Raw genomic sequence first — 57,671 nt, 5'->3', positions numbered from 1 at the left:
AGTGAGGTTGTACGGACTCATACACCGATAATGCTTGTTGAAATAAGGGATATTCAATGGTAGGAGGAAGTAAAATAATTAATAAGATTCCTTGGTCATGTAATCGATTAAATAATCCTGTTAAAAGTTTCTCTTTATCATTAATATGATGGATCATTTCTTTGATTAAAATTTTATCATAGTTTCCTGGCTCATGGGCAAATTCTATGGCATCTTTAACTACTGTTTGATAATAACTATTATTTGGTGTTTTTTCGAGCATTTTATCAGACGGATCGACACAAATTATTTTATTTTCTAGGTTTATTTGTGTTCTAATTGCCTTACTATAAATCCCGGTTCCACATCCCAAGTCTACTAAAACATCTGTTAGTTTTAACTGTAAATTTTCAATGATTGCTTGAGTCAAAAAATAAATAAACTCAGAAGAATTCGCCCAAAAATCGTCATACTGATTAGCTAATTTTTGATAATGCTCTTGAATTGAATATTTCATAAGATCACCTCTCTAAAATTATTAATGGGTTTAGCAATGCTAAACCCCTACAAGTTCTTAACCAAACTATCATTAATGAGATAACTATTAACGACCTAAAGCCTCTTTAATTATATCAACTAAGCTGGTTCCTCCCCAAATAGCCACCATAATAATAGAAGTAGAAAGAACAGCAGCCAGACAACAAATAACCAAGCCGCCTAAACTAATAAAGCCATCATCTTCTTGAAGACCAAAAGCCGTTACAAAAATACCGATCGCAGGTAAAGTATTGGTTCCAGGAATAGGAATCATCATCGAAATTGACATTAAAGCGATCGCAACTCCAATAATAATTCTGCCGGGAACACTAGCACAAATATAAGTCATTCTCGGACGGGTTAAGGACTCAATTCGTTGTAACCAAGGATTTCCTTTTTTAATAAAAGCTTGAACCGTTTTTAACTTCATTGAACCTTTCATCATCCTTTCAGGAAGCCAAGGAATTTTTGCTCCAGCAATGAGTTGGATGGCTAACAAAAACATTAAAATTCCAAAAGGAATGGAATAACCAGGTGCCGGAACTGGTAGAGCAGAAGGTAAGGCTAAAATTACAAATAAAAAGCCAAAAACTCGTTCTCCAGCTAACTCTAAAATATCAATTAATTTTACATCCGAGGAACGTTCCTCTTGAAAAAAATAACGATTTAATTCTACGGATAATTTTGCCATAAGGGTGTTGTTGAGAAATTTTTAAAAAGATTGAAGATCAATATACCACATAAAAAAAGGGGTAGGAATGACCTACCCGAAATTTATAAAAGACTTGAGATAGCTTGCCCTTTATCGATGGAATGACTAAGATTAGGTTCCCACAGTCCAAGAATTGATATATTCGTCTTGTTCAGGGGTTAAAGTATCAATTTCAATGCCCATTGCTTTGAGTTTTAAGCTGGCAATTTCTTGATCGAGTTCTTTAGGAATATTGTAAATACCGGGTTCTAATTTACCTTTATTTTGCACTAAATATTCACAAGCGAGCGCTTGGTTAGCGAAACTCATATCCATTACCGCGCTAGGATGTCCTTCAGCAGCGGCCAAGTTAATTAAACGGCCTTCACCTAAGACAACAATCGCCTTACCACTGGGTAGGGTATATTTTTGGGTAAAGTTACGAACTTCTTTGACTTCAGTGGCTTTTGCCCCTAAAGATTTTAAGTCAATTTCAATATCAAAGTGACCGGAGTTACAAACCATGGCACCGTCTTTCATCACTTCAAAATGTTCGGGACGGATAACGTGCTTATTACCAGTTACCGTAACAAAAACATCCCCTTGCTTAGCAGCTTCGGCCATGGGCATGACGCGGAAACCGTCCATAGCAGCTTCAATGGCTCTGACGGGGTCAATTTCAGTCACAATAACATTAGCACCGAGGCCACGGGCCCGCATGGCGACCCCTTTACCACACCAACCATAACCAGCCACTACAGCCACTTTACCCGCTAAGAGAACGTTGGTAGCGCGGATAATACCATCCAGGGTAGATTGACCGGTTCCGTAGCGGTTATCAAAGAAGTGCTTAGTATCAGCATCGTTAACATTCATGGCGGGGAAGGTAAGAACCCCATCCTTTAACATTGCTACTAAACGAACAATACCGGTAGTGGTTTCTTCGGTGGTACCGATAATGTCTTCCATCTGATGTTGACGCTCTTTGATCAAAGTCGCAACCACATCACTACCATCGTCAATGATAATATTGGGGCGATGATCTAAAGCCGTTTGTACATGACGGTGATAAGTCGCGTTATCTTCCCCTTTGATAGCATAGACAGGAATATCATAATCAGCCACTAAACAAGCAGCCACATCGTCTTGAGTCGATAAGGGGTTACTGGCGATGAGTAACGCATCTGCTCCCCCGGCTTTAAGGGCGATCGCTAAATTAGCGGTTTCGGTGGTAACGTGACAACAAGCGGTGATACGAATACCCTCGAAAGGCTTTTCTTTACTAAACCGTTCTTGAAGTTGGCGGACAACGGGCATTTCCCGGGCAGCCCATTCAATGCGTTGTCTTCCTTGAGCAGCCAGATTTATATCTTTAATGTCGTATTTCGCTTTAGTTGGAGTTGCAACCATAGGAGAAGTTGTCCTTAATCAAAATGATGTGCTAAGAGGCCAGTTTAACTTAATTTTACATTTTTACGAACCTTTGGCTATTTAGTGAACTGTTCACTGATTGTAGAAATTTATCAAGCTCTTGCAGTAACATAAGTTTACAAAGCCTATCAGAATTAGCTCGATGAAATCCCCAAAAACCTCTCATCAAGGACAGGGTTGGTCCCTGGATGAACGTGACCCCAAATTTATAGAACAGCTGATGCCTTACTGGAAATGGTTTTATGACCACTATTTTCGGGTCAAAACCGATGGCTGGCATCATATCCCCTCCCATGGTCCAGTGTTATTAGTGGGGTCTCATAACGGGGGGTTAGCTTCTCCTGATACGTCGATGATGATGTACGACTGGTTTCGTCGTTTTGGCACTGAAAGGTTATGTTATGGGTTAATGCACCAGTCTGCTTGGAAAATGAGTTCCCCTGTCACCCGGTTAGCCGCTAAAGCGGGGGCAGTTCAGGCCCACCCTAAAATGGGCATTGCCGCCCTGAGACAAGGGGCTGGGGTGTTAGTTTATCCAGGAGGCGCACAAGATGTATTTCGCCCCTACAAGGATCGTCATAAAATCGAATTAGCGGGGCGCAAAGGCTTCATTAAACTGGCGTTACGGGAAAAAGTGACTATCATTCCCCTGATTTCAGTGGGGTCCCACGAAACTTTATTTATCGTGGGTGACTGTTATGAACAAGTCAAAATGCTGCATCAATGGGGACTACCTTGGATCGAAGATACTGATCCCGAAGTTTTTCCTATTTATCTCGGTTTACCTTGGGGGATTGGTATTGGACCGGCCCCTAATTTTCCCCTGCCTATACCGATTCATACCCGTGTTTGTCGGCCCATTGTTTTTGAACGCTATGGAAGAGAGGCCGCCCGCGATCGCACTTATGTGGATGCTTGTTATGATTTAGTGGCCACCAAAATGCAGGAAGCTTTAGATCAATTGGTGATTGATAGTGGAAAGGAATAAGGAAACTCAGTCGATCAAAAAGTTGCTTGTTTGGGTTGCATGGGAGCGTCGGAGCAGGGAGAAGGGGAGATTATTTCAAAGTTTTTTAGGGTAAATGTAGACTCGTCGCCTTATTAATCTCTCAATTTCTCGTTTATAATCATTAAGTTTTTTAAGATGAAATAGAAATAAAAAATGATACAAATTATCTCTCTCCCTGCTCCCCCACTCCCTGCTCCCATGCAGTCTTGACTAGCAATATAGATGAAATGATAAAAAGCTGAGTTAAGCCAAAGCACTTTCGCTACCTGAGTCACTCATAAACAAACAAGATGAACCGGTCATATGAATTGTTTTGTGAACAAAATTAAAATCAGGAACAGACTGTAAGCCAATAAAGTCCATATCTCCTTGAGGGGTTTTGCCGATACAATTGGGAAATTCGCCGACAATAATTAAGCTGTTAGCGGTGGTGGGAATACGGCACAAATCTCTTAAACTATTAATATAATTTTCAGCTTCTTTTCTATCTTCTTCTTGGGGAATGACTGAAATAATATTTAATTGCGCTTTCCAGGCTTTTGATAATCGCAACGCCATTAAAATTGCTAAGTCTGTATTGCCTTTTTCTAATCGTTCAATCATGGGTAAATCTTCTAACTGAGGTCGAATCCACAAATTAATGACTTCCATTCTTCCTAACCCTGCATTGGGATGTAATCCTAATAGCATGACCCCGACTTCTAGCTGTTTGGCTTCGTTGAAAACGGGTAATAATTGCTCCCAATCACTGGCTTGATCAGGAAATCTTAAAAAGAGAATATTGGGACGAAAAAAGGCACTTTGTAAGGCTTGTAATGCCGTGATAATCCCTTCACTTTCTAGCTTCACTTTCATCACGGAAATGGTGGTTAATAGTTTATGATGACGAAAGGACCTGGCTAATTCTCTAAGCTGTAAAGATAAGGTTTCTCCTTGATTATTGGTGACAATTCCTAAGAGTTGTAAAAAGCCTTCGGGTTGGGATAAATCTAATAAAAGGCGAAATTCTCCTAGTAACTGTGAACCGTCTTCAATGGGGACTAAAAAGGTGGGTTTCCAGGCTCGAACATTGGTTAAATCTAGTTGGATAACTTTCATAGCTGACCATTGAGCGATCGCGGTAAAAATTCCACTTCTAACGTCAGCCGGACGCTTGGCTTTGGGTAAACTTACTAACCTTAAATAAATAGCCAAAACAATAGCAATGGCCACTAAACTTAGGAAGGGACGAATGACTAACATGGCTAAGATACAGCCTAAAATTCCATACAAAGGCACAATGATAGGAACTTTAAAGGTCGGTCGAAAGTTCATCAACCCTAAACTAGATTCGACTAACACCACCAGGTTGATAGTGGCATACGTTAGGAGGAAAAATAGGGTAATTAAAGGAGCGATCGCATTTAAGTCTCTTAATAATAATGCGAGTAAAACAATCCCGGCACTCACTAATAAAGCGCGACGAGGTTCTCCATTTTTTGACAGTTTGGCTAACCCCTGGCCCCAAGGGATTACCCCATCTTTGGCTAAGGCGGTTAAAATACGAGGCGCGCCCACTAAAGAGGACAAAGAAGCACTAAACGTTGCTGCTAACAACCCCATTAAGACTAAGGGTTGCCATCGGGCTTTTTCTACTAAAATGGTATAGTTATTAATCAGTTCTTGAGGGGGAGCAGCACGGGCAACCCACCAACATAAAATGACATAAATAATGGTACTTAAGGCAATGGCTGAGAGGGTTCCAATGGGAATATTTTTACGGCTATTTTCTAGTTCTCCCGACATATTAACCCCTGACATAATTCCTGTGGTTGCCGGGAAAAAGACCGCAAAAACACCCCAGAAATTAATATTAGGAAAATCTCCCCAATCTTGCCAGGTTTGATTACTATGCCAAGTCAGAGAACTGGAAAAAATAGAGATTAAAGATAAAATGATTAAAATTAAAACTAAATATTGAACCCGAAAGGCAAAACCAGCACTAATATAAGCAATTATAAAAATGATTGAAAAAATAGTAAAATCAATGACTAAAGGGGAATGTTCAGGAAATAAAAATAACCATCCTTCTCGAAACCCAAAGATATACATGGCAGCAGCTAAGGCTTGAGAAACAAATAAAGGAACCCCCACACTTCCCCCAATTTCTAACCCTAACGACTTAGAAATCATCGCATAAGGTCCCCCTTCTCCCATGCGTGTATTGGTGGCAATCGAAGCAATAGAAAGCCCTGTCGCTACGGTAATACTCACCGATAAGAGGACAATGGTTAACCCTCCCCATAAACCAGCATTACCCACCACCCAACCGATTCTTAGGTACATAATTGCCCCTAAAATAGTTAGTAATGTGGGCTTAAATACTCCTTCAAAGGTGTTATACTTTTTACGGGGAGAAGGGGCAGTATTAAAAGGGAATGGGTTAATAAATTTTAAAGTTTTCTTGATTTTCCAAGGCATAATTAAAAAGAATATTCTTCTTCTTTTATTGTAATGCCTATAGTTTGAAATGACGGGAATTGTAACTTAGTTTTATACACTTAATTTAAGGGCATTAACAGGAACTTCATCCCAAGAGTCTACGGTTCTTAAACTCGCTACCCATCCTTCTTTTTTTTGGTCTTCTGTGAGGTTATTGACCCAGGTTTGATGGCAATCTTCTGCTGCAGTTTGATCGCAGCAAGCAATACAAGAATAGACGATTCCAGAGGGATCAATTTGTTCGTTTACCCAAATAGTCATAATATTGGATGATTGTCTTAGCTATGGTTTTTATATTCTTTATTATAGCTGAAAATTGACCCTTTATAAGTTAAAAAATATAAATTAGTTTTAAAATGATAAAATAATCAGTAGTCATTAACAACTATTTCTTTAGGCATATTAGTTAACGTTAAAAACAGGGGAACCATCACAATGAGAAAACTCTATTTTTTATTACCAGGAACCGGAAAAAAGTTTGCTTGTGGGGGACTATTTGCAGAGTTAAAAGCTTTTGAGTTAGCTAAACAAGTTTGTCCCTCTGAAATCGTTATCTATCGTCAAAAAGAAACAGACAATCTTTTTTTAGATGATGTTTTAAAACAAAACAATTTAGAGGATGTTATTTTTGTGATTAGTTGGGGCTTTGATGTTCCTAAACTGGCTAAAAAATTAAAGTCTTATAACGTTATTTATCATGCTCATAGTGCAGGATATGGCTTTAATTTACCGTCTAGTATTCCTATTATAACTGTTAGTCGTAATACCCTAGGTTATTGGGGTCAAAAATCTCCTAATAGTTTAATCTATTATTTACCTAATGAAATCTCTGATGAGTTTAATAACTTAAATATAGAAAGAGATATTGATGTTTTAATTCAAGAAAGAAAATCCTCCGATTATTTGGTAAAGCAACTGGTTCCTGCTTTAAAAAATCAATGTAATCTTGTGCTTATTGATCATTTTGTCGATGATTTATCTAAGTTATTTAATCGGTCTAAAGTTTATCTTTATGACTCAGCAGAATATTGGGCGCAACAGCGTGTTAGTGAAGGGTTTGGACTACAACCAATGGAAGCTTTAGCTTGTGGTTGTCAAGTTTTTTCTAGTATTAATGGGGGACTATCTGATTATTTAGATCCAGGATTTAATTGTTATAAAATTGCTGGTTATTCAACTGAGTATGATGTTAAACGGATTTTAAAAGCTATTAATTCACCGCAAAGATTAACGTTATCTCCTCAGATTTTAGCAGAATATAGAAGTGAAAATATTATCCAACGATTAGAAACTATTTTAGAAGAAATTAACTTCTTTTTTGATCATAAACCACAACTCAAAGGAGATATTCAGGATTTAACTAAACTCAAAATGGTTCAGTTATTCCTCAGAAAAGTTCAGAAAAAAATCTTTTCTAAATCAAACTTATAAAATAGGAGATAACAATTGCCATCCTTTGATAAAATTACCTTGCATCAGTTTAGAAATACCTTCTAATGCTTTGAATTCTTGAATATTAGGCTGCATTTCAAGGGCAGGTTTTAACGCTTTTTCTGCTGCATTGGGTTGCCAATTATATAAATACACAAAAGCAAGATAAGCATGGTGATAGGGGTTGTTGGGGGCAATATTAATCAGTTGTTTTAAAGCTGCGATCGCTTCTTGGGGATCTTCTTGTAATACTTGAGATAATACTAACCCATAAGTCCAGTTTAACTGATGGTTTTGAGGATAGTGATCTAAGCGATATTTTAGGGCTATTTCTATTTGTTTAAGATAGTCTTGAATGGGATCATATTGATTAAAACGGCCAACTTTACTAAAGATAGTATCTAACCCTGATATTCCTTCCCCTAAATTAATAGAAACATTGCGCAATTGAGTTCCTAAATCTAATTGAGGAGAGGGTAAAGAATTCAGGCTATTATTAATAGTTAAAGTGACATCAGGTACAGGTATTAAATAACTTTCATTCGTCTGACGATTAAGATACATTACCCTAAGACTATAGTTACCGTTTTTGATAGTTTGTGTAGGCAACATTGCCATCGTTTCCGTCACTTTAAACCCTTGATTATCAGGGAAGTTTCCCCATAACATTCCTTCCCCAATTCCATGATCATGTATCCAAGCAACTTGATAATTATTATTATTGATTCCTTCAGGATACCAAGATAATAACACTAAACCATTTTGTAATTCTTGCCAATTTCCTGACCATTCATAAGTAATAGGAATAGGATAATTAGAAGAAGCTTGTTGAGGAATAATCACTCTATCTAAGCGAATTTTATCAACAGATTTAGTAATTGGTTGAATTTTAACCGATGCTTGTTTGCGATGATATAATTTAACTAAACTTTGATCCGGCATTTTCCAGGTTTCAATCAGATTAAAGTCTGGATTATTGTTTAAAGTGTCAGCAAATTTTAATTGATTTTCCCTAGCAAAACCATTGTCTCCAGTTTTGCTTAAAAACCAATCAAAAGAAACACTATCTTGTTCAATATATTCTTCTTTATTTCCTAATTCTCTTCCATAAACCTGAAAATTAGCTAACTGACCATAATAATTAATCGTGTTATGATTAATGTTATCAGTGTTAGCAATAACTCCTAAATTTACGATTTGATAAGGTGTAGTTTCTTGTGCCGTTTCAATTATATCTTTAACAGGAATTTCTTGACCTAAAGAGGGACGAAAAGCGACACCAGGACTTAAGAATAAAGAAAATTTTTCTGTTCTAGGAATGGGAAATAAATTAGTAATCATTACGACAATAGCTAACAATACAGTTATCCATCGAACCGGTTGCCATTTTCCTCGCCATCGGGTTAAACCATAGCCTAAAAACACAGCTAAAATAGGCAGATAAGACATAATATAGCGAGTATCTTTATTAAAAATGGCTGAACAAATTAAATAAGATCCAACAAAATAAACCCCTAACCATTTCATGCTTTCGATGACTTTTTTATTCTCAATATTATCTTTATCTTTTGGAAATTTACCTAATAAATGTAACAATAATCCCACCCCAGGAACTAATAACAATACCCAACCGACAGCTAAAGGTAAATCTTGCCAATAATAAGTCCAAGCAGCTATAGTATTAAGAGGGGGATCACCTTCATAAGTTGCAGGAATAGCATTGGAGTTTTGGACTGTACTAAATAAATAAATCCAGTTCGTTCGATACCAAGGAAACCACAGTAAACTAGAAACAAGAAAACTTACCCATAATTGTAGAATTCTCTCCCATTTTTTTTGCCATAAATAACTAATTGCTAACCAAACTAAAGGAGTAAACAGGAAAAACATAACACTTTGTTTGGTTAATAAAGCAAGTCCCCAACCAACCCCAAAAATTATTGTCCATAACCATTGTTTTTGTCTATTATTTTCATATTTCCATACCGTTAAACAGCAAAAACAAGCAACAGTTAATACCATTAAAGGGGTGTCAAGTAAAAACTGTAAACGGGTTTGATATAAACGGGGAAATAATAGAGTTAACCCTGCACTCCATAACCCAACTTTAGGATTCAATAAGGTTTTGCCAATGATATAAACTGAAACAATTAAAATTCCGTTGTATAATAAATTTGATAAGAGAGCTTGATCATTTCCTAAGCCAAAAATCTTTTGAAAAAATGCCCCAATAATGTAAGTTATAGGAGGGTATTTTGTTGATAACATCCAAAAACTACGCCACCATTCTCCATTAAAGATTTCAGGAGAATTTAAACTATAATAATATTGTAGAGACTTGGTTAAATGATTACTCTGATCCCAAGCAGGGAGAGAGTGATCTAAACTTAACCATAAGCGATCGCATAGATTACTTCCTAACCATATTAATCCTAAAATTATCCAAATACGAACTTGAGAGGCAGAGAATTTTTTACGTAACATAGGGAATGGTTATAATTAAAATTTTAGATTATAATCTACTCAATTATAGACGAAAGCTTAGATATAATTGTTCTGTTCAGGATCAACTCTCTTACATTAATCATTATTTATGAATAAAATTAAGTTATTTTTTCTTGTTTCTCTTATTTTCTTCCCTTTTTTCAAGGTTATAGCACAAACTAAAATTATTGATCATAAAAATGAAGATAATTTACCTATTTTAGTTAGTAATTTCTCCTCAACAGAGATTGAAACCATAGCGCAAAAAATTGCTAATGCTTACTTAAACAAGCGAATTATTACAGAATTTAACGATAACTTGACATCGGAACAAGCACAAATTATCCAAGAAAAAGTTATTAATATTTTAAGTTCTTCTCAAGGTGAATTAATTGGTTATAAAGCAGCATTAACGAATCCAAAAGCACAAGAAACCTTTAACGTTAATCAACCCTTATTAGGAATATTATTAGAAAATATGTTATTACCCTCAGGAACAAAAGTTCCTGGTAAGTTTGGGGCAAAACCCATGATAGAAGGTGATTTAATGGTAAGAGTCGCCAGTGAAAAAATTAATGACGCAACCACACCCGAAGAAACCTTACAATATTTAGATGCAGTAATACCTTTTCTAGAATTACCTGATTTAGTTTATGATCAAAACATCAAAGTTAATGGTGAAATGTTGACCGCAATTAATGCAGGTGCAAGATTAGGGGTTGTCGGTGATGTTATAGCGTTAAATCAAGAAACAAACACAAATAATAGTCTTAAAAATATTTCTGTCACCTTAATAGATGAGTCAGGAGAAATCATTGTTCAAGGGAATAGTAATGCTTTATTAGGTGATCCTTTAAATGTCGTATTTTGGATCAAAGAAAGATTAAAATCTCAAAATAAAACCTTGAAAAAAGGTGATTTATTATCATTAGGAAGTATCACACCCTTGATACCAGTAGAAGCAGGAAAAATGATTTTAGCTGAATATGAAGGATTACCCAAAAGTGAAACACAAACAATTATTGTTACTTTTGAATAAAATTATCTGAATTATGATAAAAAATAACCGAAATTCAGTTTGTAGGGTGGGCAAAAGGAGATAATTTTTCGCTCAATTAAGAATTGATTAATCCTTGCCCACCTTAGAAATGATAATGGTGGGCAAAATTAACCATTAAGTGTCCTTATTCTTTACATTAAGCATTTGCCCACCCTACAGACTGGGAAAACAGGATCGCTAATAACGAAACCCTTGATGTCATAGCTGTTCCCGTTTCTTGGACAACACCTATTAACTAACATCTGATAAAATAGATTAAGTTGTAAAGATTAACTATGAATAAAAATAATTGTAATCCAGTTCTATTAGTCCACGGAATTTATAATACATCAGCTAAATTTAATACCATGACAACCTATTTGACTAATTTAGGTTGGTCGGTTCATCGTTTATCCCTTAAACCTAATAATGGTGATGGTCATTTAGAACATTTAGCCCAACAAGTTCATGATTATATTCACAACAATTTTGACCCTAAACAACCCATTGATTTAATTGGGTTTAGTATGGGAGGATTAGTCACTCGCTATTATTTACAACGTTTAGGAGGAGTGGAAAAAGTTCAACGTTATATTAATATTTCTGCCCCCAATAATGGAACGATTACTGCTTACGCATTACCCAACCCAGGAATTAAGCAAATGCGTCCTAATAGTCAATTTTTACAAGACTTAAATAAGGATTTAGAAACGACTTTAACTAAGATTGATGTTACCGTAATTTGGACTCCTTTTGATTTGATGATTTTTCCTGCATCCAGTTCTAAAATAGACATAGGAGAAGAGATAAAGTTACCTGTTTTAATCCATGAACAAATGGTAACTAATCAGAAACTTCTAAAAACCATTTCTCATACCCTTTCTAAACCCCTGAAAATCAACAAAATATCCGCTAAACTGTAAAAAAAGAAACTTATTGTAACGATGGATTCTAAGTTAGAACAAGTTAAACTAAAATATCAACAAGGACAAGCATTATTAGACCGGGGACAATATCGGACTAGCGTCAAAACTCTCGAAGAAGCAAAATCGTTAGTTAACCCGTCTTCAAAGTTAGGAGGAGAGGTTCAACTGTCTCTAGTCACCGCATATCAAGGAATAGATAAGATGGATGATGCGATCGCCCTTTGTGAAGAATTAACCCGTCATCCTAACTTAGGGATTCGTCAACAAAGTCAACGGATATTATACATTCTTAAAGCACCTCAGTTAAAGCGTCCTGAAGCATGGATGACGAAAATTCCTGTAACGACCTCAGAAGATAACCCAACCCCTCGCTATGTGCAAGCAAAACCAGCGACTAAACCCATTAAAAAAACATCCCTCGACTTAGAAGATATTAGTCAAATGGATACCAAAGATAATGGGTTTATTGGGTTAGCGTTAGGGTTATTTATTATCATTATTGGTGGGTTAATTTGGTTAAGTTAAGGGTTATTACTTCTTAGCTTTTTTGGGGTTCTAATGATTCAATTATCCCCAATAATTCCCGTTCAAAAGTAACTTGAGATCGGTTAGTTTTTCCGCCAATATAACAATGTTCATCTTCTTGTAAGACCCAAATTTGAGAATGAGATACATAACTCATGATCACACCCATCATTAATAAACCAAAACCAGTATACACAAAAGGAATACCCGGATCGGCTTTAATTTGTAATCCTGTGCTACCAATTAATTGATAAATTTTTAGTTTGACTCCGTTAATTTCTAAGATCATTCCAGGTCTTACCGCACTGTAAAGATCCCCTTTTTGATCATAAACCATCATCGTGCCTTGTAGGTCTTTGGCTAATAAAGAAACCCCTTCACTTAAATCGGGTTTTGTGGGTATCCAGGTTCCCCAAATTCGACCGTTTCCATTGGTATCTAACGGGGCCATGGGAAGCTGGAAAATGGGACTATTATTAACTTGTGCTTGAACTCCTGCAATTCCCCAATCAGTTTGATAAAAAGTAACACCATTATAACGTAAAGGTTCATTAACATAGATTGTTTTCTGCTTTAATTCTTCCCCATCATTATTAATCACAGAAAGGTCAGAATAAAACTGATCAATGGTTCCATCGGGAGTGTAATCAATCCAAAATCGATTGACTCGAATTCCCCAATCTGTCGGGATTTGTGGTTGAGATAAGGGACCTGCTTCGATAATATTATTAACCTTAAAATTAGTGCCACTGGGTACCATTGCTTGGGCTAAAAATCCTGTTAATGCGCCCCAAATCGCACCCCCTAATATGATTAACATGGCAGCATGAACCACAATCGGCCCTATTTTTCCGATGATTCCTTTTCTAGCATAAATTGCCTTATTTTCTTGAAAGGTTTTATAACCTTTCTGCTCTAAAATATCGTTTACAGAATTTATGTCTTCAATGTCTAATTCTGTGCTTAAGGCTAACTTTTGAAACTGCCGAGGTTTCTGGTAAAAATTCCATTTTCTCGCTGCTTTTAACGCCGGAAATTGACGGGTAAAGGTACAAGCGGTTAAGCTAGTGCCAAACAGCACTAATAGGGATAAAAACCACCAGGTTGTATAAACATGGTTGAGTCCTAAAATTAAGATAACTTTCCAGCTTAAAAAGCCAAATAAGGCCGGATCTTCGGGATAGTTTTGTTGATAAAAAGGTATACTTTCACCTTGTTCGATGATAGTTCCACTAATACTAAATAAAGCGATCGCTAATAAGAGAACAATGGCTAAACGAAGATCAGCAACGATTTTAATCAGTTGTCTAAATCCTTGTTTCGGTAAGGATAGATTGTCAGGGGTTTGAGGAGTATCAGATATTGTCATAATAAACACCTTATCTTACTTTCATTATAAAGCGATCGCTGGTTAGTTGCGATCTTTATTTTATCTTGTTTTTCACCACCATCTTTCCTTGAAAATAGTGTCATTCTTAATATTTTTTTAAGCTGAAATTGTCACAAAATTGCTGGTTAATTTTGACTTGACATGATATTATATACATAATGGAAAAGGTTTGCGCCTGTTATCTCTCTTAATAAGTAGAAAAAGCAAGGTGAAACGACTATCATCATCTTCATAAGTTAAGACAAGTTATTTAAGGGTAAGCGAGATAATAAAGAAAACATCCCGAATACAATTAAGAAAACCCCACTAACGGGATTAATCCAAGTAGACCAACGACGTAATTCTAACAACTTTTTCAGAGTAGCGGTAAAGGTTCCTGCTAAGATTAAAGGAAGAACATAACCCACCGTATAAGCTAATAATAAGACTCCTCCTAAAATTAAGTCTTGTTTAGTAGCAACCCACCCTAATAATGTCGCTAAAACTGGGGTACTGCAAGGAGAAGCAACTAAACCGAAAGTTAACCCTAAAGAATAGGAACGAATTCCGGGGGGAAGCTCATCAGAAATCCAATTTGTTTCTCCTAAAGAGGGAAATTGAAAAGAAATAACCTCTAGGAGATTTAACCCCATTAAAATAGCAACCACACTAACAAAAATTGGTAATCCTACGCCAATTTGTCCATAAACTTTTCCTAAAGATGCTGCTAGAATACCCAACCCGGCTAAAGTCGTAGCTAACCCCAAAGAAAACCAAGTCGATTGACGCATTCCTTGCAATTTTCCTTGAGATTCATAACCCCCAATGTAAGCAATGGTAATGGGTAACATCGACAGCATACAAGGAGTTAAACTGGTTAATAATCCTGCTAAAAAAATGATAGCAACACTAATCAAACTAAGATGATCAAGTTCTAGAGAAACTAAGCGATTAGCAAATTGTTGAAGATGATAAAGTTGAGTTTGTAAAGCATCAAGCATAATCAAAAACGATGACAATAGAGTGACTTATATTTGATTATAACTTAATTCTCTTGACCTTGACTGGTATGGGATTGGATATTAGCCAAAAAATGACCAATCAAATATAAAGAACCTGCTATAACAATGATTTGGTCAGATGGTTGATGATTGATTGCTTTTTCTAGAGCAGAAAAAACGTCTTTTTCCTTATTAATTGCTGTTAATTGCGGACATATTTCCTCTGCTAATCTTGCTAAATTATCAGGGTTTTCTGTACTGTGATCAGGGACAGGAACTAAATATAAAATATCATTTTTTTTCAATAATTCTTGAAAGACTTTATCATGTTCTTTGGTCGATAACATTCCCATAATCCAAATAACAGACTTATCCAAAGTGTCAACATAATGACGTAACATTTTAGCGGCAGCCGGATTATGGGCTCCATCGATTAAAATAGAACAATTTTGCCATTTTATCCATTGTATTCTCCCCAACCATTGAGTCTTTTTAATACCCTGTTTAATCTGCTCATCGGTAATATTCCAACCTATTTCCTGTAATAATTTTATGGTTTCGATGGCTAACGCAGAATTATTTAACTGCATTTTCCCGAGTAAAGGTAAGGGATACTCAATATTTTTATAGATAGCAGAATTATTATTAATTGGGTGGGCAGCTTCGACCCAAATAGAAGGACAATTTAAAGCGTTAATTTGAGACTCAAAAACCGATTTAACTTCATCAGGAACTTGACCCATAATAACCGGACAGTGTGACTTAAAGATCCCTGCTTTTTCGCCAGCAATATCTTTGACTGTTGGTCCTAAACGTTGCCAGTGTTCTCGACTCAGAGACGTTATGACTGTCACTAAAGGATTAGAACAAACATTAGTGGCATCTAAACGACCCCCTAACCCCACTTCGATAATAGCAATATCCACTTTTTTCTGAGCAAAATAAAGAAAAGCGGCTGCTGTAATAATTTCAAATTGTGTCGGACTATCGTGAGTAATATCAAGAGAATTTTGTATTTTCAGTAAAATAGATTCAAGTTCAACTTCTGAAATGGGTTGATTATTCAGACAAATTCTTTCCGTCCAATCAATTAAATGGGGAGATGTATAACGCCCCACTTGATAACCAGCTTCAGTCAAAATGGAAGATAAATAGGCACAAACCGAACCCTTGCCATTGGTTCCCCCCACATGAATGATCGGGATGTTTTGCTGAGGATTATTCAGTTGATTTAATAAACTTTTAATCCGTTCTAACCCCAGATGAACACCAAACCGTTGAAAGCTTTGTAAAATAGCACTAATACTCATCAATACTTAATACCAAGTCAAAGAACTGTTATGAATTAATGTAAATTATGAGCCATGACCTATTCCTTATGTAATAATTTTCTAACATAGAGTGGTCAACTGACAAAAATTAACGCTAGACTAATACGTAACTCATACTCACAGTGCCAGCATAGCGGACAAATACTTATAGATAGTAACGTCAATAACCTAACAATTTTAGGTTTGATCGTTAGAAAAACTAATAACAGACCTTTTTAGACAAAAGTTAAAGTTATCTATCTACCAATCCAAAAAAGCTGTGTATAATGGGATGATGAGTGAGGCTATAAACTCTGTAGTCAATCTAATGGTGTGAGGAAAGCTGAAAATGCTGAAATTATTATGGAAAACCTTGCTGGTTAGTCCAGCATTCGTGGGAGTTGTACTAGCATCTAGCCATGCTGCTGCTGAAAGTACAGCCCAGTCTGAGTTTGAATTTAATCAAAGTGCAACCCAAGGGGTAGAACTTGCCCAAGCACAAGACGAATTATTAGAAAAGCTTGAAAATTACAGCCAAGAAGGTAACTCTAACAGTAACGATCAGGTTACCAGTGTGAGTGAATTGCGGGATGTTTCCCCCACTGACTGGGCTTACGAAGCATTAAGAAGCTTAGTTGAGCGTTACGGTTGTATCGTTGGTTATCCTGACCGTACGTTCCGAGGCAACCGCGCCACCTCCCGTTGGGAATTCGCTGCAGGTTTAAACGCTTGTTTAAACACCATGGAACGTTTAATCCAAGAAAACGTTGCGGTACTGCGGGAAGACATCGAAAAGCTCAAGCGTTTAATGCAAGAATTTGAAGCGGAACTCGCTGCATTAGGGGCGCGGGTCGATAACTTAGAAGGTCGGGTTGCCTTCTTAGAAGATCACCAATTCTCCACTACCACCAAGTTAGTCGGTGAAGTGATCATGGCGGCAACGGCCGCTGGTGGAAGTCGTTCTTCTGAAGACAACCAGGCCGTGCTACAAGACCGGGTTCGCTTAAGCTTCAACACCAGTTTCAGTGGGGAAGACCTCTTAGTTACCCGTTTATCTGCCAGTACAGGTACAGGAACTGACCGTTTTACATTAAACGAGCCTAACCTACGAGTTATCAACCCTGCCACCGGTCAACCCATTGGTATTGCCTTTGAAGAAAATACCTTAATTAACCCCACCGCAACTCAAACCTTTAACATTGGGCCTCGTCGGAACGAACAAGACAACGACGTAACCATTGACTGGGTTGGTTACTACGCGCCCATTGAACCTTTAAACAACTTCAAAATTGATACCTACATCACCGCTTGGGGTGGACGTTGGCACCACTTCGTCCCTACCTTAAACCCCTTCTTCGAGGACTTTGACGGCGGTAAAGGTTCTTTGAGTACCTTCGCTCAACGTAACCCCATCTACCGTATCGGTGGTGGTGCTGGTGCTGGTATGAGCTTCCAGGTTGGGTTCTTAGAAAGTTTACTCGGTCCGACCTCTGTTAGCTTTGGTTACTTAGCAGGAACCGCTAACGATCCTTGTCTCAACGGTGGTGGACAAAACCCCGATGGTAGCATCCGTGGTTGTCAAAACAGTAATGCCGACAACCCTGCTACTCCCGGATTTGAATATGCAGAAAGTGATGGCGGTAACGGCTTATTCAACGGTAACTATGGTGCTTTAGCACAAGTTAATACTAACCTCTTCGACGTGGTTAATATCGCTTTCACCTACGTTCACGCTTACCATAAACCTGATGCGCCTATCTTCGGTTCTGGTATTCCTTTCGGACCTGGAGAAGTCGGTACTTCCTTTGCTAACTTCTCTCGTTCTGAGTTAAATAACGCCTTTGCTGCTGGTTCTATCGGTGCTCCCGGAACCAGTACCCCAGCATATAACAGCGAAGCTAACGACCAAGGATTACTTCCTGTTAACCCCTTCGATATCGGTGGTAAAGTCACCAACAGTTATGGTGGTGAATTCACCTGGCGTGTCGCTGAATGGATGAACTTCAGTGCCTTTGGTTCTTTCACTAACGTTCGTTTCATCGGTCGTGGTTTAAGTGCTGAAGTTTGGACCGGTGGTGGTGGTTTCGCCTTCCCCGATCTCTTCAAAGAAGGAAACCTCTTAGGTATCTTTGCAGGGGTTCAACCCTATCATGGTGGTCGTAACCGTCCTACCACAGCCGACTTCTTTGAACTTCCCAGTCGTAACCCTGTGACGGCTGAAGTCTTCTATCGTTATCAAGTGACTGATAACATTTCTATTACTCCTGGTGTTATCTGGATCGCTAACCCCGACCAATTTGTTAACATCCAGGGTGCTGACGACGAAGTCATTGGAACCGTTCGCGGAACCTTCTCCTTCTAAAGTTTGATAACCCTAGTTTGATCTAAGCTCAAGTATTAGTTAACCCTGTTATATACAGGGTTTTTTCTTTTATATAACATTACGTGCTAGGGAAGGCCAGAATACAGGGATTAGGGAACAAGCAACAGTATGCTGTAACTAGGTTTGAGGAATTAGAAATGTCTTAACTGTAATGCTATTCTATTCATTAATCCAATTTATAGTTATTTTCTTACCTTTAACCTGGTTAACATCAATTCTTGCACTATCCATATAAGTGTGAGCACCAAAAGTTTTAGCCTTCCAAAATTCTATTTTTCCACCGGCTAAACGAGAATTTTGAATATCTGACGTACAACTTAGACGAGAATCATCTTGTGTGACAATTAAATTAATGAGTTTTCCTTGACCATCTAAGATTTTTAGGCCTTTCCACCAAGAAACATTGTGAGATGCCTGTAAACAAAATTGTGTAACATTTGAATTCTGTAAAGGTTGTACCGTAGAGGAAAGTTGGTTGCCATCAACCCGAAAATAACTATTTAAGAGTAAATACTCTGCTTCTATAGCATTAACTATCATCGTTGTCCCTAACAGAGACGCTAAACTAAAACCAAGACTAAATACGGCATGACTTACTTTAGAATTTCCTTTCATGATGCGTTAACCACCTAATAGATTGATTACACTGTTAACTATATTGAATGATTCAGTCCATGTCAGTCCCATAAATAAGGGAATCTCAACAATTGAATCGTATAAAATTAGGGAAATAAAGCTAAACTGTTGTTAATTATGTTATTAAGTCCTCATCAAAGAGAAAAATTTGACCCCAGTAACGATCAAGATTTTTATGCCTCTCCTCGTTTTGTCACCCATGTTGATGAAGGATTTATCGATCAATTAACGAATCTTTATCGAGAACGTTTAAAACCCGGCACACGCATTTTAGACTTAATGAGTAGTTGGGTGTCTCATCTTCCCGATGAGATGGAATTTGACCATGTAGAAGGTCATGGAATGAACCAAGAAGAGTTGGCCAAAAATCCTCGCCTTGATCATTATTTTCTGCAAAATCTGAATGATAATCCGAAATTACCTTTAGATGATAATGATTTTGATGCGGTTTTGATTGCCGTTTCGGTTCAATATTTACAATATCCTGAAGCGATTTTTTCAGAAATTCAGCGCATTCTTAAACCTGGTGGCATCGTGATGGTTAGTTTTTCTAATCGAATGTTTTATCAAAAAGCCATTTCTGCTTGGCGTGATGGCACTGATGCCATGAGACTTCAGTTAGTTAAAAATTATTTTAGGTCGGTGTCAGGGTTTAGTAAACCAGAAGTGGTCATGAATGTATCGCCGCTGCCTAGCTTTTTACAAATGTTAGGAATGATGGGAGCCGATCCATTTTATGCTGTTATTTCCCATAAACTGACATCATAAATTAAGTAGATCACAAAGATCCTAGTTAGGATTGCGGGGGAGCTCCGGAGACCGGAGCGGAGGAGAAAGAAAATAGAATAAAAATAAAAAATTAGGGAATATGATTGAGATTCTTAGAGATTTATAACCTTTTGAACTTTTATTTACTCTAAAATACTTTAAAACAATCTCCCCTTCTCCCCACTCCTCGCGCGTTCACGCTTGTCGGGGAACCCGACCGGGGTCGCTCGTCTCCCTTGCAGCCCAAACAAGTAAGTTTTCGATCTACTGAAATTGGTTTTTGGTGCAATTAAGCCATTGCACCCTATTGTCTCATCAACCAATCATATTAATGATTGTGGCTACCCATTGATGTTGAGCAAACCGTAGTGAAAAAGTAATTAATAACAACGTAAAAAAGGCCAAGGTACAATAACCCCAACGAGGCGATCGCGACAGGGTAACCCCTAAGGCAATGGATAAAGAAACAATACCATAAGCTAAACGATTTAAGGATATGGTTCCCCCGGAGGCTAATAATAGCCCCAACGCACATAACCCATAAACATAGACCACCAAACTTAAGCGTTGACGAGAACACCATAATAGTACCAGTCCCCCCAATACAGACAAGGTGTTTAAGAGAGGATCACCGCTTAACAGCCATAAGAAGAAGCCTAAACTGTATAAACTATAGTCAAAATACGGTTGAGGAATAGCAGCACGATAATGCCATAATCCGTAAGCAATGGCCATAATTAAGAGAAATAAAAAGGGATGCCAAGGATCGGCAATGGTTCCCGCAGCCCAATTTTTGCCCCCAATGGTAATTTCTGCCAACATTCGACCCCATCCTTCCCAGTCAATTCCTTGTTTCCGTTGCCACTCCGTATGCTGTACAGTAATAAAGGCAATGGGATCATTAAAATGAAACCAACAGTATAAACTGTATAAAAAGGTGCCTCCTCCACTGAGCAAACCTGCAACATAAGCCATTAAGGGCAGCTTTTTTTGCCAAGCAACCCACAAAAAAGTTGGAATTAACGCCAGTCCAGTAATACGAGTCGCTGTCGCTAATATTCCCCACACCATGGTTTGAGTATATTTTTTACTTTCAAAGCTAAATAACGCTAAACTACTGAATAGTAAAAAAACTCCTTCTGTATAGATAACTGTGCCAAAAATAGATAAGGGACACCAAGCTAAAGTAGCCACAACCCAACGAGCAACAAAAGGCGAATTCGTTTGTTTAATCCATCTATAAACAACAAATAAGGTCAGAAAAAAGGCAGTATTATTAACGAGAATACCCACCAAATTAGCCGATAAGCCTAGGGTCATTCCTAATCGAATTAATAAGGGAAACAAGGGAAAAAAAGCCACATTCGCTCCGGGTTCTGACCCTGAATTATCATAACTATTGGCTGCAATTTGTTGATATAAAGGACTATCCCAAGCTGAAAAGACTTCCCATCCAAAATTAACCCCACTTTGCTCTGATGGCACCGATACCAAAGGAGCGATCGCCATCATGGTCACAATGATAATTGTTCGACTCAATACACCCATTAAGAGAACAAAATACCATTCATTTTGTAATATTTTACTCAAAAAATATCCCATTATTCTATAATTGTATAAATCCATAACTATAATATGTCATACTTTTACCCAGTTTTTAGGTGGAAACCCATCAAACCCCAGAAAGTTCCTCAATATGGTAAAGCGGTTAAAAGCAAGGTTGAGTTTGACTGATTTTTCTATTATATTTAGTGAACTGGATTAATTAAATATTATTATGTCTCTTGTGTTTTCTAATCCCCTTAGTCCTGTTAGTTGGATCAAAAAGAATCTTTTTAGCAGTTGGTTTAATAGTTTTCTAACTCTTCTTAGTCTTCTTATTATTTCTTGGGTTGGCTCTGGATTAATTTCTTGGATATTTTTTCAGGCGCAATGGCAAGTGATCAGTGCAAATTTACGCTTATTTTTTGTTGGACAATATCCAGCTAATTTACTATGGAGAGCTTGGACAAGTTTAGCTATTATTATTAGTTTATTGGGTTTTTCTTGGGGGATTTTATCGAAGAAAAATCAGTTATTTACCTTTGTTAATTTAGCCATTTTGGGTCTAATCGCCTTAATATTAGCCTGGTTAGCTATTCCCATTAGTTTAGTTTCCAGTGCAAAATTATTAGGAATTTTATTGTTATTCGTTATTTTTGCTTTTTCAGGTAAACAACTTATTCAAAGATTCCCTAATTTTAAAAGTTGGTTATCGTTACTCTGGGCTATCACTTTCTTTCTCTTATTAGGATTATTACAAGGGGCTTTCTTTTTACGGAATGTACGATTAGATGATTTTAGCGGTTTAATTTTAACGATTTTTGTCGCTACCGTCAGCATTATTTTATCTTTTCCTTTTGGAGTCTTATTAGCATTAGGAAGACAAAGTGATTTATTAATGATTCGCTGGTTATCCATTGCCTATATCGAGTTAATTCGGGGTTTACCGTTAATCGGTATTTTATTTATGGCACAGGTCATGTTACCCTTGATTTTACCCCAAGAAATGCGAATTCAACGGGTTATTCGAGCCATTGCCGGCTTTACTTTATTTAGTGCGGCTTACCTAGCAGAAAATGTCAGAGGGGGTTTACAATCTATTCCTAAAGGGCAAAGTGAAGCAGCCAAAGCATTAGGATTAAATCCTTTTTTTGTCTTAATTTTAGTGGTTTTACCTCAAGCCTTAAGAGTGGTTATCCCTACTATTGTCGGTCAATTTATTAGTTTATTTAAAGATACTTCTTTATTAGCAATTGTCGGATTAGTGGATTTATTAGGAATCTCTCAATCTATTTTAGCTAATCCCAAATTTATTGGAACTTATGGAGAAGTTTATATCTTTGTTGCTGCTATTTATTGGGTCTTTTGTTATTCGATGTCTTTAATGAGTCGTCAAATCGAAAAAACTTGAACTCACATCTTCCACCTCCCTCCATCCCCCACACCCCCCACACCCCCCACACCCCCCACACCCCCCTTTATAAGGGGGGCAGGGGGGGTAGGGGCAGGGGGGGTAGGGGCAGGGGGGGTTAGGGGCAGGGGGGGTAGGGGCAGGGGGGGTAGGAACGGCGAACAGGGTTGAAAATAACCACAAAAGGTGGGCATTGCCCACCCTACGAGTTTAATAATAATTACCCACTTTTCGGTGATGAATGGCGGTTAACCCATCGGGGTTAGAAACCCGTCCATTGGTGACTTTACTGTAAACAATCCAATGATCACTACATTCCATGCGACTGACAACTTCGCATTCTAAATAAGCTAAGGCATCCACTAAAATGGGTGATCCATTCTTACCCGTTTGCACATTAATGCCTTCAAAGCGATCGGCCCCAGGGGGAAATCGTTTGAGAAAATGCTTCATTAAGGGTTGATATTTTCCTTCTTCAAGGATGTTTAACACAAAACTATCACCCACCTGCATTAAAGATTCGATCGCCCGATCTTTAGCCACGGCAACGGTAAACCCTGGAGGTTCAAAACTCGCTTGTGTCACCCAGGAAGCTAACATCGCCCCGTTCAGTTCTCCTTTATTTGCAGTTAGGATATATAAACCCCCACTAATACGACCGATCGCTTTATCTAAGTCGCTATCTAAGGACTTCCGTTGCTTCACTTTGCGATCTTGGCTTAAGGTTTGTCCTAAGTCAACCCCTGCTTCTTCACAGAGTTGATAAATGGCTTCACTAGGAGTATCTTTAACCCGAATGGAGTTAAACCCTTTACTTAAACCGGCTTCTCGAAACTTGGTTAATAGGGGATCGATGGGTTCGTCATTTCCTCCATAAGATTCAAACATCCCGATATACTGCTTATCTTTGGCTGCAGCAATAATGGTTCCAAGGTTACTGGTAGTTTCTTTGTTGTGGGAACCTTCTAAGGGAGGCATCCCAATAACTAAACCGGCCGAACGACTGACGATCTCGTTAACATCTTGGGTATCAGCCGATTTTAGATCCACCATTTCTACTGCCACACCAGTTTTGGTGATACCCTTAGCAATGGCTTGGGAAAGGCGATCGCTGTATCCGTAGTCTGACACATAGAACACGGCAACACTTTTATCGGCTTTGCTTTGTTCCTCGCTCCAGGTACGATAACGTTCCACTAACTCATGGAGATTATAACGTAATAATGGGCCATGACCATTGGCCACGGTAGAAATGGTTCCTAACTTATCCATGCGTTTCATAGCAGAAAGCACCGATCGCGCATTAGGGCCCATTAAACATTCATAATAAAAGTGATAATCTGGGGCAATCTCATCTAAATGTTCGTCATAAAGCAGATCAGAACAATAGTGCATCCCAAACACATCACAGGTAAAAAGGGTTTCAGTACCTTTATCGTAGGTTAAGATAGTGTCAGGCCAATGTAAGTTAGGCGCGCTGACAAATTCTAAAACATGACCTTTCCCTAAGTCTAAAGACTCCCCACTTTTAACCAAAATGCGCTCAAAGGGTTGATGAATAAAGTCTTCTAGAAAATTAATCGCTACTTTTGAACCCACTACTGTTGCTTGGGGAGCCAGTTCTAAGATATCTTTAACCAAACCACTATGATCCGGTTCAGTGTGACTAATGACTAGATAATCGATGGTTTTGGGGTCAATGAGTCCGGTTAAGGTATCTAGGTATAGTTGACGAAACTTAGCATGGGAAGTGTCTATAAGGGCAACTTTATCACCGCGAATGATATAAGAGTTGTAAGTGGTGCCATTTTGTAGGCCAAACTCGATGTCAAAGCGATCGCGATCCCAGTCCAAAGAACGTATCGTCGTGGTATCTTCAGCAATATCAGCCGTCTGTATGGTTAAACGGTTTTCTGTTTTGATGGGAGTTGCAACCATATCCCTCTCCGTATAATATTTCCATTTTTGTTTATATTGTGACACGCTTCTTGTCATAATGTGACTTGAAGTCCCTTGTAGAATGAGTAAGATTCGTTTAATTAGTTATTAGTTTTAGACATCATCTAATTCGTGGTACTGAGAATAACACTAACTCAGATAGATACAGCAACATTAACTAATACACCTAAAGAAACCTTTAATTGTTGTTTATTAGCCTCTTAATAAGCTTTCGTTTCAAATCTAATTGCATTAATCTGGTCATCAGAAACTTTAGCTCTTTGATTAAACACAATTTGATGAGTTATACTCCGTCAAATTTTGCTGAAATCTTTGTCAAATAAAAAAAAATAAGTTAAAATCTGTTTAAAATTATAATCGTATAGGGTTATGAGTGATCTTGTTCTTGATGTATCTAATCTCCGTATTGAATTCCCATTACAAGGAAAACCCAATAAGGTAGCCGTAGATAATGTTAATTTTCAACTGAAAAGAGGGGAAATTTTAGGAATTGTGGGAGAGTCAGGATCGGGAAAATCTGTGACCTCTTTAGCGATTATGGGACTGATTCAAAATCCTGGAAAAATTGTTGAAAGAAGTAGCATTAAATATTATCAGCCTTCACAAGATCAGATTGAATTAACCCAGTTAAAAGAGGAAAAATGGACAAAGTATCGTGGTAAAGAAATTGCCATGATTTTCCAAGAACCCATGAGTGCTTTTAACCCGGTTTATACTATAGGCTATCAATTAACTGAAGCCATAAAACTGCATCAAAATGTAAGTCAAGAACAAGCCAATCAAGAAGCCATTAAGTTATTAAAAAATGTCAGGGTTTTAAAGCAAACCTGCCCCGATAAACAAGCAAAAGCCTATTTAAAAAGATATCCCCATGAACTATCTGGGGGACAATTACAACGGGTTATGATTGCGATGGCTATTTCTTGTCAGCCTACTATTTTAATCGCTGATGAACCCACCACTGCTTTAGATGTAACAGTTCAAAAAGGAATTTTAGAGTTATTAAGAGGGCTTTGTAAAGATAATAATATTGCCATGATTTTCATTTCCCATGACTTGGGAGTGATTAATGAAGTTGCTGACAATATATTAGTCATGCGACATGGTAAAGTCGTAGAAGAAGGCAAAAAAGAACAAATTCTTCGCTATCCCCAAAATGGTTATACCAAAGGGTTACTCGCTTGTCGTCCTCCTCTCCATATTAAAGTAGATAAATTACCCACCGTTGCCGACTTTTTGAATGAGGAAGAAGATAAAGATTTATCTAAAAATAGTGATGTGATTTATAGAATTATTCCCCAGGATGAAATTGAAGCGAGAACCAAAGAAGCAGAAGAAAAGAAAGTTTTATTATCAGTAGAAAAGTTAAGTGTTGAGTTTGGAAAATCAGGATTTTTGGGACTAAAACCGAATAAATTTAAAGCAGTTAATAATATTAGTTTTCAGGTTTATGCTGGAGAAACGTTAGGATTAGTAGGAGAATCAGGCTGTGGAAAATCAACCTTAGCCAGAACAATTTTAAGACTCATTCCAGCAGCCAACGGCAATGTTTCCTTTGAAACCTATGAAATTTCTAAGCAATCTATGAGTAACAAATGGTTACGAAATCTTAGAAAAAATATGCAAATTGTTTTCCAAAATCCCTATAATTCTCTCAACCCAAGATTAACCGTGGGACAAGCGATCGCCGAACCGATGATTATTCATCAAACCCAACCCAATAGCAATAAAAGAAGAGAAATTGTAGAAGCCTTATTAACCTTAGTGGGACTAGATACCGATAGTTATAATCGTTATCCCCACGAATTTTCGGGAGGGCAAAGACAACGGGTTTGTATTGCCCGCGCCTTAGCTTTAAATCCTCGTTTTTTAATTTGTGATGAGTCAGTTTCAGCCTTAGATGTATCCGTACAAGCACAAGTTTTGAACCTGTTAAAAGACTTACAACAAAAGTTAAAATTAACCTGTATTTTTATTTCCCATGATTTAAGTGTCGTGCGATTTATGAGCGATCGCATTATGGTCATGAATCAAGGGGAAATTGTTGAAATAGGAGAAGCAGAACATATTATTAATCATCCTGACCAAGAATATACTAAAAATCTCCTCAATTCTATTCCTGAATTCCCTGAAGAATTGAGATGGACATCTGAAGATAAAGTTATTAGTGAACAGTAAATTTGATAACTGGTAACTGATAACTGGTAACTGATAACTAACTTAGGGCTTTTAACAGTTAGCTGTAATCTGTAAAAATCTATGCTAATCTATAATTATGGAAAAAAGATTAATCACGATAGGAGAAGCGGCAAAACTGTTAGGGACTACATTAACTGAAGAGGGAGATAAACTTTTTCAGGAAAAACAGAAAAAATGTTGAGTTTTAAGACAGAGCTAAAACTAAATAATAAGCAACGGTCTTTGATGGCTCAGCACGCTGGATGTGCTAGATTTGCCTACAATTGGGGATTAGCTCTAACTAAGGAAATCCTTAACCATAATCAAGCTAATCCCGATAATAAGCTAAAATTCCCTACTGGCATTGACCTCCATAAGCGATTTGTAGCTGAAGTTAAATCAGCCAATTCTTGGCTGTATCAGTCCTCTAAATGCGCTCCTCAACAAGCCTTAAGAGATTTAAGGGTAGCTTGGGATAGAGCCTTTAAGAAAATAGCTAAACCCCCTAAATTTAAAAAAAAAGGTGTTAAAGATGGCTTTTATCTAGAAGGTTCTATTAAGGTAGAACCATTACACATTAAACTGCCTAGAATCGGTTGGGTAAAAACTTATGAGATATTACCTTCTACCCAGGTAAAAAATGTCAGGATAACTCGAAAAGCTGATAGATGGTTTATCGCTTTTAAAGTAGATGCAACTCCATCGATATTGCCTAAAATGGGTAAGATCATTGGGGTTGATCTTGGCATTAAATCCCTAGCAGTATGTAGCAATGGGACTGTTTTTGAAAACCCTAGAGCTTACAAAAAACTAAAGAGAAAATTAGCTCATTTACAACGGGCTGTAAGCCGAAAGGTTAAAGGGTCTAATAATCGTAAAAAAGCTATTAAGGCATTAGCTAGACTTCACTATCGTATTAGTTGTATCCGTAAAAATGTCATCCATAAACTGACATCATGGCTCACCAAAAACCACAGTGTAGTTGTGATTGAGGATTTAAACGTATCGGGGATGTTGCGAAACCATAGATTAGCTAATGCTATAGCTGATAGCAGTCTGTATGAATGCCGTCGTCAACTTGAGTATAAAGCTAAGCTGTATGACACACAAATAATCATTGCTGATAGGTTTTATCCCTCTAGTCAGCTATGTTTTAACTGCGGTCATCGTCAAAAGATGCCACTACATAAACGAGTATTTGACTGTGAAAAGTGTAAGACGATAATTGACAGAGACTTAAACGCCTCTATCAATTTAGCGTCTTTGGCGGTAAGCTCTACCGTCTAATGCTTGTGGAGAGTTACACAAACCAGTTGCTTAGGCAATTGGGACTCAGTGAAGCAAGAATGAGACAGATAGTTACAGATTAGTGTGATTATTATAGGTTCTCAAGAGCGGCTTCACTCCGTTACCCTTTGTAGGATAGGATAAGAAAAATCTAGAATTATGTAACTGTATTTACAACTTATGTTTTTCAAATCTGCCTTATCTCGTATTCTCGCCCTAGTTTTGGTGGCGGTTGTCGCCTTAACCGGGTGTGGTAATAGTTCTGCCGGACTTTCTGGCAATTATAGCCAAGATACCCTAAAAGTGATCGAAACCCTCACCACAGCCATCGATTTACCCAATGACGCTGAAAATAAACAACAAATTCAGTCTTTAGCCAGAGAACAAATTAATGATTATATTTCTCGCTATCGACGGGAAGATAAATCTGGGGGACTTCGTTCCTTTACCACCATGCAAACGGCGTTAAATTCCCTCGCTGGTTATTATACTTCCTATGGGAGTCGTCCTATTCCCGAAAAGTTGAAAACCCGTTTAAAACAAGAATTCAAGCAAGCTGAAATCGCGATTAAACGAGGGATTTAGTTAAACCCCGTCGTAAATGACGGGGTGTTTTTGCTTATAATGTGTCAAGGTTTGATCGTTCAAGCCTTTTTTTATTACTCTTTTATGAAAGTCATGGCTTCTAAACTTACTCTCTCTTTAATCACAACCCTTATATTAAGTAGTAGTATGACTCCGGTTATTGCTTCTCCTACTGTTCCGATGCTGTTGTCACAAAATTATAGTAAGGAACAATTAGATGAATTATTACGTCGCGGTAGAGATTATGTTGATAAAGGAGACTATCAACGGGCGATCGCCACTTACCAACAAGCAGCCAATTTAGATAAAGATAACGCGAGAATCTTCTCAGGGATTGCTTATTTACATAGTCGTCAAGGAAACTATCAAGCTGCCGTCAAATATTATCAACAAGCCCTTTCTCTTGATTCAAGTAACGCTAATTTTTATTATGCCCTGGGGGATAGTTTAGCCAATATTGGTGACAATAATAATGCTGCTTCTGCTTATTATTATGCTATTCAACTGAACCCCCAATCCATTAAAAGTTATATTGGGTTAGGAGTGGTTTTACTCCGTCAAGAAAATTATGAAGGGGCAGCCGAAGCCTATAAACGAGTGATTGCCCTTGATCCTAATAATCCTGAAGCCTTTGCTATTATGGGATCATCTTTATTACAACAAAAACAATTAGATCAAGCTTTACAATACTTAGGTAATGCGGTTCAACGGTTTCCAGGAGATGTAGATTTAAGGTTATTATTAGCCACTGCTTATTTACAACAAGGACAACTAGAATTAGGGCAAGAACAATTAAAAAGAGCAGAAAGACTTGACCCAAGTAATACAAAAATTCAGTTGAAAATTGCCCGTATTTTTGAGGTTCAAGACAATCTAGATGAGGCACTAAAAATTTACCGTCGTATTTCTTATCTGAATCGCAAATCTCCAGAAGCTTATGCCGGAGTCGGTAGAATTCAACTAGCTCAACAAGATTATTTAGGAGCCATTATTACTTATAAAGATTTAATTGAAATTATTCCTCAAAACCCTGAACCCTATTACTATTTAGGAGTTGCTTTTAAAGAAAGACAGAGAAATAGTGAAGCGAAAAAAGCCCTACAATACGCCAAACAACTGTATCAAGAATACGATAATACAGAAGGAATCAAGAAAGTTGATGAATTGTTAAAACAACTCTAACGAGAACAGGTATAATTAAAAATATTGGTAGGGACAATGGATAATTGTCTTAAAGTGTAGATAATGTACTAGGAGTTATTCTCATGGTTAAAACCCTTTCTACTATGTTACCTTTGGGAACCAAAGCCCCAGATTTTTCGTTAGAAGATGTGGTATCAGGTCAGAAAATTTCCCTCCATACCTTTGCTGATAAAAAAGCTTTATTAGTGATGTTTATTTGCGTTCACTGTCCTTTTGTCAAACATCTTCAAGACGCTTTGGCAGCATTAGGAAAAGAATACATAGATAAAGGTTTAGGCATCGTAGCTATTAGTGCGAATGATATCGCTAAACATCCGGATGATGCTCCTGAAAATATGAAAAAAATGGCAGAAACCTTAGGGTTTAATTTTCCTTTTTGTTACGATGAAAGTCAAGAAGTCGCTAAAGCTTATACCGCCGCTTGTACCCCTGATTTTTTCCTATTTGATAGGGATAATAGTTTAGTTTATCGGGGCCAATTTGATGATAGTCGCCCCGGTAATGAGGTTCCTATCACGGGAAAAGACTTAAAAGCAGCGATAGAAGACGTTTTACGGGATAGAACTGTTGATACTCAGCAAAAACCCAGTATTGGCTGTAATATCAAATGGAAAGCAGGGAATGAACCCCCTTACTTTGGCGCATAATCTTAACAACTTGGGAGAATTATCCATTGGGTGGTGTCATTGAACTGGATTTGTTAGATTTAGGATGGTCTTTGGGCATCATGGCCATTGCTGTGATCCTGTCAAAGTGGCAAGGGTTAGGCTTAGAAGGACAACTTATCTTGGCCACCGGGCGATCGCTACTCCAACTTTTAGCTGTGGGTTACGTCATCGCCGCTATCTTTGAATTAAACCATCCTCTCCCGGTTTTACTCATTTTAGGGGTGATGTTAACCATTGCCACCCAAGTCACCCGTAACCGCATCCCTCGCAAGGGAAAGGGGTTTTTTCCTTTGATTTGGGGATCGTTATTGGTGAGTAGTGGGTTAACCCTGAGTTATACCCTCGCTTTGATTATTCAACCGGATACTTGGTATTCTCCCCAGTATTTAATACCGTTAGCGGGCATGATCTTGGGAAATGCCATGAATAGTGCGTCTTTGTCTGGGGAACGCCTGATTACGGCTATTTCCCATAACCAGCTTGAGGTAGAAACCTATTTATGTTTAGGGGCTACCCCCAAAGAGGCGATCGCCCATTATCGTAAAGAAGCCATTCGGGTGAGCTTAATTCCTACTTTAAATCAAATGATGGTCGTGGGTTTAGTGAGTTTACCCGGAATGTTTACGGGACAAGTTTTAGGAGGAACCGAACCGTTAAACGCAGCTTCTTATCAAATTTTAATTTTATTTATGATTATGTTAACCAATATTTTAACGGCTATTTTGGTGACAGAAGGGGTGTATCGTCGCTGTTTTAATGAACAAGCACAGTTAACATAGCAGTTTTCATCCTCGTGAGGTACACAGGTGATCCCTTTAAGCCAATAGGCAAGGGTTCTCCCCCTAATAAAAGGGGGAGTTAGAGGGGGTGGCAAGGGTAGGAAGTCAAAAGTTGTTTGGCTGATGCTCACGGCGAAGGCTCATCAGAGTGAGCAACGCTATAGTTAATAGTTAATTATTAATTCAGGGACATTACTTTTTCAGCACAAAACTTAAATTATTCTAAGTAATTAGTATTTTCTATCCACATAAGTTATATTATCGAGAATAGTGAGAGAGTGAAATTATGGTATATTTTTTAATAATAATTGTCAGTTTATCTTTAATTATTTGGGTTTATTTATTACTCTTTCGAGGCTGGTTTTGGTTAAGCAATCAACGAATTAATAATAGTCACTTTAACCCATTAAATCAATATCCTTCTGTCTGTGCGGTTATTCCTGCTCGCAACGAAGCTGATGTTTTACCGATTAGTTTACCATCTCTCTTAAATCAAGACTATCCAGGAAATTTATCTATTATTTTAGTAGACGATCAAAGTGATGATAATACAGGAAAAGTAGCCCAAGAAATTGCAGGAAATTGTCACAAATCTGACCAGTTTCAAGTGATTTCAGGACAGCCATTAGCCTCAGGTTGGTCAGGGAAATTATGGGCAATGAAACAGGGAATCGAACAAACTAAAAACTTGGAATATAAACCTGATTATTTATTATTAACTGATGCTGATATTGAACATCATCGTACCAATATAAAAGAATTAGTCAATAAAGCAGAAACAGAAAAATTGGCTCTAACTTCTTTAATGGTTAAGTTGAGATGTGACAGTTTTTGGGAACAGTTTTTAATCCCTGCGTTTGTCTTTTTCTTTGAAAAACTTTATCCTTTTTCTTGGGTCAATAATCCTCAAAATAAAATGGCAGCAGCAGCCGGAGGCTGTATCTTAATTCGTCGTGATATATTAGAAGACATTGGGGGAATACACGTGGTTAAACAAGCTTTAATTGATGATTGTTCCCTAGCTGCAGCCGTCAAAGGAAAATTACAAGAAAATAGCAAAAATCCCGATCAAGGTATTTGGTTAGGATTAAGTGAAAAAACCCTTAGTTTACGACCTTATGATAACTTAGATTCGATTTGGAATATGGTGGCAAGAACGGCCTATACTCAGTTAAATTATTCTCCTTTATTATTAATAGGAACCTTACTAGGATTAACGTTAGTTTATTTAGTTGGCCCCATAAGTTTGATGATAGGCTTAATTATTCAGAATCAAATAATTGCTATTTTAGGAGGTATTACCTGGTTATTAATGACCATTTCTTATCTTCCTACTTTAAAGTTATATCAATGTTCTCCTTTGTGGGGATTCAGTCTGCCCCTAATTGGCCTTCTCTATGGTTTAATGACAATAGACTCTGCGTGGCGACACTGGCGAGGAAAAGGAGGCGGATGGAAAGGACGAGTTTATGTAAATTCTTGAGCCAAATCATTTATTAATTTTCTTGAATTTTACTGGCTTTATAGACTTATTTATTGTACGTTTTCCTTCCCTAAAATTTTCAATTTATCCACCTAATCAAACTGTAGATGCTGCTATGGTTGAATCAATTATTAATGCTATTAATAGCGAGAATTACGAGGAAGCGTCTCAACTGCTTCAACAGTTACAGCAAGACGACCCCCATAATATTTGGATTCCATTTTATCAAGCTCGTTTAGCTGAAGCTCAAGGCAATGTCACCTTTGCCAATGAACGTTATCGAGAACTGTTACCTAATGCAGTCAACCCCAAGCTAATGAGGCAAATTCGTCAAGGGATTGAACGCATTAACCAACAAGAAATCAAGGAACGTCAAACCGCTTTAGATGAAGCGATGGCAGAAACGGGGTCTCAAGAAATGGGGATGTTAGTCCTAGAAGCTATCCCCAATGAGTCGAAGAAGACAGCGGCCCAGAAATTTGGGGAAATTATGGAAATTGATCCCTATACTGCCAGATTACAACTCCCTAGCCGTTCCTGGCGACTATATCGCACGGGAGCGATTGGTAAGCTCAACTTTCAAGCCGAACAACTCAAACAAGCAGACATTCCTTGTTTTACTGCATTGCTTGGCAAGGTTAATAGTTTAAAAGTGTACAACGTTTTATATATTGAGTCGGTTGCTCCCAAAGTGACCATTGTCTATGAACCGAAAAAAGGACAACGGGATATCTTTACCTTTGAATGGTCAGAAGTCGAACAACGAGTAGAAGGATTACTTCCCATTTTTGAAGAATGTGTCGATATTGGGTTGAGGGGACAATTGAAGCGCACCACAGAAACCCTAGATTATGCCAAAATGTGCGATCTTCATCTTCTGAGAACCAACATTATTATTCGTCTGTGTGATCAACAGTATCGTTTCCTCGAGGGAATGTCGTTTTCTGATAAACAAAAAGCTAGGGATGGTCAAGCAACCATGAAGGAAAGCTGGCAACATATTATGGCTTTTATTAGCGAAAAAAATCCTCATATTCCCACTTGGTCGGAGTTTACCCCTTTCGGAGAATCAGCCATTGATTTTAAAGAGTTACTCAAACTCATTAATCCTCATATTAACCTATTACGTCGAGAGGAAACCCCTTGGGATGGAGCTTTTCATCTCTATAGTAGTCTAGCTTTTTTGAAAACGTTTTCTTAAAAAAAAATAAACCCAAAAAAAGGGTCAACCGAGGACTGGTTAACCCCAAGCTTGGGAACGCGCGCTAAATCTTAGCTGTGAAGAACTAAATTGATATTAGCTTTGCCTAAGTTACGCTGCTTAACTTCTGCTAAGGTCTTGTTAACAGCATACTTTTGATTGATGGAGTTGATTAACTCGGTTTGGTTGTGCTTCTTAGCAACACCCCAAAGGTCAGCAATTAGATCAAAGCTACCATCGCTATTGCGAGACCAGCCGAGATCGTATTCACCATCAAGAACAGCAACGATATCAGAACGAACGCGCTGACCGTTATAACCTCTTACATCAGCATCGGTCTTAACAAAAATACCGAGATCCCGTAAAGAAGCTTTTAAAATTTCAGCATCTGTGATTTTGGTGCGCAGAGTGCTAAAGTGAGACATTTTCGATTTCCTCCAGTAGAACAGAAATTAACAACAACAATTTAGGGTTTGAATGTGCCGTCTCATAGGGACGACATTTGATAGGCTGCTAGCTTGTGACTAGCCTTTACACCTGTTGGGAGCAGGTGAAAGCTTGTTAGAACTCCAATCGCTGGTATTCAGCGACGGAGGCTGACGCAGGTCGCGCTCTTTGTCGCGCCCAGTCCCGTAGGGCAGTGACCTGTTCAGTCATGGTGCGAGATAAGGGGAGAGTCGCTTTAATGGCAGCGATAATATCAAGCTGCGTAAACTCCCTATCTTGAGCAAAGGCTTCGTACATAGCTGCGATGATAGCCTGCTCGATCTCTGCACCGGAAAATCCATCGGATACCTTAGCCAGTTGCTCAATATCGAAGCGAGAAATATCTGAGCGACGTTTACTAAGGTGAATATTGAAAATAGCTTGACGTTCTTCTAAACTGGGCAAGTCCACAAAGAATATTTCATCAAATCTTCCTTTGCGTAGAAACTCTCCCGGCAACCGTTCCACGCGGTTAGCTGTAGCCATGACAAATACCGGTGAGGTTTTTTCTTGCATCCAGGTGAGAAAGGAACCAAAAATTCGGCTTGATGTTCCTCCATCGGAATCGGCTGATCCGGCACTGCCAGCAAAGGCCTTATCCAGTTCATCAATAAACAGGATGGCAGGAGAAATCGATTCTGCCGTTTTCAAAGCATTTCTTAAGTTAGCTTCGGAACGACCCACCGCCGAGTCATAGACTCTACCTAAGTCTAATCGGAGTAAGGGTAATCCCCATAACCTGGAGGTTGTCTTCGCGATTAGCGATTTTCCGCAGCCAGGAACCCCTAAAATTAACATTCCTTTGGGTTGGGGTAAGCCATATTCTCTGGCTCTTTCTGTAAAGGCTCCAGACCTTTGTTTAAGCCATTTCTTCAGTTCTTCTAAACCACCAACAGCATTAATGGTTTCATCTTCTTCGATATAATCGAGAACTCCATTGCGGCGAATCTGTTGCTTTTTCTCTGACAAAACAATGTCAACTTCTTCCTCTGTCAGACGACCCGCTTTAACATAAGCTTTTCGATAAACCTTTTCTGCTTCATCCTTGGTTAGTCCCAGGGTCGCTTTGAGTAGCTTTTCACGAGCATCGGTAGTAATGCGATTACTTTTAGCTTGCTCCAGTTGTCGTGATAAAACTTGATTGAGTTCGCTTAAATCAGGGAACGGAAAATCAAGAACAACAACGTCTTTTTCTAGTTCGATCGGAATCTGTTGTAGGGGAGAGATGAGAATGATCGTTTTCTCTGTTCCCCGTAAGCTGATGATGGCATCCCGCAAAGAACGAGTAACGTTGGCATCAGCAATAAAGGGGTGCAAATCTTTGAATATGAAAATCCCTGGTTCTTTTTCACGGATGACCCAACTAATGGCTGGTTCAGCATGAACCGTATTGTGTTGAGTCGCATTTCCTGGCTGTCCGTATTCAACCATTCCGTGGGTCACAGTCCAAGAAAAGACACGCCGATGCTTACTATATTGTTGAGCAATCTTCGCGATCGCTTGCTCTGCTCTTTGTTCTTCTGACGTAACAAGATATATTAAAGGATACTGAGCTTGTATTAGTATGTTTAGCTCTTCTTTCATGGAATCGACCTAAAATGATGGTTGGACAGTTAAGCGACTTAGCAGGGAACTAAGGCTTCTTCCCCAGAAGTTTCGGTATGGGTTGTCACGGTTTCTCGGATCTCTAGGGGAAAATCATCTGTGATAACACTAGGCTGATTTTTAAGAGATACCATTTGTCCATCGCGCATCACCATAGCGGCCTCGCATTCTGGACACATATGTACCTGGTGCGTTTTCCCATAGGCAGCAGCTTCTACTTCTTGTACCTTGTCTGGGTATTTTAGATAGAAGTCAACTGCTTTCTCCACTAGGGCCGACATAGAGTCTTCGTCGATGGCGGCTCTAATTTTGAGTTGCCGATGAATTCCAGGGGGGAGATATAGTGTGACTTTTTGCTTGTCTTGCATATCACTCTAGCTGAGGTTACCCGGGTATGTGTTCTAACTCTAGCGAGTTTTTTTAGGGCTGTCAAGCTGTCATGCCAGTATGACAGCATTATTGTAACATTACTTAATAAATAACCTTGCCAAAAATGGAATTTAACCCCTTCCATTAGAGGACTGAACTATCTGACGAATCCGATAAATAGGGCGTTTTTGGGATTCGTGGTAAGTTCTCATGATCAGTTCTGCCAATAATCCAGAAATTAACAGTTGTATGCCAGTCAGGATCAAAAGGACCGCTAAAATCAGTAAAGGGCGGTTACCGATACTCAATCCAAAAACCAGTTTAATAAAGGTTAGATAACTGCCCATTAACAGCCCTGTTATCAGTAAAATCAAGCCACCGAGTCCAAAAATGTGCATAGGGCGGGTTAAAAACTTTTTCAGGAAGAATATAGTCAGTAAGTCCATCAAGACTCGAAAGGTTCGCCCTAACCCATACTTACTATTTCCATAACGACGGGCATGATGACGAACGGGAATTTCCGTAATTTTTGCCCCTTCAATATAGGCCAGAGCAGGTAAAAAGCGATGAAGTTCCCCGTAGAGATTCATATCTGAGATCACTTCCCGACGATAGGCTTTTAATGAACAGCCATAGTCATGTAATTTAACCCCTGTGACTCGACCAATAATCCAATTAGCAATTTTAGAAGGCAGAAGTCTGGTTAAGGGGGCATCTTGACGATTTTTGCGCCAACCGCTTACTAAATCATAACCCTCTTCGAGTTTGGCAATGAGCCTAGGAATATCCGTCGGATCATTTTGTAAATCTCCATCTAAGGTAATGATAATATTTCCTTTAGCATATTGAAATCCAGCTGCCATGGCTGGGGTTTGACCGTAGTTACGACGAAGAATAATGGCGACTAAATCATCACGATTTTTAGCCAGTGTTTGCAATAATTCAGCAGAGCCATCCTGAGACCCATCGTCAACACAAATAATCTCGTAAGATAATGGGTTCTCTTTTAAAACATCAGCAATGGCTTGAACTAGCAGGGGTAAACTCTCGATCTCATTATAGATAGGAACAATTACCGAAAGATAAGCTTCACTGTAATTGTGATTATGTTCCTGAGTCAATAGGCTTAATGTTTCACTCATCACTTTTATGGAGTTTGATTAAAAATTTTGCTGATAATTTAACATGAAATGGTAAGAGAATTGAGCTAAGGGAGGAAGTTGATAACTCGTCATTTTAATTATAGGTATCTAATGGATTAATTTTTTGCATTGATTAACGATACAGTAGAAATCAATTTTGTCTACCTTACAGTATAGACAATTAATTTTTTTTATACTATAGGAAAAACAATGCTTAAAGCTGAGATTCCTAAAGCACCGATTATTGATAAATAAAGCTAAATATTTTTTATTTTTTTATCGATTCGTCCTGTATTTAAAACCCAGAAATTATGGTAAGCTACTGAATTTATTTTATCGAGAAAAGAAACGAATACGTAACCATCTTTCTATTTCATTTAAAAAAAAAGATTATTATTTTTAGATTCTTGACTATTCTTTTTGTCAAAATCCGTTAGCTTTTTCATCCATTTTCGAGTGCCAAAAGATTGGCAAGCAACGGCAGCAACCTCTGAAGCTTTAGCCAAAGAATCCACAAAACTATGGGTTAAAATAAAGTGACAAAATGCCCCATGAAAAATATCCCCCGCCCCCAAAGTGTCAACGGCTTGGATTTGAGGAACATCGATACTATTCAATTCGCCTTCTGACCAATATTTGATCGGATTTTCTCCATTAGTAATGGCAATGTGAGGAACCCCAAGCTGTTTTAAATACTTGAAAACATCCTCGGCATCATAACAGTTCGGAGGATAAAAATTAGCGGAACAAATAGCATACTTGACGTAGGGTAAAATCTTCTCAAACCCAGGTTTCCAACTGCCCCCATCAATGATAATCGGAATGTCTCTAAAATGGGCTTCTTGGGCAACCACTTGACTGACAGCCATTTGATGGCCATCGATTAAAATAATATCAATATCCTGTAAAATTTCTAAGGATAATTTATCGGCTTTGGCCTGAGATTTGATAGCATTAATAGAAATAACAGCCCGTTCCCCTGTGGTTTTATTAACAATAATTGAAGAGGTGGGTGGGGGTTCAGGATGATAAGGAGACAGATCAAAAACACTTAAAGAACAATCTTCTAATTCTGCACAAATGAGTTGACTAATAGGATGATTACCAATCATACTTAAAAGGGTTCCTTGATCACCAAACTTTTGAAAAGTAATGGCTGCATTAGTCGCGGGACCACCGGCTGCAATGGTTTGATCCAGTGCGACAATTTTCTCATTAGAATGGGGAAAATGATCCGTAAGATAAATAATATCGAGAGTCGTTAAACCGACAAATAATCCATTCATGACTAATACAATGAATAACGAAAGTTTACAGCAGGGAACACTTTATATTGTGGGAACGCCTATCGGAAATTTAGAAGATATTACCTTTCGGGCGATCCGAATTTTAAAATCAGTTAATCTGATCGCTGCAGAAGATACCCGTCATACTGCTAAACTTTTGCATCATTTTGAGATTACGACCCCTCAGATTAGTTATCATCATCATAATCGCACGGCTCGCCAAAACGAATTATTAAACTATCTTAAAGAAGGGAAAACCATTGCGTTAGTAACTGATGCGGGAATGCCAGGTATTTCTGATCCGGGATACGATCTTATTAATGCTTCTATTATAGCAAATATTCCTATTATTCCTATTCCTGGTCCAACGGCTGCCATTACTGCCCTTTCTGTGTCGGGTTTACCCACCGATCGCTTTGTTTTTGAGGGGTTTCTTCCTTTAAAAGGAAAAGAAAGACGCGATCGCTTACAAGCATTAAAAACAGAAACTCGCACCATTATTTTCTATGAGGCCCCCCATCGTTTACTGAAAACTTTAACAGATTTACAAGGGGTTTATGGGAAAGATCATCAGCTTACCGTAGGCAGAGAAATCACCAAACGTTATGAGGAATTTTGGCGAGGAAGTTTAGAAGATGCTATCTTATATTATCAGAATTCTCAGCAGATCAAAGGGGAATTTACCTTAATTCTTGCTGGCTGTTCTCAAAGTCGTTTTTTAGAGTTAACCGTTGATCAATTAAGGGATGAATTACAACAATTATTAGACCAAGGAATGACGCGATCGCAAGCCAGTCGTCAACTTGCAGAAGTCACTACTTTTTCCCGTCGTCAAATTTATAATTTATCTTTAGATAATTAACTTTTTTTTAATAAGAGTTACCATGATAAAAAAATTTTTTTCCACCAGTTTAACTTTAGTTATTCCTATCTATTTAAGTAGTTGTAGTCCCCCAAAAACAACCGTATCTATTTCCAGTGGTTCTCCTGGTAGTGGTTATCAAAGAATTAGTTCTCAAATTAAATCATCAGCAGATACAGTCGAACAAATACAGGTAACGGATACTTATCAGTCTCAAGGATCACAAGAAAATTTACAACGATTATTAGACAAAGAAGTTGATTTTTCTATTGTACAATTAGATGTGGCTAGTGCAGCCATGAAACAGGGAAAAGTTAATACTTTATTGGTTTTAACTCAGGAATATTTACACTTAGTGACTCAAGCCAACTCTGACATTAAAACCTTAGCAGACTTACAAGGAAAACGGGTAATGGTGGGGGCAGAAGGTAGCGGGATTTATTTTACAGCTAAGCGAATTTTTGCAGCGAGTAATATCACTGTTATAGAAGTTAAATCGAATGAAGATAGACTGAAAAAACTTATCAATAATGAAGTTGATGCCTTTGTTTATGTAGGACCTTTAGCCACCAGTGATAAATTTAAACAAGAATTAAAACAGTCGTCTCAACTGCGTTTTATCCCCGTAGATTCTAGTTTAATTAATTATTTAACCATTCAATTTCCTGAGTCTTATCAAGAAGCAATTATTCCCCAAGGAACTTATAAACCCTTACCAGAATTACCGAAAGAAAATTTACCCACTATCTCAACCCCTGGGGCTTTAATTACTCGTCCTGATGTCAATAAAAAGAAAGTTTCTTTGTTAACTTGGGCAATTATTTCTAACTTTCGTCAATACGCTCCTTTTTATCCCGAATTAGCCTCCCAAGAAGATGCTAAACTATTAAGTGAAGGGTTAATTTATATTCATCCTGGGGCGCAACAAGTCTTTAATTCTGGTGATCCTAGAGTGGCCTGGCAACGTTATTTAAGAGAAAATAAGCCTCTACAAGCTGGTTTAATTATGTTAATTACCACCAGTAGTATTGGCTTTTTACTTCGTTGGTGGCGCAAACGAAAACAAAATAATCTGCTTAAAGCTAACCGTCAAACTATTAATGAATTAAGAAAATTATTGGATACTAACCCTAAAAAAGCGACAGAAGAAATTGAAGATTTACGGCAAAAATATCGTTTGATGTTAATTGATGGTCAAGTATCTCCAGAGGTTTATGAACAAATTGAAAAAATGACACAAATATTCTCAGATCAATGTCAAAGATGGCAAGATCAACAAAAAGAATTATCCTATAATCAAATCTTACAATTGATTGATGAATGGAGTCAACAACTACCAGAAAGTTTAATAGTAAAACATGGACAACTACAATATTCTCACCATCAGTATAAAGAGATGTTAAAGACAGGACAATTGGACTTACAAAGTTATTTACAGATGATCCAACTTACTCTAGTTTGGACAAATTTACTGTCGGTTCAAGAGTCAAAAAAAGATAAAAATAACCTATCAAATTAATCAAAGTCAAACAATGTTATCTATCTCCTCCCATCTACAAGAAAAATTATCTCAACCCTTAAAAATTGGTTCAGTGGAAGTTAAAAGTCGGGTGTTACAGTCTCCTTTATCGGGAGTGACTGACTTAGTTTTTCGTCGTTTAGTTAGACGTTATTCTCCCAATTCTATGATGTACACTGAGATGGTAAGTGCCACAGAAATTCATCATTTAAAACAACTTCCTAGACTGATGGAAATTGATCCTAATGAACAACCAATTAGTATTCAATTATTTGATTGTCGTCCCGATTTTATGGCAGAAGCAGCCCAAAAAGCCGTAGGAGAAGGGGCAAAAACTATTGATATTAATATGGGGTGTCCAGTTAATAAAATCACAAAAAAAGGGGGAGGATCTTCTTTATTAAGACAGCCAAAAGTTGCCGAAAAATTGGTCAAAGAAGTGGTTAAAGCGGTCAATGTTCCTGTTACTGTTAAAACAAGAATAGGATGGGATGATAATGAAATTAATATCTTAGAATTTGCTAAAAAAATGGAAGATTCAGGGGCATCTATGTTAACCCTTCATGGTAGAACTCGCGCCCAAGGATATACAGGAAATGCAAGGTGGGAATGGATTAAAAAAGTAAAAGAAATATTAACTATTCCCGTTATAGCTAATGGTGATATCTTTTCCGTTGAAGCTGCGATTAACTGTTTAGAAATTACTGGTGCAGACGGGGTGATGTGTTCCCGTGGAACCCTAGGTTATCCATTTTTAGTGGGAGAAATTGACTATTTTTTTAAAACAGGAAAGCAACAAAATCAACCGACATCTATTGAAAGATTAGAATGTGCGAAAGAACATTTAAAAGGGTTGTGGGAATATAAAGGGAAACGAGGTATTTATCAAGCGAGAAAACATTTAAGTTGGTATTGTAAAGGGTTTCCTGGTGCATCAGAATTAAGGGATAAAGTGTCTCGCATTGAAACAGTAGAAGAAGGGTATCAATTATTAGATCAAGCTATAGAGTCAATTAATAATTAATCACTGTTGACTTTGATTTTATCAATATTGCTGATTGCTCTTAAATTTGTTACATTATATATTCTTAAATCGTAGATTAAAGGTGAAAACAGAATGTTACAAACTGAAACTATATCAATGATTTTTAAAGAACAATGTCAATATTTTGTTTCAGGAAAAACTAAACCTATCCAGTTTCGTCAGGAAAAACTTAAACAATTAAAACAGCTAATTATTGACCAAGAAAATGAGATAGTCAAAGCGTTAAATGAAGACTTAGGTAAATGTCACTTTGAAAGTTACTTATCAGAAATTAGAATCATAAAAAAAGAGATTGATCATACCATCAATAATCTGAAAAAATGGGTCAAACCTCGTTATGTTTCAACCCCTATCGAACAATTTCCTGGGACTGCATTTATTCAACCGCAACCGAAAGGAGTTATCCTTATTATTAGTCCTTGGAATTATCCCTTTTCCTTAGCCATTATGCCATTAATTGGAGCGATCGCTGCGGGAAACTGTGCTATTATTAAACCGTCAGAATTAACCCCCAATACCTCAAACCTTCTTGCAAAACTGATTAATAATCACTTCGATCATAACTATATGAAAGTGATTGAAGGCAGTAAAGAAACCAGTCAAGAATTATTAAAAGAAAAGTTTGCTCATATCTTTTTTACCGGTAGTCCTTCTATTGGTAAAATTGTCATGGAAGCTGCTGCTAAACAGTTAATACCAGTCACCCTAGAATTAGGAGGAAAAAGTCCCTGTATTGTTGATAACAATATTAATATTAAAGAAACAGCCAAACGAATTGTCTGGGGAAAGTTTTTAAACGCTGGACAAAGTTGTATTGCCCCAGATTATTTATTGGTTAATCAATCAATTAAATCAAAAGTATTAGAAGCGATTAAGGAAGCGATTAAAGAATTTTATGGAGAAAATCCCTTTCAAAGTCCAGACTATGGAAGAATTATTAATGAGTATCATTTTAAACGATTATCTGCATTATTACCCCAAGATAATATTATTGTAGGGGGTCAAGTGATTCCCCAAGAAAATTATATTTCTCCTACCGTGATTGATAATATTTCTCCTAATTCTCCTATTATGGAAGACGAGATATTTGGGCCTATTTTGCCGGTTTTAGACTATGATGAAATAGAAGAAGCGATCGCCTTTATCAACCAACGACCGAAACCCTTAGCCATTTATTTATTTTCTAACGATAAAACCCAACAAAAAAAGGTAGTAAAAAATACCCTATCAGGGGGTGTCGGCATTAACGATACAGTGATGCAATATGGAGTGTTAACCTTACCCTTTGGTGGTATTGGAAACAGTGGCATCGGTTGCTATCATGGTAAAGCCAGTTTTGACACCTTCTCCCACTATAAAAGTGTCTTAAAACGTTCCTTTTGGTTTGAAACAAATTTGCGTTTTCCACCTTATCAAGGTAAATTAAAGTGGATAAAACGGCTCCTAGGCTAAGAAATTTAGGGTTAATTTATAACCGTTATCAGTTTATATTGATTCTTGACTAGGGATTCGCTACACTAGAATGGGTGTCTAAATTTTTCTCTTATCCTAATATTAATGGCCACAATGTCTAATACCCTAGAAACAGAATTACAAACCCTACAACAAGAAGCAGAAAAAGAAATTACTGCTGTTGATAGTTTAGAAGCATTAGAACAACTGAGAATTAATTATTTAGGGAAAAAAGGCAAACTCTCTCAAATTTTGCGAGGGATGGGTAAATTAAGCGCAGAAGAACGTCCCCGTGTGGGTTCTTTGGCCAACGAAGTGAAAGAAGCTTTACAAACCAATTTAGAGAAGCAACGCGACACCCTAGAAACCGCTAAATTAAAGGCGCAATTAGCAGCCGAAACCCTTGACGTGACTATGCCGGGGGTAGCCCGTCCTTTAGGTCGTTTACACCCTCTTAACAGTACCATAGATAGGGTGTTAGACATCTTTGTGGGGTTAGGGTATCAAGTGGCCACCGGTCCCCACGTCGAAACAGATTATTATAACTTTGAAGCGTTGAATATTCCCCCGGATCACCCGGCGAGGGATATGCAGGATACTTTCTTTTTAACCGATAATATCTTAATGAGAACCCATACGTCTCCTGTACAAATACGCTACATGGAAACCCATGAACCTCCTATTCGTATTGTCGCCCCCGGTCGGGTTTATCGGCGAGATACGGTAGATGCAACCCATTCGGCGGTTTTCCATCAAGTGGAAATTTTAGCGGTAGATAAGGGTTTAACCTTCACTGATCTTAAAGGAACCATCAAAGAATTTTTAACCCAAATGTTCGGAGAAGAATTACCCGTTAAATTCCGTGCCAGCTATTTTCCCTTTACCGAACCTTCGGCCGAGGTTGATGTCCAGTGGAAAGGCAAATGGTTAGAGGTGATGGGTTGTGGTATGGTAGACCCCAATGTCTTAAAAGCAGTGGGTTATGATCCTGAAGTTTATACCGGGTTCGCTGCCGGGTTAGGGATCGAACGCTTTGCTATGGTATTACATCAAATTGATGATATTCGCCGTCTTTATAATAGCGATCTACGGTTTTTGAGTCAGTTTTAATGAACTCATGAGTGACACTCCTAAGTTAAGGGTAAAAAGATCGTAAAAATCTCCCCTTGTTGCGATCGCTGACGGACAATTAATTTCCCTCCCAAACGATTAAAGAGGTTTTTGGTAACATCTAAATTTAAACTAACACTACCGGTTTCTGGCTGTAATAATAACAGTTGTCCTAACGCTTTAAACGGGTTATGTTGTCGATAGGATTCTGTCTGAAATTGCAGCTTTAATTGATGTCCTGCGGTACTCACTTGTACCTTAATTTGTCCGCCACCAGAGAGACTCCGAGTACATTTTTCAATTAACCCACTTAATACTTGATCTAACATTCCTGGATCACTAACCACTTGAGGTAATTTCTTCGGTAGTCCTATCTCTAAATCAACATTCCGCCTTTGCGCTTGTCGCTTCCAACGGGGAATGGATTGATGAAATAGGGTATCTAAAGAGGTTCTAACTAATTCTACCGAAGGATCTGGAGACCCTTGACTTTTTAATTCCGTCGCCCGGAAAATGAGTTCCATGCGGTTAATTTGTTCGCTACATTCTTGATCAATATTTTCTAATAAGCGGATCATTTTAGGATCTAACTCTTTGTTCCTTAATAGCAACCGAGTCAGGGTGCGAATACTGGTTAAAGGAGTCCGAATTTCATGACTTAAGGCTTGGAGTAAGGCAACATCGGTGGCCTCTTCAACAGTAGAAGCGGTCACAGCATTTTTCTGAGATGAAAAGCCTTGATCCTCTGTATTTTCTACCTCTTGACTATAACGATTTTTTCGCGCAAGAATAGGGGAAATTTGAGGAAAATAATGAAGTAATAAACGGCTAAATTCTGTAACAACTTGATAACTGGGAGCCGAAGGGGTAAATTGTTTAACTAAGTTATCTAAATCGCAGAGTTGGGGATGATTCACTAAAGTTAACCGCGATCGCAACCCTAACCATCCCTGATACACCACATCAGGATCAAAGGAAAATTGAAAGGCAGGAAGTCCTAAGCTATCTTCCCCTAACACCATTAATAAGGAAAACTGAGGGGTTAAAACTAAACAAAATTGTTCAGTGGCTAAGGGATCTTGGGGAAATAGAGGAAATTCTTTAATATTGGGTCGATGGCTTCGGTTTTCACCGTCAGCAAACCCAGGGAGTTGAAATTGTTTCCAACTGTGTTGACTCGGCTGCAGGGTAAAAATGCCTGTCCGAATGACGTTAGTCAGCTTGGGATGGCATAAAATAGGGGTCGGCGCTGATAAAATTAATCCTTGAGGGTTCGGGTTGTCAGATACAGTGCTATCTAAGTAAGAGAGTAATAAGATTTCTAAGGAGGCGATGGCACTCACCCATTGTCCTTGGGCTTTCAGTCGTTGTTCTTCTATTTCTATGGCCGTCGGTTCCCACGCAGAGGGGACAATAGTCACCCCTGGCTCTCGGTTGATAATATCACTTAATTTTTCTAATAAAGCCTCAGAAATCATCATAAACTTCTCTTACTTAACACATTCACCTCTAACTTCCTTGATGATAAACGCATTAAGAAATTTACAACAGGAGTAGAACCGAACCGTATCAGGGGAAATTTCCTCTATTAAAGGGTAACTTGACTCAGAATATATTGAAGGCGATCGTAATCATCTCTGAGTAAAATGCTGAGGGTTCTTCCTACTTTCACTAACCAGTTTTTATCGGCTTTTCTTAATAGATAAATATCTCGAATAGCAGCAGCAATTAAAGCATCCACCGGGGCATCTCGAACTTGTAGTAATATCCGTAAAAATTCTACTTCCTCGCTAAAATTGATAATTTCTACGGCCTCACAACGATAAACCCCTTGATGAATTTGAGGAGGACGAGGGGGTAAATATTGATACACTTTACCTAAGTTATGGCCATTACCGTTTTCTCCATTTTGGGAACTCTCAAAACCTACAATGGTGGCTTTAAATTCTGTTTTTAACATGGCAAAGATTTGCGGTTGTTGTTGTCGCAATTCTTCTAAAGATAAGCCCAACGCCCTCGCGCGATGAACCGAATCAATGGGAGTGGTAGTGGCATAAGTAACAACCGCTACAATTTTATTGCCTGACTCTTCATCTAAGGATTTTACCCAACTGCCGAAGGGGGGCATCACAGGAAAACTTAGGTCTTCTGGTTCTAAACATTGGGCTAAAAATTGCGTGGTTGATGTTTCTATGACCTCGGCAATATGATCCGGATGACGGCTATCTGTGCTGAATTGGGGTAAAGGGAGGCGCATAATAGCAATAACTTGGATAACTAAGGACTTTTACCTTAACCTATTTCTAAAGTTGTGGATTCGTTTTTTTAGTTATTAAACCACTTCTATTTCTGATAACTGAAAAGTCACCAGCTTATCCCAGTTTCCTCCTTCAAATAAAACAGCAGCTTTTCCGTCACTGACTCGCTGTACTAATCCTTCAAAACGATAATAGGTATCGTTGGGGTTGGTTACTCTAACGGTTGATCCTGGTAAAATTAACATAATTTCTATTATTTAATTTTTCTCTTGAATCATAGCATACTTTTTTTTAGTTAACAATAACAATTAGATTATTTTTAGAAATTATCTATTATTAGTAAATTTTTTTATTCACTAATCACTGAGTGATTGGTAAAAGGTTAATGTTTTTTCAGCTAAGGCTTGATTAGTATAATTTTCTAATACTCTTCTATAACCTTTTTCTGCTAATTTATCAGCCAAAGCAGGATCTAACATTAATTGACTTAAACAGTTTTTCAATTCTTCAGAATCTCCTTCAGGAAAAATCAAACCAGCATCATTAATCACGTTAGGAATTTCTCCAGAATCTGAGCCAATCACTGGTACTTTACAAGCCATAGCTTCAATTAAAACATGACCGAATTGTTCTTTCCAACCTACAGTCGTCAAGGTTTTAAATTCATAAGTAGTTTCTGAAGGTAACACTAAAACATTCATTAAGTTAATATACTGAGGAACGTGATCATGAGTCACACTTTCAACCCTGATTAATTTATCTTCAATTTTAAAGTGTTTACTTTGTTTAATAATTGTTTCTTGAAGTTCTCCTCTGCCCAATAATAAAAGTTTCCAGTTTTTCTCAGGTAAAGACTTAACCGCTTTTAAAAGGGTCAAAATTCCTTTTTCTTTAACGAATCTACCCACAAACCCAATAACAAAGTCTTCTTGGTTTATTCCTAGTTTTTGAGATAATTCTGGTTGTTTTTTGGGTGAAAATAAAACTTCATCGACTCCTAATTGTGGCATGACTGTGACAGCGTTATCATAACCGTGATCTCGTAAAATATCGGCAGCATCTTGATTTCCTGCCACTAATCCATCGGTATTACTTAAGTTATATTGTTCTAAATAGGAAACAGGAAATTTTGACTCATAGGGAAGATTCCACCAAGTAAAAAAGACATTTTTGGCTTTTAAATTTAACCATTTATTGAGAGTAATTAATTGAGCATAGGCGAAAGATTTAACCCCCTGTTCTACTTGAATAATTTCGGGTTGAAATTCATTTAACAGTTTAATAATATCTCTGCCAAAAGTTAATAATCCCTGATTATTTTGACTAAAATTAGAAATAGGAATCAGTTTAAAATTCCCTTCGATACGAGATTGAGTTTCAATAATTTTGTTTTGAACCCCACCTGGTTTCCATGTTTTGGGAACAACAATCGTAACTTCAATATTAGGATCTAATTGTGCTAAGGTTTTGAATTTTTCACAATTAATATCCACAATATAAGTATGACTGGCTACTAAAATCTTCATAATTAATAATTTAATTTATAAATAGTTTAATTTTAAGAAACAGACTCTAAAGAATGATTAGCCTGTAAGTGGGGGTTATTTATATCATTTTTACTATAAATTTGTCCATCATTCCACTGAGATAGGATCATTGTTTTCATAGCATCTATAAACCCTAAACTATAGAATAATAAACGGACTAAAACCTTGATGGGAGAACCCCCTTTATTACAAGGAGGATTACCCAAAACATGACAATCAAATAGTTTAGTATATAGCCGTAATTGTTCTGAAAAAGTCAAGTTTTTTAGTGCCATTAAAAAATGGTTATGATAGAAAGTAATTTGATAGGAAAAAGAACGGGTACTAATATCATGACACCCTCCAGTTTCCTCTCCTAAGTGAACTAAATAAGCATCGGGTTCGTACCAAATTTTATAACCAGTTTGGCGTAAACGTAAACAAAAATCCGACTCTTCTCTAACCGCATTTCCTCTAAATCTTTCATCAAACCAAATATTATATTTAGTAAAAACTTCTCGTCGAAAAGACATATTACAACCACGAGTTGAAATCACTTCTTGTGGTTTGATCGTATGAACCAAATCGATATAATACCAGGCAATACCAGGGTCCATTGCCTCTGGAGGTAAGATTTCTATGGTATAAGGGTCTTGAGAATTATTGATTTTTTCAGAATCAGCTAATTTCATTCTATCTAAAACCCTTCCAGCTACGGCTCCAATTTCTGATTTTTCTTGATAGATTTTTAGATGAGTATATAAGTAATTAGCTGGTAATTGAACATCATCATCAATAAAAATAATAATGTCTCCTTGAGAACGACGAACCCCATAGTTTCTAGCGGCTGGTAAACTTGCCCAACTAACACGAAACCATTTTATTTTATTGGTGTTAGCTAAACTTTCTAAATAACTTTGAATCGTAGGATCATGACTTTCTGTTTGATCAACAACCAGAATTTCAAAATGAGGATAATCCTGTTTAAGAACATCCTCTAAGGTATCTTTTAAAATTTGTTCACGTCGATAAGTTGGAATAATAATTGAAATTGAAGGATAAGACATAATTTTTACGTTAAAATCTAAATCACTGATGGGGCTTTTCTTTTGGTTTTGACACGCTTTTTCGATGCGTCTTCTGCTGCTTGTTGGGCTTTGAGTTTAGCTTTTTCTTCCTTATCAATGAGAGGCATTCGCAAGATAACACCCGCAAAAAACCAATAATAAATAGCCACGGGGTCCGTATCTAAAGGATACCAATAAGGGAAATAACTAATAATTAGAAGAAATACCCAAAAACCAGAGGCGAAACTCCGTAAAGTTTTATCTTTTAGAGGCTGATAAGCCTTAAAGGTTAAAAAACATAAATGAGTCACAAAAATCATGAAAGCGGCCAAACCGATATAGCCTATTTCTACTAAGAGTTTAGGATGATAGGTTTCTACCAGGGCAACATCACCAAAAATTCGAGTGGAGTTAGTCGCTACTCCTAATCCGTTACCCAAAATTCCCCTTTGAACTCTTATAGCATAATCAAATTGTTCTTGGACAAATAAATAGGGGGGAGAGGCATTCCAGCGAGAGACAAAACTATCAATTCGCTCTTGAATAAAGTCGGGATTAATAAAAGAAAATCCTATAAATAAGACAACAGATAACCCGACACCGATGGGAATAAATCGTTTCACATCTGCAATTTTTCCTGTTAAAAATAGCATAATAATTAGAACGGCTGGTACAAGAGCTAAGGCCAATCTTTGACCACAAATAATTGCATTAACAAAGACCATTGCCATACCCACTAAACCGGCATTTCGCCAGAAAAATGCAGTGTCACTAAAGGCAACAGAAAAACAAATGGCCGCATTGGCTACTAAAAACCAACCCCAATGCCAAGGGGAAACAAAGGTTCCGGGTAATCGAATTTGTCCTTGACTCGGAGCATACAAAAGGGAGCCTCCCACAAAACATCTTGCATCGAGTTTCGGTTTAAATAAATCCGCTCCAACTAAATGGTCGGTTCCTGCACATCGGCCTGTTTTTAGCATCCAAAACTGTATAAAAGCCAAGGCACAACAAATAATGGCTAAAACCACTAATAAGCGTCCTAAAAAAAGTAATCTTTTTTTATCTTGAATTAAGTGATAAGCACAAAAAATTAAAGGGACATAGCCAAGTAATATTTTTAAACCAAGGATTCCTTGAGCGAAGGGAATCGAAACTTTACAAGGGGTTTCAATAACAATTCCATTTTCACTTAGAATTAATTCTCCATTAGCATCTCGTAAAAATTTATCATATTCACTGAGAGAATCACAAGCTGGTAACAATTGTTTAAAACCATTAACAAAAAATAAAGTTAGTAAGGCACAAATCAACAATAATATTAAGGTGGTTAACAAAGGTTTTGAAACAATAATGGGTTTTCTTTTTCGTCGACAATCTTGCACTAAACCCAATAAAGCAGGGATATAAAAACCATCTTTAGAAAGCTGAAAGAGGGCGTTACCACCACCAATCCAATAGGTAACAGTCCCACTAAAGGGCATATAGATCAAGAAAGCCCATAAAGCTGTACGAGGATAATTGTAACAGATGATAAGTGAAGGAATTAATATGGCGACTGATAGACCAATCTTGGGACTGGTGGTCAAGCTAAGAGGTACCCCAACCAGTATGGCAAAGAATAAGGAAAAACCGATTAATCCCATCAGTTTTTCGTCTAGCTTCTCTGGCTTTACGTTTCTGTGCTAATTTTTCTTTGATGTCAACGGATAACGTCTCTTTTTGTTTCGTTTTGGATTTTTTTCTGGTCGGAGAACGTCTCATTAGATATTAATGGTGGTGACTTGCCTTATAAATTATACCCACTTCTTTAAAAAGTTTTATCCTTTCATTCTAAGGGTGACGGGTAATGTGGACAATGTAAATGTAAAAGAAAATAATCAACTGAAGTGATTATAGTGATGTTACTGATTTTATGCTATGATTAGTCCTTTTACACAGGTTAAACGTTATTTTTATGTTCATCTCACCCATTGTTTTAACCTTAATTATTTTATTACTCGCTTTAATTAGCTTTGTCTGTGAATTTTTTTCCAGTAGATACCACAGCCATTGCTATTACCGTTTTATTGATTTTATGTCAGTTAGTTACTCCTGAAGAGGGGATTTCTGGATTTAGTAATTCAGCCACGATTACCGTCATGGCTATGTTTATTTTAAGTGCCGGAATTACCCGAACGGGAGGATTACAAATTGTTAGAGATTTGCTTTTTCAGTTAGGAGGAAAAAGCTTAAAGAAACAAATTGCTTCTCTGGGAATTATTGTGGGATTTATCAGTGCTTTTATTAATAATACTGCTGTCGTTGCTGTCTTCTTACCTATTATAGAATCCTGGGGAAAAAAAAGAAAAATATCTTTATCTAAATTGTTAATTCCTCTCTCTTATACGGCTATTTTGGGAGGGGTTATGACCATTATCGGAACTTCAACGAATATTTTAGCCAGTGGATTATCAAAGAAGTTAGGATATGGTGAATTTAGTATATTTTTGATAACTCCCATTGGCATTCCTGTTTTTTTTATCGGCTTAACTTATTTAATATTTATTGCTCCCCGAATTTTACCTGATCGCAAATCTGTTAGTAATGATGGATTAGATATTGATTATGACATGAAAGACTATGTGAGTGAAATTATTATTACTCCCCGTTCTAATTTAATCGGACAAACTTTAAGACAAAGCGGAATCCAAAGAAAATTTGATATTGATGTTCTAGAAATTATACATAATGATATCCATTTCCCTCAACCTTTAGCCGATAAAATTTTATCATTAGGAGATATTTTATTAGTTCGAGGCGGTAAAGAAGATTTACTACAAATTCGAGATGAAAGAGGAGTTGAGATTTTAGCTGATGTCAAATTTGATCAAGAAGAAATTGAAGAGGAATTAAGCTTTGGCGAGGATAAAGTAGCAGAAGTTCTTATCTTATCAAACTCTCGTTTAATTGGTTCAACTCTTAAAGATTTACGGTTTAGACAACGATATAATGCCACAGTAATTGCTATTCGTCGAGGGGAAGAATTATTAAGAGAAAGACTGGGAAAAGTTCGCTTGCGATTTGGGGATTTATTGCTAGTTCAAGGACCGAAAGAAAGCTTTATCGGGTTACAAACAACTAGAGAATTATTAGTATTAGAAGAAAGGGATATAGAAACCTTACGACAGAATAAAGCCTATATTGCGATCGCCATTGTTTTCGGAGTTGTTATTTTAGCGGCTTTCAATATTTTACCCATTTTAGTCAGTAGCTTAGTGGGAGTCATCTTGATGATTTTCACAGGATGTTTAAAACCAGGAGAAATTTATGGTGCAGTTCGTTGGGATATTATCTTTCTTTTAGCAGGATTAATTCCCCTAGGAATTGCTATGGATAAATCAGGAACGAATGAATTAATTGCTAATTATATTGTGATGTTAGGGGCTTATTTACCCGATTATTTTGTTTTAGTTCTCTTCTACTTTTTCACTGCTTTACTCACCGAAATTCTCTCGAATAATGCAGCGGTTTTGTTAATGTTACCTGTGGCGGCTGAAGTGGCTGAAAATCTTAATCTTAATGCCATTGCGTTTATGTTAGCGGTTATGTTTGCTGCTTCTAACAGCTATATCACTCCCATTGGCTACCAAACCAACACCATGGTTTATGGACCGGGGGGTTATCGCTTTTTAGATTTTACCAAAGTGGGACTTCCTTTAACTTTAATGTTTACTTTTCTCGTTCCTTTTTTCATTATTATCGTTTATGGCTTATAAGTTAACTTATCGGTAATAAGGATAAGAGGTATCTTGAGGAATCAATCGATAAGTTTCACCACGGACTCGATCATTTCCGTAGGGATTATAACCATTAGAATAACCGCAATAGTAACAAGAACCTCGGCGATCTCTTTGAATCGTAATTCTTTCTCGGAACGTATAATTTCCCCCACCTCTACGATTATAATTGCTCCGAGGATAACCATTACCGATATTGGTATTAGGAGCAATAATGGTACGATGAACGCCAGCATTAGGATTAAAGCGAACTCGATTAGGATAAGCTAAGGTTTCTATCCCCAAAACCGACAAAGATAGGGTGATTCCCAACAGTAAACTTAAGGATTTGTTGATCATTAATCTTGACCTCGATACGGTTAAAATAATCTTAATTTTTTTTGCAGATCCCTCTATCTCTATTTTACTCTTCGATTAGTATGGGAAGATGATCTCTTTCAAGTTTATTAATGTTTCTTTGTTTTAACCCAACGTACCTTTTCTTCTTGATATAATCAGATTAATCAGTTTTTGCCTATTTAGAAAACAATTTAGTTTATGTCTAGGACTCTCCGTGAACAACTCCATCAACAGATTGATAAATTACCTGATCATATCGTTGAACAAATCGCAAACTTTACCCGATTGATATCAACTCAGCAAAATGCCAACCCAGAGTACAATGACTGGAAAGAAGAAGACTGGAAAAAATTTTCATTAGAACAATTTTTTAGTGAAGAAGATGAACTTGAATACTCTTTAGAAGATGCTCAAGAAATCTATCAACCATGAAACCAGGTGATATTGTTCTCATTCGTTTTCCTCAAGCAGACTTGAAACAAGGGAAACTCCGTCACGCTTTAGTTATTGCCATTTCATCGAGTCGTCATCCTGATTTATTGCTTGCTTTAATTTCCTCTCGTCTTCATCAAGCTAAGCCAGGATTTGACGACATTATTAACCCTTCAGATTCTGACTACCTACAGACTAGACTTAAAGTTCCTTCTGTTATTCGACTCGGACGATTGATAAGCGTTGAATCATCTGTAATTAATGCACGTTTAGGAAATATATCACCAGAAAGACTGAAACGCATCAAAAGTATTTTAATCAGTTGGCTAAAACAATAAAATAAAAGTTATTGTATGTGAACGTGATCGCCTATCATGAGGTAATCTGAAAATAGGACAAAACAGCCTTTCAACCGATTCACTAAAGCTAAAATAATTCTATGGGGACAGCTAATCAAATTTGGCTATACGATACCACCCTCAGAGACGGGGCTCAAAGAGAAGGCATTGCCTTATCTTTGGAGGATAAGCTTAAAATTGCTCGTCAATTGGATAAAATGGGGATTCCCTTCATTGAAGGCGGTTGGCCAGGGGCTAACCCGAAGGATGTGCAGTTTTTCTGGAAGTTACAAGAAGAACCCCTTACCCAAGCCGAAGTAGTCGCCTTTTGTTCGACCCGTCGTCCCCATAAAATAGCGGCCGAAGACCCCCTTTTAAAAGCGATTTTAGCTGCCGGAACCCGATGGGTGACCATTTTTGGTAAATCTTGGGATCTCCACGTCACCGAAGGGCTAAAAACCAGCCTAGAAGAAAATTTAAACATGATCGCCGATACGATAGAATATCTCCGTAGTCAGGGACGGCGTGTCATTTATGATGCAGAACATTGGTTTGATGGCTATGTCAATAACCCAGACTATGCCCTAGAAACCCTGAAAACCGCCAAAGCAGCCGGGGCAGAATGGTTAGTTTTATGCGATACCAACGGGGGAACCCTACCCCACAATGTCAGTCGCATTGTTAAAGATGTGATAACTTCCTTAGAGATTCAACCCGATCAAGATAGTCCTCAATTAGGTATTCATACTCATAATGATTCTGGAACCGCCGTGGCCAACGGGTTAGCTGGAGTGGTCGAAGGGGTGAGAATGGTACAGGGAACCATCAACGGTTACGGGGAACGCTGCGGAAATGCGAACTTATGTACTTTAATCCCCAATTTACAGTTAAAAATGGGTTATCACTGTTTAGAAGAAAGCCAGTTGACCCAACTAACTAAAACGAGCCGTTTAATTAGCGAAATGGTTAATTTAGCCCCCGATGACCACGCGCCTTTTGTGGGACGTTCGGCCTTTGCCCATAAGGGAGGCATTCATGTGTCTGCGGTGCAGAAAAATCCTTTAACCTATGAACATATTAAACCAGAAAATATTGGCAATGAAAGGCGCATTGTTATCTCAGAAATGGCCGGGTTAAGTAATGTTTTATCCAAGGCCAAAACCTTTGGCATTGAGTTAAAAAAAGAAGATGCTGCCTGTCGTGAAATTTTGACAAGGATTAAAGAATTAGAACACGAAGGTTATCAATTTGAAGCAGCAGAAGCCAGCTTTGAACTATTAATGCGTCAAGCGTTAGGACAGACAAAAAGCTTCTTTGAACTACAAGGATTCCAAGTTCATTGTGATAGGTTATATGGGGAAGGAATGCCCTATAGTAATGCGTTAGCGACGATTAAAGTAACAGTGAATGGAGAAGATAGATTAGAGGTAGCCGAGGGTAACGGACCTGTTTCTGCCTTAGATAGTGCGTTACGGAAAGCTTTAGTTAATTTTTATCCTGAAATTGCCCAATTTCATCTCACGGATTATAAGGTTAGAATCCTCGATGGAGTGCCGGAACTTCCGCTAATACTCGCGTTTTAATTGAGTCGAGCAATGTCATGAACGGTGGACTACTGTAGGGGTTTCTCCTAATATTTTAGAAGCCTCTTATCAAGCCGTAGTAGAGGGAATTGAATACGGTTTATGTTAAAATCAACTATGAAAAAACCAGTCAAATCCATGTCTTGAATATGTCGTTAACTCATTACTATATCTTTGAGTGTGGGGAAAAAAGATTAATTCATAACAAATTATGAAAATGTTGGAACCTAAATTAATCCCTCATATATCTTAAAGAGCTTTTTCTAGAAGACAAAAACCTGTACAATACTCGACATACCTATACAGAATGTCTAGGATGCACTATAGACCAAGTGAATTTGCCGATTTAGCAGGAGTTAGTGTCAAAACATTACAAAAGAGCTAATCATGTACGCAATTAAGAGAGAATTAAAGCTGAATAACAAAGAAAAGAGCTTTTTTGCTGGCTGTGCTGGCTTTTCTCGCTTTGTATACAATCATGGCTTATCTTTACTCAAATCCACCTGGGATATTCCCGAAATTTCTGGCAGTGACTCAAAACGGTTAGATGCTATCAAGAAAGTCTTTACAAACATTACTAAAAAGCAAACAGAAATTTATGGACAAATAAATATTCATCTCGCATTTATCAGAATGCTTTTAGGGACTTGAAAAAAGCATTTTCCCGTTGGAGAGAGCCTAAAATAAAAGCAGACTTACCTCGTTTTAAAAAAGAAAGAAAATCACTGTAGTTTTACAGTAGATAGTTCTAACGGTAAGGTATTAGTCAAGGAGGGAAAAAAGATAAAAAATTCCTACTTTGGGAACATTCAGATTAAAAGAGGCTATCCCTTATAACTGTGTTTCTCAAACCTTTACTATATCGAGGTCTGCAGGGAAATGGTATATAAGTTTTGCCGTTTCAGCTTGTAAAGACCTGAGATGAAACACTGCCATAAAAAGTAGGAATTGACTTAGGAAAAAACTTTTGCCACTCTTAGTGACGGAAACACCTTGGAGGCTCCATCTTCCATCAAAAAAGCGAAAACCAAGCTAGGAAAGATACAATGGAGAAACAGAAATAGGTACACAGCAACCGTCGTTCTGGAATCTCTGCATCTAAAAATGCGGTTTAAATATTACCAGAAACTAAGAAAAAAGCATAAAAGAATAACCAACATTCGAGAAGATTTTCTGC

Annotated in this window: 47 protein-coding genes and 4 pseudogenes (1 of these 51 running past the window's edge); 27 read left to right on the top strand and 24 right to left on the bottom strand. The window is 37.6% G+C overall.

Annotated elements, in window-relative coordinates; all coding sequences use genetic code 11:
- The 3 genes from C4E06_RS12530 to ahcY form a co-directional block, all read right to left on the bottom strand.
- Positions 1 to 496, bottom strand: the 5' portion of a protein-coding gene (locus C4E06_RS12530; protein ID WP_107668370.1) for a class I SAM-dependent methyltransferase. Its footprint begins 245 nt before the window's first position; the window shows 496 of its 741 coding nt (coding positions 1-496); its start codon is at positions 494 to 496; its stop codon lies off the left edge, out of view.
- Positions 497 to 583: 87 nt separating this feature from the next.
- On the bottom strand, positions 584 to 1,207 hold the full coding sequence (locus C4E06_RS12525; protein ID WP_107668369.1) for an exopolysaccharide biosynthesis protein: 624 nt from the start codon (positions 1,205 to 1,207) through the stop codon (positions 584 to 586).
- 132 nt (positions 1,208 to 1,339) lie between these two features.
- Positions 1,340 to 2,617, bottom strand: coding sequence for an adenosylhomocysteinase (ahcY, locus tag C4E06_RS12520; RefSeq protein ID WP_107668368.1), 1,278 nt, complete (start codon positions 2,615 to 2,617; stop codon positions 1,340 to 1,342).
- Between the two features lie 163 nt (positions 2,618 to 2,780).
- Between ahcY and C4E06_RS12515 the strand changes: the two genes are divergently transcribed.
- Complete coding sequence (locus C4E06_RS12515; protein ID WP_107668367.1) at positions 2,781 to 3,626, top strand: lysophospholipid acyltransferase family protein; 846 nt, start codon at positions 2,781 to 2,783, stop codon at positions 3,624 to 3,626.
- 264 nt (positions 3,627 to 3,890) lie between these two features.
- Here the strand turns inward: C4E06_RS12515 and C4E06_RS12510 are convergent, their stop codons facing one another.
- Both C4E06_RS12510 and C4E06_RS12505 read right to left on the bottom strand, forming a co-directional pair.
- Entirely contained in the window at positions 3,891 to 6,107 is a 2,217-nt protein-coding gene (locus tag C4E06_RS12510; RefSeq protein WP_107668366.1) for an amino acid permease, read from the bottom strand.
- A 72-nt stretch (positions 6,108 to 6,179) separates the two neighbouring features.
- Entirely contained in the window at positions 6,180 to 6,389 is a 210-nt protein-coding gene (locus C4E06_RS12505; RefSeq protein WP_107668365.1) for a glycogen debranching protein, read from the bottom strand.
- A gap of 174 nt (positions 6,390 to 6,563) precedes the next feature.
- Between C4E06_RS12505 and C4E06_RS12500 the strand changes: the two genes are divergently transcribed.
- Positions 6,564 to 7,559 carry a glycosyltransferase gene (locus tag C4E06_RS12500; protein WP_107668364.1) on the top strand — a complete coding sequence of 332 codons (996 nt, stop codon included), beginning with the start codon at positions 6,564 to 6,566 and terminating at the stop codon, positions 7,557 to 7,559.
- On the opposite strand, the gene C4E06_RS12495 is transcribed toward C4E06_RS12500, so the two are convergent.
- Entirely contained in the window at positions 7,554 to 10,043 is a 2,490-nt protein-coding gene (locus tag C4E06_RS12495) for a phospholipid carrier-dependent glycosyltransferase (protein ID WP_107668363.1), read from the bottom strand. The genes C4E06_RS12500 and C4E06_RS12495 overlap by 6 nt on opposite strands.
- 109 nt (positions 10,044 to 10,152) lie before the next feature.
- Here C4E06_RS12495 and C4E06_RS12490 point away from each other — a divergent pair, with 109 nt between their 5' ends.
- From C4E06_RS12490 to C4E06_RS12480, 3 genes are all read left to right on the top strand, one after another.
- A complete protein-coding gene (locus tag C4E06_RS12490) occupies positions 10,153 to 11,082 on the top strand; it encodes a 2-keto-4-pentenoate hydratase (RefSeq protein ID WP_107668362.1) in 930 nt (309 codons plus the stop codon).
- Positions 11,083 to 11,378: 296 nt separating this feature from the next.
- Positions 11,379 to 12,005 (top strand): triacylglycerol lipase, encoded by a 627-nt coding sequence (locus tag C4E06_RS12485; RefSeq protein WP_107668361.1) that lies wholly within the window; start codon positions 11,379 to 11,381, stop codon positions 12,003 to 12,005.
- A 21-nt stretch (positions 12,006 to 12,026) separates the two neighbouring features.
- Positions 12,027 to 12,533, top strand: a complete 507-nt coding sequence (locus C4E06_RS12480) for a hypothetical protein (RefSeq protein WP_107668360.1) — start codon at positions 12,027 to 12,029, stop codon at positions 12,531 to 12,533.
- A 13-nt stretch (positions 12,534 to 12,546) separates the two neighbouring features.
- Here the strand turns inward: C4E06_RS12480 and C4E06_RS12475 are convergent, their stop codons facing one another.
- The 3 genes from C4E06_RS12475 to C4E06_RS12465 all read right to left on the bottom strand — a co-directional run bounded on the left by C4E06_RS12475 (position 12,547) and on the right by C4E06_RS12465 (position 16,213).
- The gene (locus C4E06_RS12475; RefSeq protein WP_107668359.1) at positions 12,547 to 13,902 is read right to left on the bottom strand and encodes a cytochrome c biogenesis protein; all 1,356 of its coding nucleotides are present in this window, start codon (positions 13,900 to 13,902) and stop codon (positions 12,547 to 12,549) included.
- A gap of 257 nt (positions 13,903 to 14,159) precedes the next feature.
- Positions 14,160 to 14,903 carry a cytochrome c biogenesis protein CcdA gene (locus tag C4E06_RS12470; protein ID WP_107668358.1) on the bottom strand — a complete coding sequence of 248 codons (744 nt, stop codon included), beginning with the start codon at positions 14,901 to 14,903 and terminating at the stop codon, positions 14,160 to 14,162.
- Between the two features lie 44 nt (positions 14,904 to 14,947).
- Entirely contained in the window at positions 14,948 to 16,213 is a 1,266-nt protein-coding gene (locus C4E06_RS12465; RefSeq protein WP_107668357.1) for a folylpolyglutamate synthase/dihydrofolate synthase family protein, read from the bottom strand.
- Between the two features lie 349 nt (positions 16,214 to 16,562).
- Here C4E06_RS12465 and C4E06_RS12460 point away from each other — a divergent pair, with 349 nt between their 5' ends.
- Positions 16,563 to 18,575, top strand: a complete 2,013-nt coding sequence (locus C4E06_RS12460) for an iron uptake porin (RefSeq protein WP_107668356.1) — start codon at positions 16,563 to 16,565, stop codon at positions 18,573 to 18,575.
- 180 nt (positions 18,576 to 18,755) lie between these two features.
- Here the strand turns inward: C4E06_RS12460 and C4E06_RS12455 are convergent, their stop codons facing one another.
- Positions 18,756 to 19,211, bottom strand: coding sequence for a hypothetical protein (locus C4E06_RS12455; RefSeq protein WP_107668355.1), 456 nt, complete (start codon positions 19,209 to 19,211; stop codon positions 18,756 to 18,758).
- A gap of 138 nt (positions 19,212 to 19,349) precedes the next feature.
- Between C4E06_RS12455 and C4E06_RS12450 the strand changes: the two genes are divergently transcribed.
- Positions 19,350 to 20,000 (top strand): class I SAM-dependent methyltransferase, encoded by a 651-nt coding sequence (locus tag C4E06_RS12450; protein WP_107668354.1) that lies wholly within the window; start codon positions 19,350 to 19,352, stop codon positions 19,998 to 20,000.
- Positions 20,001 to 20,315: 315 nt separating this feature from the next.
- Here C4E06_RS12450 and C4E06_RS12445 read toward each other — a convergent pair whose 3' ends face one another.
- The gene (locus tag C4E06_RS12445) at positions 20,316 to 21,602 is read right to left on the bottom strand and encodes a hypothetical protein (protein ID WP_107668353.1); all 1,287 of its coding nucleotides are present in this window, start codon (positions 21,600 to 21,602) and stop codon (positions 20,316 to 20,318) included.
- 175 nt (positions 21,603 to 21,777) lie between these two features.
- On the opposite strand from C4E06_RS12445, the gene C4E06_RS12440 reads away from it, so the two are divergent.
- Positions 21,778 to 22,953, top strand: coding sequence for an amino acid ABC transporter permease (locus C4E06_RS12440; protein ID WP_107668352.1), 1,176 nt, complete (start codon positions 21,778 to 21,780; stop codon positions 22,951 to 22,953).
- Between the two features lie 210 nt (positions 22,954 to 23,163).
- Here C4E06_RS12440 and C4E06_RS12430 read toward each other — a convergent pair whose 3' ends face one another.
- Positions 23,164 to 24,891 (bottom strand): diflavin flavoprotein, encoded by a 1,728-nt coding sequence (locus C4E06_RS12430; RefSeq protein WP_107668351.1) that lies wholly within the window; start codon positions 24,889 to 24,891, stop codon positions 23,164 to 23,166.
- Positions 24,892 to 25,281: 390 nt separating this feature from the next.
- On the opposite strand from C4E06_RS12430, the gene C4E06_RS12425 reads away from it, so the two are divergent.
- The 8 genes from C4E06_RS12425 to C4E06_RS12390 all read left to right on the top strand — a co-directional run bounded on the left by C4E06_RS12425 (position 25,282) and on the right by C4E06_RS12390 (position 34,296).
- Positions 25,282 to 27,090, top strand: coding sequence for an ABC transporter ATP-binding protein (locus C4E06_RS12425; protein WP_107668350.1), 1,809 nt, complete (start codon positions 25,282 to 25,284; stop codon positions 27,088 to 27,090).
- 195 nt (positions 27,091 to 27,285) lie between these two features.
- A complete protein-coding gene (locus C4E06_RS12420) occupies positions 27,286 to 28,377 on the top strand; it encodes an RNA-guided endonuclease TnpB family protein (protein ID WP_107668349.1) in 1,092 nt (363 codons plus the stop codon).
- A 180-nt stretch (positions 28,378 to 28,557) separates the two neighbouring features.
- Positions 28,558 to 28,962, top strand: coding sequence for a photosystem II protein Psb27 (gene psb27 / locus C4E06_RS12415; RefSeq protein WP_107668348.1), 405 nt, complete (start codon positions 28,558 to 28,560; stop codon positions 28,960 to 28,962).
- 39 nt (positions 28,963 to 29,001) lie between these two features.
- The gene (locus tag C4E06_RS12410; protein ID WP_107668347.1) at positions 29,002 to 30,144 is read left to right on the top strand and encodes a tetratricopeptide repeat protein; all 1,143 of its coding nucleotides are present in this window, start codon (positions 29,002 to 29,004) and stop codon (positions 30,142 to 30,144) included.
- Positions 30,145 to 30,227: 83 nt separating this feature from the next.
- Positions 30,228 to 30,812, top strand: coding sequence for a thioredoxin family protein (locus C4E06_RS12405; protein ID WP_107668346.1), 585 nt, complete (start codon positions 30,228 to 30,230; stop codon positions 30,810 to 30,812).
- A gap of 26 nt (positions 30,813 to 30,838) precedes the next feature.
- Positions 30,839 to 31,612, top strand: a complete 774-nt coding sequence (fetB, locus tag C4E06_RS12400) for an iron export ABC transporter permease subunit FetB (protein ID WP_107668345.1) — start codon at positions 30,839 to 30,841, stop codon at positions 31,610 to 31,612.
- Positions 31,613 to 31,898: 286 nt separating this feature from the next.
- Complete coding sequence (locus C4E06_RS12395; RefSeq protein WP_107668344.1) at positions 31,899 to 33,095, top strand: glycosyltransferase; 1,197 nt, start codon at positions 31,899 to 31,901, stop codon at positions 33,093 to 33,095.
- A gap of 115 nt (positions 33,096 to 33,210) precedes the next feature.
- Entirely contained in the window at positions 33,211 to 34,296 is a 1,086-nt protein-coding gene (locus C4E06_RS12390) for a hypothetical protein (protein WP_107668377.1), read from the top strand.
- Positions 34,297 to 34,367: 71 nt separating this feature from the next.
- Here the strand turns inward: C4E06_RS12390 and C4E06_RS12385 are convergent, their stop codons facing one another.
- The 5 genes from C4E06_RS12385 to C4E06_RS12365 form a co-directional block, all read right to left on the bottom strand.
- The gene (locus C4E06_RS12385; protein ID WP_009545214.1) at positions 34,368 to 34,721 is read right to left on the bottom strand and encodes a DUF1257 domain-containing protein; all 354 of its coding nucleotides are present in this window, start codon (positions 34,719 to 34,721) and stop codon (positions 34,368 to 34,370) included.
- Positions 34,722 to 34,857: 136 nt separating this feature from the next.
- The gene (locus tag C4E06_RS12380) at positions 34,858 to 36,366 is read right to left on the bottom strand and encodes an AAA family ATPase (protein WP_107668343.1); all 1,509 of its coding nucleotides are present in this window, start codon (positions 36,364 to 36,366) and stop codon (positions 34,858 to 34,860) included.
- A gap of 38 nt (positions 36,367 to 36,404) precedes the next feature.
- Positions 36,405 to 36,755: a hypothetical protein gene (locus C4E06_RS12375; protein WP_107668342.1), complete on the bottom strand. Its 351-nt coding sequence runs from the start codon at positions 36,753 to 36,755 to the stop codon at positions 36,405 to 36,407.
- Between the two features lie 132 nt (positions 36,756 to 36,887).
- A complete protein-coding gene (locus tag C4E06_RS12370; RefSeq protein WP_107668341.1) occupies positions 36,888 to 37,898 on the bottom strand; it encodes a glycosyltransferase family 2 protein in 1,011 nt (336 codons plus the stop codon).
- A gap of 377 nt (positions 37,899 to 38,275) precedes the next feature.
- Positions 38,276 to 39,184 (bottom strand): sugar kinase, encoded by a 909-nt coding sequence (locus C4E06_RS12365; RefSeq protein ID WP_107668340.1) that lies wholly within the window; start codon positions 39,182 to 39,184, stop codon positions 38,276 to 38,278.
- On the opposite strand from C4E06_RS12365, the gene rsmI reads away from it, so the two are divergent.
- The 5 genes from rsmI (at position 39,183) to pheS (ending at position 45,172) form a co-directional block, all read left to right on the top strand.
- Entirely contained in the window at positions 39,183 to 40,046 is an 864-nt protein-coding gene (gene rsmI / locus C4E06_RS12360; RefSeq protein ID WP_107668339.1) for a 16S rRNA (cytidine(1402)-2'-O)-methyltransferase, read from the top strand. The genes C4E06_RS12365 and rsmI overlap by 2 nt on opposite strands.
- 22 nt (positions 40,047 to 40,068) lie before the next feature.
- A complete protein-coding gene (locus C4E06_RS12355; protein WP_107668338.1) occupies positions 40,069 to 41,565 on the top strand; it encodes a TAXI family TRAP transporter solute-binding subunit in 1,497 nt (498 codons plus the stop codon).
- 13 nt (positions 41,566 to 41,578) lie between these two features.
- The gene (gene dusB / locus C4E06_RS12350) at positions 41,579 to 42,589 is read left to right on the top strand and encodes a tRNA dihydrouridine synthase DusB (protein ID WP_107668337.1); all 1,011 of its coding nucleotides are present in this window, start codon (positions 41,579 to 41,581) and stop codon (positions 42,587 to 42,589) included.
- A gap of 93 nt (positions 42,590 to 42,682) precedes the next feature.
- The gene (locus C4E06_RS12345; RefSeq protein ID WP_107668336.1) at positions 42,683 to 44,062 is read left to right on the top strand and encodes an aldehyde dehydrogenase; all 1,380 of its coding nucleotides are present in this window, start codon (positions 42,683 to 42,685) and stop codon (positions 44,060 to 44,062) included.
- 114 nt (positions 44,063 to 44,176) lie between these two features.
- The gene (gene pheS / locus C4E06_RS12340) at positions 44,177 to 45,172 is read left to right on the top strand and encodes a phenylalanine--tRNA ligase subunit alpha (protein ID WP_107668376.1); all 996 of its coding nucleotides are present in this window, start codon (positions 44,177 to 44,179) and stop codon (positions 45,170 to 45,172) included.
- Positions 45,173 to 45,192: 20 nt separating this feature from the next.
- On the opposite strand, the gene C4E06_RS12335 is transcribed toward pheS, so the two are convergent.
- The 6 genes and pseudogenes from C4E06_RS12335 to hpsL all read right to left on the bottom strand — a co-directional run bounded on the left by C4E06_RS12335 (position 45,193) and on the right by hpsL (position 51,787).
- Complete coding sequence (locus C4E06_RS12335) at positions 45,193 to 46,653, bottom strand: sensor histidine kinase KdpD (RefSeq protein WP_107668335.1); 1,461 nt, start codon at positions 46,651 to 46,653, stop codon at positions 45,193 to 45,195.
- A gap of 107 nt (positions 46,654 to 46,760) precedes the next feature.
- On the bottom strand, positions 46,761 to 47,429 hold the full coding sequence (locus tag C4E06_RS12330; protein ID WP_107668334.1) for an HAS-barrel domain-containing protein: 669 nt from the start codon (positions 47,427 to 47,429) through the stop codon (positions 46,761 to 46,763).
- Positions 47,430 to 47,504: 75 nt separating this feature from the next.
- Entirely contained in the window at positions 47,505 to 47,675 is a 171-nt protein-coding gene (locus tag C4E06_RS12325) for an NAD(P)H dehydrogenase subunit NdhS (RefSeq protein ID WP_009546749.1), read from the bottom strand.
- Positions 47,676 to 47,786: 111 nt separating this feature from the next.
- Positions 47,787 to 48,956: a hormogonium polysaccharide biosynthesis glycosyltransferase HpsO gene (gene hpsO, locus C4E06_RS12320; protein ID WP_107668333.1), complete on the bottom strand. Its 1,170-nt coding sequence runs from the start codon at positions 48,954 to 48,956 to the stop codon at positions 47,787 to 47,789.
- A gap of 32 nt (positions 48,957 to 48,988) precedes the next feature.
- Positions 48,989 to 50,023 carry a hormogonium polysaccharide biosynthesis glycosyltransferase HpsN gene (gene hpsN, locus C4E06_RS12315; protein WP_107668332.1) on the bottom strand — a complete coding sequence of 345 codons (1,035 nt, stop codon included), beginning with the start codon at positions 50,021 to 50,023 and terminating at the stop codon, positions 48,989 to 48,991.
- A gap of 17 nt (positions 50,024 to 50,040) precedes the next feature.
- Positions 50,041 to 51,787: pseudogene (hpsL, locus tag C4E06_RS12310) on the bottom strand (hormogonium polysaccharide biosynthesis protein HpsL).
- Positions 51,788 to 51,980: 193 nt separating this feature from the next.
- Here hpsL and C4E06_RS12305 point away from each other — a divergent pair.
- Positions 51,981 to 53,781 (top strand): annotated as a pseudogene (locus tag C4E06_RS12305) (SLC13 family permease).
- A gap of 6 nt (positions 53,782 to 53,787) precedes the next feature.
- Here the strand turns inward: C4E06_RS12305 and C4E06_RS12300 are convergent.
- Positions 53,788 to 54,141 (bottom strand): hypothetical protein, encoded by a 354-nt coding sequence (locus tag C4E06_RS12300; RefSeq protein WP_107668331.1) that lies wholly within the window; start codon positions 54,139 to 54,141, stop codon positions 53,788 to 53,790.
- Between the two features lie 198 nt (positions 54,142 to 54,339).
- Between C4E06_RS12300 and C4E06_RS12295 the strand changes: the two genes are divergently transcribed.
- The 5 genes and pseudogenes from C4E06_RS12295 to C4E06_RS28765 form a co-directional block, all read left to right on the top strand.
- Complete coding sequence (locus C4E06_RS12295) at positions 54,340 to 54,573, top strand: hypothetical protein (protein ID WP_107668330.1); 234 nt, start codon at positions 54,340 to 54,342, stop codon at positions 54,571 to 54,573.
- Positions 54,570 to 54,911, top strand: a complete 342-nt coding sequence (locus C4E06_RS12290) for a type II toxin-antitoxin system PemK/MazF family toxin (RefSeq protein ID WP_107668329.1) — start codon at positions 54,570 to 54,572, stop codon at positions 54,909 to 54,911. The genes C4E06_RS12295 and C4E06_RS12290 overlap by 4 nt, the downstream gene beginning before the upstream one ends.
- A gap of 101 nt (positions 54,912 to 55,012) precedes the next feature.
- A pseudogene (cimA, locus tag C4E06_RS12285) lies at positions 55,013 to 56,641 on the top strand (citramalate synthase).
- A 240-nt stretch (positions 56,642 to 56,881) separates the two neighbouring features.
- On the top strand, positions 56,882 to 57,145 hold the full coding sequence (locus C4E06_RS27880) for a helix-turn-helix domain-containing protein (protein ID WP_198648592.1): 264 nt from the start codon (positions 56,882 to 56,884) through the stop codon (positions 57,143 to 57,145).
- A gap of 342 nt (positions 57,146 to 57,487) precedes the next feature.
- A pseudogene (locus C4E06_RS28765) lies at positions 57,488 to 57,671 on the top strand (RNA-guided endonuclease TnpB family protein); the annotation flags it as partial.

The organism is Cyanothece sp. BG0011 (genome assembly GCF_003013815.1).
In the GTDB taxonomy this organism is placed as follows: Bacteria; Cyanobacteriota; Cyanobacteriia; order Cyanobacteriales; family Microcystaceae; genus Crocosphaera.
This window is presented reverse-complemented; position numbering and strand designations above follow the sequence as displayed.

Excerpts from the sequence above, each read along its gene's own strand:
- C4E06_RS12525 (WP_107668369.1), bottom strand. The coding sequence starts at position 1,207 with ATGGCAAAATTATCCGTAGAATTAAATCGTTATTTTTTTCAAGAGGAA.
- ahcY (WP_107668368.1), bottom strand. The coding sequence starts at position 2,617 with ATGGTTGCAACTCCAACTAAAGCGAAATACGACATTAAAGATATAAAT.
- C4E06_RS12515 (WP_107668367.1), top strand. The coding sequence starts at position 2,781 with ATGAAATCCCCAAAAACCTCTCATCAAGGACAGGGTTGGTCCCTGGAT.
- C4E06_RS12510 (WP_107668366.1), bottom strand. The coding sequence starts at position 6,107 with ATGCCTTGGAAAATCAAGAAAACTTTAAAATTTATTAACCCATTCCCT.
- C4E06_RS12505 (WP_107668365.1), bottom strand. The coding sequence starts at position 6,389 with ATGACTATTTGGGTAAACGAACAAATTGATCCCTCTGGAATCGTCTAT.
- C4E06_RS12500 (WP_107668364.1), top strand. The coding sequence starts at position 6,564 with ATGAGAAAACTCTATTTTTTATTACCAGGAACCGGAAAAAAGTTTGCT.
- C4E06_RS12495 (WP_107668363.1), bottom strand. The coding sequence starts at position 10,043 with ATGTTACGTAAAAAATTCTCTGCCTCTCAAGTTCGTATTTGGATAATT.
- C4E06_RS12490 (WP_107668362.1), top strand. The coding sequence starts at position 10,153 with ATGAATAAAATTAAGTTATTTTTTCTTGTTTCTCTTATTTTCTTCCCT.
- C4E06_RS12485 (WP_107668361.1), top strand. The coding sequence starts at position 11,379 with ATGAATAAAAATAATTGTAATCCAGTTCTATTAGTCCACGGAATTTAT.
- C4E06_RS12480 (WP_107668360.1), top strand. The coding sequence starts at position 12,027 with ATGGATTCTAAGTTAGAACAAGTTAAACTAAAATATCAACAAGGACAA.
- C4E06_RS12475 (WP_107668359.1), bottom strand. The coding sequence starts at position 13,902 with ATGACAATATCTGATACTCCTCAAACCCCTGACAATCTATCCTTACCG.
- C4E06_RS12470 (WP_107668358.1), bottom strand. The coding sequence starts at position 14,903 with ATGCTTGATGCTTTACAAACTCAACTTTATCATCTTCAACAATTTGCT.
- C4E06_RS12465 (WP_107668357.1), bottom strand. The coding sequence starts at position 16,213 with ATGAGTATTAGTGCTATTTTACAAAGCTTTCAACGGTTTGGTGTTCAT.
- C4E06_RS12460 (WP_107668356.1), top strand. The coding sequence starts at position 16,563 with ATGCTGAAATTATTATGGAAAACCTTGCTGGTTAGTCCAGCATTCGTG.
- C4E06_RS12455 (WP_107668355.1), bottom strand. The coding sequence starts at position 19,211 with ATGAAAGGAAATTCTAAAGTAAGTCATGCCGTATTTAGTCTTGGTTTT.
- C4E06_RS12450 (WP_107668354.1), top strand. The coding sequence starts at position 19,350 with ATGTTATTAAGTCCTCATCAAAGAGAAAAATTTGACCCCAGTAACGAT.
- C4E06_RS12445 (WP_107668353.1), bottom strand. The coding sequence starts at position 21,602 with ATGGGATATTTTTTGAGTAAAATATTACAAAATGAATGGTATTTTGTT.
- C4E06_RS12440 (WP_107668352.1), top strand. The coding sequence starts at position 21,778 with ATGTCTCTTGTGTTTTCTAATCCCCTTAGTCCTGTTAGTTGGATCAAA.
- C4E06_RS12430 (WP_107668351.1), bottom strand. The coding sequence starts at position 24,891 with ATGGTTGCAACTCCCATCAAAACAGAAAACCGTTTAACCATACAGACG.
- C4E06_RS12425 (WP_107668350.1), top strand. The coding sequence starts at position 25,282 with ATGAGTGATCTTGTTCTTGATGTATCTAATCTCCGTATTGAATTCCCA.
- C4E06_RS12420 (WP_107668349.1), top strand. The coding sequence starts at position 27,286 with ATGTTGAGTTTTAAGACAGAGCTAAAACTAAATAATAAGCAACGGTCT.
- psb27 (WP_107668348.1), top strand. The coding sequence starts at position 28,558 with ATGTTTTTCAAATCTGCCTTATCTCGTATTCTCGCCCTAGTTTTGGTG.
- C4E06_RS12410 (WP_107668347.1), top strand. The coding sequence starts at position 29,002 with ATGTGTCAAGGTTTGATCGTTCAAGCCTTTTTTTATTACTCTTTTATG.
- C4E06_RS12405 (WP_107668346.1), top strand. The coding sequence starts at position 30,228 with ATGGTTAAAACCCTTTCTACTATGTTACCTTTGGGAACCAAAGCCCCA.
- C4E06_RS12395 (WP_107668344.1), top strand. The coding sequence starts at position 31,899 with ATGGTATATTTTTTAATAATAATTGTCAGTTTATCTTTAATTATTTGG.
- C4E06_RS12390 (WP_107668377.1), top strand. The coding sequence starts at position 33,211 with ATGGTTGAATCAATTATTAATGCTATTAATAGCGAGAATTACGAGGAA.
- C4E06_RS12385 (WP_009545214.1), bottom strand. The coding sequence starts at position 34,721 with ATGTCTCACTTTAGCACTCTGCGCACCAAAATCACAGATGCTGAAATT.
- C4E06_RS12380 (WP_107668343.1), bottom strand. The coding sequence starts at position 36,366 with ATGAAAGAAGAGCTAAACATACTAATACAAGCTCAGTATCCTTTAATA.
- C4E06_RS12375 (WP_107668342.1), bottom strand. The coding sequence starts at position 36,755 with ATGCAAGACAAGCAAAAAGTCACACTATATCTCCCCCCTGGAATTCAT.
- C4E06_RS12370 (WP_107668341.1), bottom strand. The coding sequence starts at position 37,898 with ATGAGTGAAACATTAAGCCTATTGACTCAGGAACATAATCACAATTAC.
- rsmI (WP_107668339.1), top strand. The coding sequence starts at position 39,183 with ATGACTAATACAATGAATAACGAAAGTTTACAGCAGGGAACACTTTAT.
- C4E06_RS12365 (WP_107668340.1), bottom strand. The coding sequence starts at position 39,184 with ATGAATGGATTATTTGTCGGTTTAACGACTCTCGATATTATTTATCTT.
- C4E06_RS12355 (WP_107668338.1), top strand. The coding sequence starts at position 40,069 with ATGATAAAAAAATTTTTTTCCACCAGTTTAACTTTAGTTATTCCTATC.
- dusB (WP_107668337.1), top strand. The coding sequence starts at position 41,579 with ATGTTATCTATCTCCTCCCATCTACAAGAAAAATTATCTCAACCCTTA.
- C4E06_RS12345 (WP_107668336.1), top strand. The coding sequence starts at position 42,683 with ATGTTACAAACTGAAACTATATCAATGATTTTTAAAGAACAATGTCAA.
- pheS (WP_107668376.1), top strand. The coding sequence starts at position 44,177 with ATGTCTAATACCCTAGAAACAGAATTACAAACCCTACAACAAGAAGCA.
- C4E06_RS12335 (WP_107668335.1), bottom strand. The coding sequence starts at position 46,653 with ATGATGATTTCTGAGGCTTTATTAGAAAAATTAAGTGATATTATCAAC.
- C4E06_RS12330 (WP_107668334.1), bottom strand. The coding sequence starts at position 47,429 with ATGCGCCTCCCTTTACCCCAATTCAGCACAGATAGCCGTCATCCGGAT.
- C4E06_RS12325 (WP_009546749.1), bottom strand. The coding sequence starts at position 47,675 with ATGTTAATTTTACCAGGATCAACCGTTAGAGTAACCAACCCCAACGAT.
- hpsO (WP_107668333.1), bottom strand. The coding sequence starts at position 48,956 with ATGAAGATTTTAGTAGCCAGTCATACTTATATTGTGGATATTAATTGT.
- hpsN (WP_107668332.1), bottom strand. The coding sequence starts at position 50,023 with ATGTCTTATCCTTCAATTTCAATTATTATTCCAACTTATCGACGTGAA.
- C4E06_RS12300 (WP_107668331.1), bottom strand. The coding sequence starts at position 54,141 with ATGATCAACAAATCCTTAAGTTTACTGTTGGGAATCACCCTATCTTTG.
- C4E06_RS12295 (WP_107668330.1), top strand. The coding sequence starts at position 54,340 with ATGTCTAGGACTCTCCGTGAACAACTCCATCAACAGATTGATAAATTA.
- C4E06_RS12290 (WP_107668329.1), top strand. The coding sequence starts at position 54,570 with ATGAAACCAGGTGATATTGTTCTCATTCGTTTTCCTCAAGCAGACTTG.
- C4E06_RS27880 (WP_198648592.1), top strand. The coding sequence starts at position 56,882 with ATGTACGCAATTAAGAGAGAATTAAAGCTGAATAACAAAGAAAAGAGC.